Origin of the sequence: uncultured Tenacibaculum sp., assembly GCF_947499065.1 — a bacterium.
Lineage (GTDB): Bacteria > Bacteroidota > Bacteroidia > Flavobacteriales > Flavobacteriaceae > Polaribacter.
Window position 1 is genome coordinate 115,343 of record NZ_CANMMT010000006.1, and the last position, 57,671, is coordinate 173,013.

General features: G+C 30.3%; 58 protein-coding genes and 2 tRNA genes (2 of these 60 running past the window's edge). 37 read left to right on the forward strand and 23 right to left on the reverse strand.

Annotated elements, in window-relative coordinates; all coding sequences use genetic code 11:
- The 6 genes from Q0958_RS13115 to Q0958_RS13140 form a co-directional block, all read left to right on the forward strand.
- A protein-coding gene (locus Q0958_RS13115) for an ATP-binding cassette domain-containing protein (protein WP_299123798.1) crosses the window boundary here: on the forward strand, positions 1-331 show its 3' portion. It extends 434 nt beyond the left edge of the window; only the last 331 of its 765 coding nucleotides appear in the window; its start codon lies beyond the left edge, outside the window; the stop codon is at positions 329-331.
- A gap of 125 nt (positions 332-456) precedes the next feature.
- Positions 457-529 (forward strand) — tRNA-Lys (locus Q0958_RS13120).
- Positions 530-574: 45 nt separating this feature from the next.
- A tRNA-Tyr gene (locus Q0958_RS13125) sits at positions 575-657 on the forward strand.
- 110 nt (positions 658-767) lie between these two features.
- Positions 768-3,167: a TonB-dependent receptor gene (locus tag Q0958_RS13130; RefSeq protein WP_299123800.1), complete on the forward strand. Its 2,400-nt coding sequence runs from the start codon at positions 768-770 to the stop codon at positions 3,165-3,167.
- Between the two features lie 62 nt (positions 3,168-3,229).
- Positions 3,230-4,342 (forward strand): C1 family peptidase, encoded by a 1,113-nt coding sequence (locus tag Q0958_RS13135; RefSeq protein WP_299123802.1) that lies wholly within the window; start codon positions 3,230-3,232, stop codon positions 4,340-4,342.
- 118 nt (positions 4,343-4,460) lie between these two features.
- On the forward strand, positions 4,461-5,912 hold the full coding sequence (locus Q0958_RS13140) for a DUF389 domain-containing protein (RefSeq protein ID WP_299123804.1): 1,452 nt from the start codon (positions 4,461-4,463) through the stop codon (positions 5,910-5,912).
- Between the two features lie 56 nt (positions 5,913-5,968).
- Here the strand turns inward: Q0958_RS13140 and Q0958_RS13145 are convergent, their stop codons facing one another.
- The 4 genes from Q0958_RS13145 to Q0958_RS13160 form a co-directional block, all read right to left on the reverse strand.
- A complete protein-coding gene (locus tag Q0958_RS13145; RefSeq protein WP_299123806.1) occupies positions 5,969-6,421 on the reverse strand; it encodes a sensor of ECF-type sigma factor in 453 nt (150 codons plus the stop codon).
- Position 6,422: 1 nt separating this feature from the next.
- Positions 6,423-6,968, reverse strand: a complete 546-nt coding sequence (locus Q0958_RS13150; RefSeq protein ID WP_299123808.1) for a hypothetical protein — start codon at positions 6,966-6,968, stop codon at positions 6,423-6,425.
- Between the two features lie 33 nt (positions 6,969-7,001).
- Positions 7,002-7,547, reverse strand: coding sequence for an RNA polymerase sigma factor (locus Q0958_RS13155; RefSeq protein ID WP_272150308.1), 546 nt, complete (start codon positions 7,545-7,547; stop codon positions 7,002-7,004).
- A 66-nt stretch (positions 7,548-7,613) separates the two neighbouring features.
- Positions 7,614-9,056, reverse strand: a complete 1,443-nt coding sequence (locus Q0958_RS13160; RefSeq protein WP_272150309.1) for a TonB-dependent receptor — start codon at positions 9,054-9,056, stop codon at positions 7,614-7,616.
- An 81-nt stretch (positions 9,057-9,137) separates the two neighbouring features.
- Between Q0958_RS13160 and Q0958_RS13165 the strand changes: the two genes are divergently transcribed.
- Positions 9,138-9,917: an MBL fold metallo-hydrolase gene (locus Q0958_RS13165; RefSeq protein ID WP_299123812.1), complete on the forward strand. Its 780-nt coding sequence runs from the start codon at positions 9,138-9,140 to the stop codon at positions 9,915-9,917.
- A gap of 98 nt (positions 9,918-10,015) precedes the next feature.
- On the forward strand, positions 10,016-10,774 hold the full coding sequence (gene yaaA, locus Q0958_RS13170; RefSeq protein WP_150900679.1) for a peroxide stress protein YaaA: 759 nt from the start codon (positions 10,016-10,018) through the stop codon (positions 10,772-10,774).
- 3 nt (positions 10,775-10,777) lie between these two features.
- Here the strand turns inward: yaaA and Q0958_RS13175 are convergent, their stop codons facing one another.
- The 3 genes from Q0958_RS13175 to gcvP form a co-directional block, all read right to left on the reverse strand.
- On the reverse strand, positions 10,778-11,164 hold the full coding sequence (locus Q0958_RS13175; RefSeq protein ID WP_299123814.1) for a YchJ family metal-binding protein: 387 nt from the start codon (positions 11,162-11,164) through the stop codon (positions 10,778-10,780).
- A gap of 5 nt (positions 11,165-11,169) precedes the next feature.
- Positions 11,170-11,529, reverse strand: coding sequence for a hypothetical protein (locus Q0958_RS13180; protein ID WP_299123817.1), 360 nt, complete (start codon positions 11,527-11,529; stop codon positions 11,170-11,172).
- A 90-nt stretch (positions 11,530-11,619) separates the two neighbouring features.
- The gene (gene gcvP / locus Q0958_RS13185; RefSeq protein ID WP_299123819.1) at positions 11,620-14,475 is read right to left on the reverse strand and encodes an aminomethyl-transferring glycine dehydrogenase; all 2,856 of its coding nucleotides are present in this window, start codon (positions 14,473-14,475) and stop codon (positions 11,620-11,622) included.
- Between the two features lie 130 nt (positions 14,476-14,605).
- Here gcvP and Q0958_RS13190 point away from each other — a divergent pair, with 130 nt between their 5' ends.
- Together Q0958_RS13190 and serA are read left to right on the forward strand one after the other, a co-directional pair.
- On the forward strand, positions 14,606-15,418 hold the full coding sequence (locus Q0958_RS13190) for a hypothetical protein (RefSeq protein ID WP_299123821.1): 813 nt from the start codon (positions 14,606-14,608) through the stop codon (positions 15,416-15,418).
- Positions 15,419-15,570: 152 nt separating this feature from the next.
- A complete protein-coding gene (serA, locus tag Q0958_RS13195) occupies positions 15,571-17,463 on the forward strand; it encodes a phosphoglycerate dehydrogenase (protein WP_299123823.1) in 1,893 nt (630 codons plus the stop codon).
- A gap of 53 nt (positions 17,464-17,516) precedes the next feature.
- Here the strand turns inward: serA and Q0958_RS13200 are convergent, their stop codons facing one another.
- Positions 17,517-18,290, reverse strand: a complete 774-nt coding sequence (locus Q0958_RS13200; RefSeq protein WP_299123825.1) for an IclR family transcriptional regulator — start codon at positions 18,288-18,290, stop codon at positions 17,517-17,519.
- A 150-nt stretch (positions 18,291-18,440) separates the two neighbouring features.
- Between Q0958_RS13200 and kynU the strand changes: the two genes are divergently transcribed.
- The 14 genes from kynU to Q0958_RS13270 are packed head-to-tail and all read left to right on the forward strand — an operon-like array spanning position 18,441 to position 29,024.
- Positions 18,441-19,700: a kynureninase gene (kynU, locus tag Q0958_RS13205; protein ID WP_299123827.1), complete on the forward strand. Its 1,260-nt coding sequence runs from the start codon at positions 18,441-18,443 to the stop codon at positions 19,698-19,700.
- Positions 19,697-20,131 carry an SRPBCC domain-containing protein gene (locus tag Q0958_RS13210; RefSeq protein WP_299123829.1) on the forward strand — a complete coding sequence of 145 codons (435 nt, stop codon included), beginning with the start codon at positions 19,697-19,699 and terminating at the stop codon, positions 20,129-20,131. Before kynU ends, Q0958_RS13210 begins: the two co-directional genes overlap by 4 nt.
- Before the next feature lie 9 nt (positions 20,132-20,140).
- The gene (locus Q0958_RS13215) at positions 20,141-21,553 is read left to right on the forward strand and encodes an NAD(P)/FAD-dependent oxidoreductase (RefSeq protein ID WP_299123831.1); all 1,413 of its coding nucleotides are present in this window, start codon (positions 20,141-20,143) and stop codon (positions 21,551-21,553) included.
- Positions 21,554-21,560: 7 nt separating this feature from the next.
- Entirely contained in the window at positions 21,561-21,803 is a 243-nt protein-coding gene (locus Q0958_RS13220; protein ID WP_272150320.1) for a hypothetical protein, read from the forward strand.
- 3 nt (positions 21,804-21,806) lie between these two features.
- Positions 21,807-22,328, forward strand: coding sequence for a DUF1697 domain-containing protein (locus Q0958_RS13225; protein WP_299123833.1), 522 nt, complete (start codon positions 21,807-21,809; stop codon positions 22,326-22,328).
- A gap of 5 nt (positions 22,329-22,333) precedes the next feature.
- A complete protein-coding gene (locus Q0958_RS13230) occupies positions 22,334-22,744 on the forward strand; it encodes a RidA family protein (RefSeq protein WP_150900691.1) in 411 nt (136 codons plus the stop codon).
- Between the two features lie 11 nt (positions 22,745-22,755).
- Positions 22,756-23,445: a phytanoyl-CoA dioxygenase family protein gene (locus Q0958_RS13235; protein WP_299123837.1), complete on the forward strand. Its 690-nt coding sequence runs from the start codon at positions 22,756-22,758 to the stop codon at positions 23,443-23,445.
- 1 nt (position 23,446) lies between these two features.
- Positions 23,447-24,892: an aldehyde dehydrogenase gene (locus Q0958_RS13240; RefSeq protein WP_299123839.1), complete on the forward strand. Its 1,446-nt coding sequence runs from the start codon at positions 23,447-23,449 to the stop codon at positions 24,890-24,892.
- Positions 24,885-25,103, forward strand: a complete 219-nt coding sequence (locus Q0958_RS13245; protein ID WP_150900694.1) for a DUF6500 family protein — start codon at positions 24,885-24,887, stop codon at positions 25,101-25,103. The genes Q0958_RS13240 and Q0958_RS13245 overlap by 8 nt, the downstream gene beginning before the upstream one ends.
- Positions 25,104-25,105: 2 nt before the next feature.
- Positions 25,106-25,882 (forward strand): SDR family oxidoreductase, encoded by a 777-nt coding sequence (locus Q0958_RS13250; RefSeq protein ID WP_150900695.1) that lies wholly within the window; start codon positions 25,106-25,108, stop codon positions 25,880-25,882.
- A gap of 13 nt (positions 25,883-25,895) precedes the next feature.
- On the forward strand, positions 25,896-26,426 hold the full coding sequence (locus Q0958_RS13255) for a 3-hydroxyanthranilate 3,4-dioxygenase (protein ID WP_150900696.1): 531 nt from the start codon (positions 25,896-25,898) through the stop codon (positions 26,424-26,426).
- Positions 26,427-26,467: 41 nt separating this feature from the next.
- A complete protein-coding gene (locus tag Q0958_RS13260) occupies positions 26,468-26,833 on the forward strand; it encodes a PaaI family thioesterase (protein ID WP_299123843.1) in 366 nt (121 codons plus the stop codon).
- Position 26,834: 1 nt separating this feature from the next.
- Positions 26,835-27,917: an amidohydrolase family protein gene (locus Q0958_RS13265; RefSeq protein ID WP_299123845.1), complete on the forward strand. Its 1,083-nt coding sequence runs from the start codon at positions 26,835-26,837 to the stop codon at positions 27,915-27,917.
- Complete coding sequence (locus tag Q0958_RS13270) at positions 27,918-29,024, forward strand: hypothetical protein (protein ID WP_299123847.1); 1,107 nt, start codon at positions 27,918-27,920, stop codon at positions 29,022-29,024.
- Here the strand turns inward: Q0958_RS13270 and Q0958_RS13275 are convergent.
- Genes Q0958_RS13275 through Q0958_RS13290 form a run of 4 tightly spaced genes read right to left on the reverse strand, consistent with a single transcriptional unit; the run spans position 29,019 to position 34,125 of the window.
- Positions 29,019-30,422: a TolC family protein gene (locus tag Q0958_RS13275; protein WP_299123849.1), complete on the reverse strand. Its 1,404-nt coding sequence runs from the start codon at positions 30,420-30,422 to the stop codon at positions 29,019-29,021. The genes Q0958_RS13270 and Q0958_RS13275 overlap by 6 nt on opposite strands.
- The gene (locus Q0958_RS13280; protein WP_299123851.1) at positions 30,422-31,780 is read right to left on the reverse strand and encodes a biotin/lipoyl-binding protein; all 1,359 of its coding nucleotides are present in this window, start codon (positions 31,778-31,780) and stop codon (positions 30,422-30,424) included. Before Q0958_RS13280 ends, Q0958_RS13275 begins: the two co-directional genes overlap by 1 nt.
- A gap of 13 nt (positions 31,781-31,793) precedes the next feature.
- A complete protein-coding gene (locus tag Q0958_RS13285; RefSeq protein ID WP_299123853.1) occupies positions 31,794-33,455 on the reverse strand; it encodes an ATP-binding cassette domain-containing protein in 1,662 nt (553 codons plus the stop codon).
- The gene (locus Q0958_RS13290) at positions 33,445-34,125 is read right to left on the reverse strand and encodes a TetR/AcrR family transcriptional regulator (RefSeq protein WP_150900703.1); all 681 of its coding nucleotides are present in this window, start codon (positions 34,123-34,125) and stop codon (positions 33,445-33,447) included. The genes Q0958_RS13285 and Q0958_RS13290 overlap by 11 nt, the downstream gene beginning before the upstream one ends.
- A gap of 188 nt (positions 34,126-34,313) precedes the next feature.
- On the opposite strand from Q0958_RS13290, the gene Q0958_RS13295 reads away from it, so the two are divergent.
- A complete protein-coding gene (locus Q0958_RS13295) occupies positions 34,314-35,861 on the forward strand; it encodes a peptide MFS transporter (protein WP_299123856.1) in 1,548 nt (515 codons plus the stop codon).
- A 67-nt stretch (positions 35,862-35,928) separates the two neighbouring features.
- Here Q0958_RS13295 and Q0958_RS13300 read toward each other — a convergent pair whose 3' ends face one another.
- Genes Q0958_RS13300 through rsfS form a run of 6 tightly spaced genes read right to left on the reverse strand, consistent with a single transcriptional unit; the run spans position 35,929 to position 40,585 of the window.
- A complete protein-coding gene (locus Q0958_RS13300) occupies positions 35,929-36,558 on the reverse strand; it encodes a YceI family protein (RefSeq protein ID WP_299123858.1) in 630 nt (209 codons plus the stop codon).
- Positions 36,559-36,567: 9 nt separating this feature from the next.
- Positions 36,568-36,825, reverse strand: coding sequence for an acyl-CoA-binding protein (locus Q0958_RS13305; protein ID WP_299123860.1), 258 nt, complete (start codon positions 36,823-36,825; stop codon positions 36,568-36,570).
- A 21-nt stretch (positions 36,826-36,846) separates the two neighbouring features.
- Positions 36,847-37,641: a phosphatidate cytidylyltransferase gene (locus Q0958_RS13310; RefSeq protein ID WP_299123862.1), complete on the reverse strand. Its 795-nt coding sequence runs from the start codon at positions 37,639-37,641 to the stop codon at positions 36,847-36,849.
- A 9-nt stretch (positions 37,642-37,650) separates the two neighbouring features.
- The gene (locus Q0958_RS13315) at positions 37,651-38,241 is read right to left on the reverse strand and encodes a hypothetical protein (RefSeq protein WP_272150334.1); all 591 of its coding nucleotides are present in this window, start codon (positions 38,239-38,241) and stop codon (positions 37,651-37,653) included.
- A 12-nt stretch (positions 38,242-38,253) separates the two neighbouring features.
- Positions 38,254-40,188 (reverse strand): ATP-dependent zinc metalloprotease FtsH, encoded by a 1,935-nt coding sequence (ftsH, locus tag Q0958_RS13320; RefSeq protein WP_299123866.1) that lies wholly within the window; start codon positions 40,186-40,188, stop codon positions 38,254-38,256.
- Positions 40,189-40,216: 28 nt separating this feature from the next.
- On the reverse strand, positions 40,217-40,585 hold the full coding sequence (rsfS, locus tag Q0958_RS13325; RefSeq protein ID WP_150900710.1) for a ribosome silencing factor: 369 nt from the start codon (positions 40,583-40,585) through the stop codon (positions 40,217-40,219).
- An 86-nt stretch (positions 40,586-40,671) separates the two neighbouring features.
- On the opposite strand from rsfS, the gene Q0958_RS13330 reads away from it, so the two are divergent.
- Positions 40,672-41,403 carry a biotin--[acetyl-CoA-carboxylase] ligase gene (locus Q0958_RS13330; protein ID WP_299123869.1) on the forward strand — a complete coding sequence of 244 codons (732 nt, stop codon included), beginning with the start codon at positions 40,672-40,674 and terminating at the stop codon, positions 41,401-41,403.
- A 1-nt stretch (position 41,404) separates the two neighbouring features.
- Here Q0958_RS13330 and Q0958_RS13335 read toward each other — a convergent pair whose 3' ends face one another.
- Both Q0958_RS13335 and pyrE read right to left on the reverse strand, forming a co-directional pair.
- Positions 41,405-41,794: an SRPBCC family protein gene (locus Q0958_RS13335; protein WP_299123871.1), complete on the reverse strand. Its 390-nt coding sequence runs from the start codon at positions 41,792-41,794 to the stop codon at positions 41,405-41,407.
- 12 nt (positions 41,795-41,806) lie between these two features.
- Positions 41,807-42,454, reverse strand: coding sequence for an orotate phosphoribosyltransferase (gene pyrE, locus Q0958_RS13340; protein ID WP_299123873.1), 648 nt, complete (start codon positions 42,452-42,454; stop codon positions 41,807-41,809).
- Between the two features lie 7 nt (positions 42,455-42,461).
- Between pyrE and Q0958_RS13345 the strand changes: the two genes are divergently transcribed.
- The 11 genes from Q0958_RS13345 to Q0958_RS13395 all read left to right on the forward strand — a co-directional run bounded on the left by Q0958_RS13345 (position 42,462) and on the right by Q0958_RS13395 (position 55,720).
- The gene (locus tag Q0958_RS13345; protein ID WP_299123875.1) at positions 42,462-43,067 is read left to right on the forward strand and encodes an NUDIX domain-containing protein; all 606 of its coding nucleotides are present in this window, start codon (positions 42,462-42,464) and stop codon (positions 43,065-43,067) included.
- A gap of 134 nt (positions 43,068-43,201) precedes the next feature.
- Positions 43,202-45,103, forward strand: coding sequence for a molecular chaperone DnaK (gene dnaK / locus Q0958_RS13350; protein ID WP_299123877.1), 1,902 nt, complete (start codon positions 43,202-43,204; stop codon positions 45,101-45,103).
- A 261-nt stretch (positions 45,104-45,364) separates the two neighbouring features.
- A complete protein-coding gene (locus Q0958_RS13355) occupies positions 45,365-48,274 on the forward strand; it encodes a sensor histidine kinase (protein ID WP_299123879.1) in 2,910 nt (969 codons plus the stop codon).
- A gap of 102 nt (positions 48,275-48,376) precedes the next feature.
- Positions 48,377-49,612, forward strand: coding sequence for a histidine kinase (locus Q0958_RS13360; protein WP_299123880.1), 1,236 nt, complete (start codon positions 48,377-48,379; stop codon positions 49,610-49,612).
- Between the two features lies 1 nt (position 49,613).
- Complete coding sequence (locus tag Q0958_RS13365; RefSeq protein ID WP_299123882.1) at positions 49,614-50,348, forward strand: LytTR family DNA-binding domain-containing protein; 735 nt, start codon at positions 49,614-49,616, stop codon at positions 50,346-50,348.
- 172 nt (positions 50,349-50,520) lie between these two features.
- The gene (locus Q0958_RS13370) at positions 50,521-50,742 is read left to right on the forward strand and encodes a T9SS type A sorting domain-containing protein (RefSeq protein ID WP_299123884.1); all 222 of its coding nucleotides are present in this window, start codon (positions 50,521-50,523) and stop codon (positions 50,740-50,742) included.
- Positions 50,743-50,968: 226 nt separating this feature from the next.
- Positions 50,969-52,321, forward strand: coding sequence for a hypothetical protein (locus tag Q0958_RS13375; RefSeq protein ID WP_299123886.1), 1,353 nt, complete (start codon positions 50,969-50,971; stop codon positions 52,319-52,321).
- A gap of 22 nt (positions 52,322-52,343) precedes the next feature.
- Entirely contained in the window at positions 52,344-53,561 is a 1,218-nt protein-coding gene (locus Q0958_RS13380) for a hypothetical protein (protein WP_299123887.1), read from the forward strand.
- Between the two features lie 71 nt (positions 53,562-53,632).
- Positions 53,633-54,172, forward strand: coding sequence for a hypothetical protein (locus Q0958_RS13385; RefSeq protein WP_299123889.1), 540 nt, complete (start codon positions 53,633-53,635; stop codon positions 54,170-54,172).
- 74 nt (positions 54,173-54,246) lie between these two features.
- Entirely contained in the window at positions 54,247-55,230 is a 984-nt protein-coding gene (locus tag Q0958_RS13390) for a hypothetical protein (protein ID WP_299123891.1), read from the forward strand.
- 64 nt (positions 55,231-55,294) lie between these two features.
- Positions 55,295-55,720: a secondary thiamine-phosphate synthase enzyme YjbQ gene (locus tag Q0958_RS13395; protein ID WP_299123893.1), complete on the forward strand. Its 426-nt coding sequence runs from the start codon at positions 55,295-55,297 to the stop codon at positions 55,718-55,720.
- Here Q0958_RS13395 and Q0958_RS13400 read toward each other — a convergent pair.
- The 3 genes in view from Q0958_RS13400 to Q0958_RS13410 are tightly spaced (at most 15 nt apart) and all read right to left on the reverse strand, a layout consistent with a single transcriptional unit that may run on beyond the window.
- Positions 55,698-56,657: a peptidase gene (locus Q0958_RS13400; protein ID WP_299123895.1), complete on the reverse strand. Its 960-nt coding sequence runs from the start codon at positions 56,655-56,657 to the stop codon at positions 55,698-55,700. The two genes, Q0958_RS13395 and Q0958_RS13400, sit on opposite strands and share 23 nt — an antisense overlap.
- 4 nt (positions 56,658-56,661) lie before the next feature.
- Complete coding sequence (locus Q0958_RS13405; protein ID WP_299123897.1) at positions 56,662-57,171, reverse strand: endonuclease V; 510 nt, start codon at positions 57,169-57,171, stop codon at positions 56,662-56,664.
- Positions 57,172-57,186: 15 nt separating this feature from the next.
- A protein-coding gene (locus tag Q0958_RS13410; RefSeq protein WP_299123899.1) for a hypothetical protein crosses the window boundary here: on the reverse strand, positions 57,187-57,671 show its 3' portion. The gene runs 595 nt beyond the window's last position; the window shows 485 of its 1,080 coding nt (coding positions 596-1,080); the start codon falls outside the window, past its right edge; the stop codon is at positions 57,187-57,189.

A 57,671-nucleotide genomic window follows, 5' to 3' on the forward strand; every position in this document is an offset into this window, starting at 1 on the left:
TGTAGCAATAGCGAGAGCAATTGTAATGAATCCAAGATACCTGTTTTGTGATGAACCTAATTCAGGGTTAGATCCACAAACATCAATTGTTATTGATAATTTAATTCAAGAAATTACTGATGAGTATAAAATAACAACTGTTATTAATACCCACGACATGAATTCCGTTATGGAAATAGGAGATAAGATAGTATTTCTTAAAAATGGAGTGAAAGCATGGGAAGGTTCGCACAAAGAAATCTTTAAAACAGACAATGAAGCGATTGTTGATTTTGTGTATTCATCTAATTTATTTAAAAAAGTTAGAAAAGCATATTTAAATGATGTTTAGGTAACTTTCTGTGTATTAAGAGATAAAAAAATAAGTACAATTTTTTTAAAAATAAAGTCAAAAAAAAGTTTGTAGAATTAAAAATACCTTCTATATTTGCACCCGCTAACGCGAAAAAAAACAATGACCGGGTAGCTCAGTTGGTAGAGCATCTCCCTTTTAAGGAGAGGGTCCTGGGTTCGAGCCCCAGCCCGGTCACAAGTTTTTTAGAGTTTATCAGATTAGATAAATTTGAAAAGCTCTGGGGAGATTCCAGAGCGGCCAAATGGGACGGACTGTAACTCCGTTGTCTTACGACTTCGCAGGTTCGAATCCTGCTCTCCCCACAAGCCTCAGTTTTTACTGAGGTTTTTTTGTGTTCTAAAATGATTTGTTTAACTTTTTTGATTATTTGTTAAACAAATTGTATTTTAGCATAGCTTTAAATTTCTGATATATGAAACGTATACTTGTATTGTGGTTGATATTTCAAACATTTTTAACCGTAGGTCAAAATCTAGGAGAAATTTCAGGGAGAATAATTGATTCTAAAACAAGAGAAACAATTCCTTATGTAAATGTATTGGTTTATGGTACTTCAGTAGGTGCTGTTTCTGATGATGAAGGTAATTTTAGGATAACTAACGTTCCTTTAGGTTACAACAAGCTACAAGTTTCATTTGTAGGTTACCAATCGTTAATTACAGATGAATATTTAGTTACTAAAGACAATTCTCCTTACATAACAGTAGTGCTGAAAGAAAATTCAACAACATTAAAAGAAGTTGAGGTTAAGGCAAACTTATTTAAAAAATCAATAGAGAGTCCTCTATCATTACAAACATTAGGTGTTGCAGAAATAGAGAAAAACCCAGGGGGAAATAGAGATGTTTTAAAAGTAATTCAATCTTTTCCTGGAGTGGCTTCAAATCCAGGATTTAGAAACGATATCATTATTAGAGGAGGAGCAACATCAGAAAATAAATTTTATTTAGATGGGATTGAAGTACCGGTAATAAATCACTTTCAAACACAAGGAGCTACAGGAGGACCTGTTGGGGTAATGAATGCAGATTTAATTAGAAAAGTAGATTTTTATTCTAGTGCTTTTCCTGCAAATAGAGGTAGTACATTGAGTTCGGTTATAGAATTTACTCAGAAAGTTGGAAATAAAAAATCGCTGAATACAAGAGCTACTTTAGGAACTTCAGATGCAGGAATTACATTAGACGGTCCTATTGGTGATAAAACCACTTTTATGTTATCTGTGCGTCAATCGTATCTTCAGTTTTTATTCAAACTGATAAAACTACCTTTTTTACCAACGTATAATGATTTTCAATTAAATGTAAAATCTGAATTAACTAAAAATAGCGAGTTGTCAATTATAGCATTAGGTGCTATAGATGATTTTGAGTTAAATGAAACGGTAAACGATGGAGAAACAGATGAAGAAACTATAAAACGAAATAAAGTAATATTAAATACAGTGCCAGTAAATAGTCAATGGAATTATACTGTTGGAGCTAGTTATAAATATTTTGCTGAAGAAGCTACACATTTAGTGGTTTTAAGTAGAAATGAACTTAAAAATAAGGCTGTAAAGTATTTTATGAATGAAGAGATAGCTCCAAATTTATTATTGAATTATAGCTCAAAAGAAACAGAAACAAAGTTTAGATATGAGTTGAATTTAGATGCTAAAAACAATTATAAAATAAACATAGGTTCAAATTTTGAAACAGCGACATATTTAAACAACACTTATAGGAAAGTAGCAAATAGTCAAGGAGTTTTTGAAGATGTTTTTAATTCAGAAATAGATTTTATTAAATATGGTGTTTTCGGTCAGATTTCAAAGGAATATTTAGATAATAAATTAGGAATATCTTTTGGTTTTAGATTGGATGGTGTGGATTATAATAGTGAAATGAGAAATGTATTTAACCAGTTTTCACCTAGACTTTCTTTGAATTATTTGTTAACAGATAAATGGTCAGTAAATGGATCTATTGGACGATATTATCAATTGCCATCTTATACTGTTTTGGGGTTTAAGAATAATGCAGGTGAGTTTGTAAATAAAAAAGGATTAAAATATATACAATCAAATCATTTAGTAGCAGGTTTATCGTATAAACCAAATACAAGTTCTAAAGTTACTTTTGAAGCGTTTCATAAGTCTTATGATAATTATCCATTTTCGGTAAGGAATCAAATAAGTTTAGCAAATTTAGGAGATGATTTTGGTATTGTAGGGAATGAAGAAGTAGTCTCTAATTCGCAAGGAAGGTCTTATGGTTTTGAGTTTTTAGCTCAAAAAAAATCGTATGATGGTTTATATGGAATTGCATCTTATACATTTGTAAGAAGTGAATTTAAAAATGCGTTAGGACAATACATACCGTCTACTTGGGATAATAGACATCTAATAACTATTACAGCGGGAAAAAAACTGAAGAAAAACTGGGAGATTGGTACTAAGTTTAGATTGGTAGGAGGAAAGCCTTTTACTCCTTATAATTTAAATGCATCGTCGTTAATATCAAATTATGATGTTAGAAATGGAGGTGTTTTAGATTATACTAAATTAAATGAAGAACGTTTGGATACTTACACACAATTAGATTTTAGAGTAGATAAGACGTGGTATTTAAAAAGGGCAGCTATAAATTTATATTTAGATATACAGAATGTTTATGCTAGTAGCTCTAAGCAACGTCCTTTTTTATTGCCAACAGAAGATCAAAATGGAAGGGTTACAGATCCTAATGATAGTTCAAGGTATCTTTTAGAAGAAGTAGAGAGTACTACTGGTAGAGCTTTGCCAAGAATTGGAGTTATTGTAGATTTTTAAGAGTGTGAAATTTTTAATGATAGTTAAAAAATGTAAATTGCTCAGAAATTAAAAATAACCTCATGAAAAAAATCTTAGTAGCTGGAGCTTTTGCAGTTCTTAGTATTGGTTCAATTAAAGCACAGAAATATCAATTTAAAGAAATAAAAGATATAGAGAATACTCAAGTAAAGAGTCAAGGTAGAACCGGTACTTGTTGGAGTTTTTCTACAACTTCTTTTTTAGAATCAGAAATTATACGTTTAACAGGTAAGGATATTGATTTATCAGAAATGTATACAGTGCGTAATACGTATTCAGATAAGGCAAATAATTATTTATATCGTCAAGGAAAGGCACAATTTAGTGAGGGAGGTTTAGGGCATGATGTTATCAATTCAGTAGCAAAGTACGGATTGGTGCCAGAAACTGTTTTTACAGGGTTAGAAATAGGGCAAGACAGGCATAATCATGCAGAACTAGTAGCGGTTTTAAAAGCAATGTTAGATGCTTATATTAAAAACCCTGCAAGAGAGTTAAGTCCAAGATGGCGTAAAGCTACAGAGGGAGTTTTAGATGTGTATTTAGGAGAGAATAAAAAAGAGTTTACTTTTGAGGGAAAAACATATACACCAAAAAGTTTTGCAGAGTATGTGAAAATAGATCCATCAAACTATGTGACCTTAACATCTTTTGAACATGCAAAGAAGTATGACAAATTTGTATTGAATATTCCAGATAATTTCTCAAACGGAATGTTTTATAATGTGTCTTTAGATGAATTGGTAAAAGTTACTGAAGATGCTGTGGAAAAAGGATATACTATTGAATTAGATTGTGATGTCTCTGAAAAAACATTTTCATCAAAAAATGGAGTAGCAATTATACCGGAAAGCAGTGCTGATGCAAAGAAAGGATTGACAGAAATTGTAAAAGAAAAGAAAATAACTCCAAGTTTACGTCAGGCTGAATTTGAAAACTTTAATACAACTGATGATCATTTAATGCACATTGTTGGTTTAGTTAAAGATCAAAAAGGAAATAAGTATTTTAAAGTAAAAAACTCTTGGGGAACTAATCAAGGAAATAACGGATATGTTTACATGTCAATTCCTTATTTTAAATTAAAAACAATATCAGTTTTATTACATAAAGATGGAATTTCAAAAGATTTAAAAAATAAATTGAAAATCTAAAAAAGAGATATAAACTTTTAGTAAAAATAAAACCTCGAGCAATTAGCTTCGAGGTTTTGTTTTTATTGAGTAATGCGGGAATTTTGTATCTTCCCCGAGTTAACAAAAATCAATTTATATGGAAGAAAAGAAGAAGCAGGATGAAAATGTGGAGCAATCGAAGCAGGCTGTTGAAAAGAATGCGAAAGGCTTGTGGGAAAACTCAATAATATTTTTAAAAGAATTACTAGATTTTCGTCATGATACTGATCAAGAAGCTACAATAGAAGCTATAAAAAGTGATATTCCTTTAAAAGGAGCAACTGCATGGATTTTAATTTGCTCAATATTTATAGCTTCGATAGGTTTAAATGCAAATTCAACAGCAGTAGTTATTGGAGCCATGTTAATATCTCCTCTAATGGGACCAATTTTAGGTGTAGGGATGTCTATTGCTATAAATGATATTGATACACTTAAGAAATCGTTAATCAATTTAGCAACAATGATTGTGTTAAGTTTGTTAACGGCTTTCTTATTCTTCGCTATTTTTCCTTTAAAAGAAGAAACTTCTGAGCTTTTAGGAAGGGTAAAACCAGATATACGAGATGTATTGATAGCCTTTTTTGGAGGGTTGGCTTTAATAATAGCACGTACTAAAAAAGGAACTATTGCATCGGTAATATTTGGAGTAGCAATTGCTACAGCTTTAATGCCACCTTTATGTACTGCAGGTTATGGGTTAGCTATAGGTAATTACGATTACTTTTTAGGAGCAATGTATTTGTTTACAATCAATACTATTTTTATTGCTTTGGCAACCTTTGTAGTATTGAAATTGTTACGTTTTACAATGATCCGTTATGTGAATTCTGTAGAAAGAAAAAGAATTGCACGTTTAGCTTCATTTGTTGCAGTGTTAGTAATGGTACCAGCAGTTTTTACATTTATCAATGTGTATAATGAAAGTATTATAAATGCAAATTATAAGAAGTTTTTAAAAGAAGAAATTGATTCTAATAAAGATTTATGGTTACAACGTGAGAAGTTGGATAGAGGAGAGAAAAAGATTAGTTTATTTTTCAATGGAGATGTTAACGATGCGACTAAAACATTTTTAAGAAATGAATTGAAATCATACCCAAGAATTGATACTTATGAATTACTTATTAATGAAAATAAAGCGCGTAGTGTAGATAGGGTAGTAGATGCATATGATAGAGCTATTGTTGAATTGGATCAAAAGGATAATGTAATAAAAGGATTGCACAAGGAAATAGAGGAGCTAAAATCAACTATTACTGGATTAAATCAACGAATAGAAAAAGATGCTTTAAATAGAGATAAGAACTCTGTGCCGTTTAGTACAATAGCTAAAGATGCTAAGATTAGGTATAATGATATTAAGGGTATCAGTTTTGCGAAAATATTAAGTTCTAAAGATTTTATTAAAATAGATACTATTCCAGAGTTGTCAATTACTTGGGATAAAAAAATAAAAGATTCGGTTGTTAATGCAAAAGAAAAAGAATTGAGAGCATGGCTTCAAAAAGAACTTAAATTAGATACGTTAATAATTAAGAAAAAATAATTTGATTTGTATTTATTTAGTTAATAAAAAAAACCGAGCATTATTGCTCGGTTTTTTTATTTTCTCCCCCTTTTTCTTTTATACTTTTTGAATAGGCTACGATGAAAGTCGTGTTCTGCCATTTCTAAAGCTAAAATCTTTTTATAAGGAAGTATTTTTGAAATCTTATTATGAAACTTAGCTTTGATTTCATAACGTTGTCTATTAATCGTTCTAATGTTTTTTAGAATTTCTTTAGATTCTTTCTCAGAAAGATTTTCAATACCACCATTTTCTTTGATTCTTTTCCTAATGCTTACTCTTTCTTCACGATGAAGATCTATCATGTTCTTGTCATATTTATTATAAATAGGCCAAAATTTTTCTGCTTCACTAGCTGTTAAATCTAGTTTTTTAGTAAGAAAAGAAACTTTGTAAAGTCTAATTTTTTCATTGCTTTTTTTAAACTGAGCGTTTGCTGTTGTAGCAAAGAAGCTCAAAGCTATAAGTGTTAATATTAATTTTCTCATATTATTCTAATTCGTTTAAGTAGGTCGAACTGTCTATACCGTTCAAATATTCTTCTAAATTATCATCGCTAATGTCATTAAAAGTGTCACTTTCTAAATCAGTAGTGTTTAACGCTAAAGCTAATTCGTCATCATTAGTATCACCATATCCATTTTCGTACCAAGCTGATAAATCAGCATCAGAAATGTCATCTATCGTATATATTACACCTTTTCCATTAGTGCTAAAGTAATTTAAACCTATGAATAGTAATACGGAAGCAGCTGCTGCAATAGGGACTAATTGTAATACTCTTTTACGTAAAGAAATAACTTTTGTTTCCTTAGGTTCTAGACTGTCAATTTTAGCAAATATATCGTCTTCAATTTTATCAAAATAATTGTTTGGAACTTCAAAGCTATTCTTTTTTGAGAAGCTTTCTGTCTTTATTGAATTCAATACATCTTCTTCTATACCATCAAAATAATTTTTAGGTGTAGAAAAACCAGTTTGCTTACCAACTTTTTGGTTTATAAAATCTATTTTATTTTTTATCTCTTTATCCATCTCACTTCTAAGACCTTATTTTTTGTAAAAGGTTTAATTGTAGTTTTTTATAAACTGTTCTATTTTTTTTACAGCAATATGGTATGATGCTTTTAGAGCACCTACTGATGTTTCTAAAACTTCAGAAATTTGATCGTATTTCATTTCATCAAAATACTTCATGTTAAAAACAAGTTGTTGTTTTTGAGGAAGTGTAGCAATGGCTTTCTGAAGAATTAATTGAATTTCATCTCCAGAAAACCAATTGTCACTGTCTAGATTAGAAACTAACTGATGCTGATAATCTGTGATGTCTATATTTCTTTCCTTGGCTTTTTTATTAATAAAAGTAATAGCTTCATTGGTCGCTATTCTATACATCCAAGAATATAGTTTACTGTTTCCTTTAAAATTATTAATGCTTTTAAAAATTTTAATGAAAGTATTCTGTAAAACATCATCTGCATCATCATGACTAATTACAATTTTTCTTATATGCCAATACAATCGCTCTTTATATTGCGATATCAAATGTTTAAAAGCTACTTCTCTTGTTTTTTGATCTTGTAGCTGCTCTATAAGTGTAATTTCGTCAGTCAACTAAATTTATGTTTAGCTGTTAGACTTTAAAGATAATAAAAGGTTTAAAAAGAATCTATAATTTTTTTATTTACGCTTCCTTGAACAACCAAATAAACGTTTTTCTTTAATAGTTTCTGAAACTCCTTCAGGAAGCATTTCTTCCCATCCTTCTTCATCATCCTTAATCATTTGTAATACTTTTCTAGAGAAAATATGTAAAATTTCAGGATTAAAATCTTGAATGTCTTTTAGTTTACCGTTGTTTTTAAAGAACTTATATAATTCTTTCATTCTAGGGTGAACTTTAAGATTGTCACTAGTAATATATTCACCAGTTTCTTCATCTTTATAAGGGTACATATATACCTTTAAGTCACGATAGAATAGTTTACCAAAAGCTTCTAAAATACCACCACTTAAATCACGATAGTATTTCTCATCAAAAATTTGAATAAGGTTGTAAACCCCCATGGCTAATCCCATTCTTTCTTTAGTAAACTCACTAAAGTATTCTACCAGTTTAAAGTATTCTTGGTAGTTGGTAATCATTACATTCTGACCTAAAGCACAAAGTAATTCAGCTCTATCTAAGAAATCACGTTCATTAATTTCTCCCTCAGCACGAAGGTTACTTAATGTTATTTCAAAAATTATTTGTGTTTTCTCAGGGTTTACTTTTTTCTCAGCTAAGAATAATTGTTTAGATCTTTCGAACATATCCATGTTTACTTTAGTAACAGGACGGTAGCTACCACGTAAAGCTAAAATATTCTTTTTATAAAGTACTTGAGCAGGTAGTAAGTTATTTCCGTCAGGACCAAACATTACTGCGTTGGTCATTCCGTTTTTAACCAATTGTAAACTCATTAAACGGTTATCTACATACATAAAACGAGGTCCAGAGAAATTAATCATATCAATTTCTAAACGGTCGCTATCTATGTTGTCATAAAAAGATTTTAATAAATCTTTTGGATTATCATTTAAGTAATAGGCACCATAAACTAAGTTTACACCTAAAACACCTAAAGTTTCTTGTTGCTGTCTGGCGTCAGTTTCTTTAAAACGAAGGTGTAAAATAATTTCGTTATAATCTTCTAATGGGTCTAATTGAAAACGAATACCTACCCAACCATGACCTTTAAACTTTTTAGTAAAGTTTATAGTTGCTACGGTATTAGCATAACTAAAAAATAATTTATCTGGATGCTTTTGACGATCAAGACGATCTTCTATCAAATCCATTTCATGCTTTAACATTTTCTTTAATCGAGGCTCAGTTACATATCTGTTGTCTTCCTCAATACCATAAATAGCATCTGAAAAATCCTTATCATAAGCACTCATTGCTTTTGCAATAGTACCTGAAGCACCACCGGCTCTAAAAAAATTACGAACAGTTTCTTGACCCGCTCCAATCTCAGCAAATGTTCCATAAATATGAGCATTTAGATTGATTTTTAAAGCTTTAGTTCTAGTAGTTGGGACTGTACTTATCTTCTGATCTCCTTTTAGCGTAATTGCCATTCTTTTATTTTTAGTTACGTAAAACAAATGTACAGAAAATCGGAATTATCAGACAATATTTGTCGTATTTTTGTGATAATAATGGAGAAAAAAAAGCAATTAAAAGTAACTTTTTTAGGTACAGGAACTTCAACTGGAGTTCCTATGCTTACAAGTAAGCACCCGGTAGCTTTATCAAAAGACCCTAGAGACAGGCGTTTAAGGTCTTCGGTGCTAATTTCATGGGATGATAATGTTAATTATGTAATTGATTGTGGACCTGACTTCCGTCAACAGATGATGAGGGAAGAAGTTATGTCTATTAATGGGATTTTATTTACCCATGAACATGCAGATCATATTGCTGGTTTAGATGAAATCAGACCCTATTGTTTTCAAATGGGAGAGGTTCCTTTGTATGCTTCAAAAAGAGTATTCAATGTGTTAAGGAAGAGGTACGATTATATTTTCGCTACAGAAAACCGTTATCCAAGTGCACCAAAAGTGTCAACTACTACAATTTCCCATCATGAAAGTTTCTTTTTAGAAGGGGTAAAAGTTACTCCTATTGAAGTAATGCATGGTCGCTTACCAATTTTAGGATATCGATTTAATAATATTGCTTATGTAACCGATATTAAAACAATTTCTGAGGAAGAGAAAGAAAAATTAAAAGATTTAGATGTTTTAATTGTTACGGGGTTAAGAAGAGAATTGCATGCAACTCATTTTAATTTAGAAGAAGCTCTTAATTTTATAGAGGAAGTGAAACCTAAAAAAACATATTTAACACATATTAGTGAATTATTAGGTTTGCATGCCGAAGTAGAAAAAGAATTGCCCGATAATGTGTTTTTATCTTATGATGGACTTGTTATTTAATAAGTATCATCTTTTTCAATAGTATTATTAATATAAATTAGTGAAAGTAATTGAGGTTTATAAAATTGCTTTTTATTTTTACAAAAACATTCTGTTACATGAAAATTATTATATCTCCAGCTAAGTCGTTAGATTTTGAAAATAAAGCTAACACTACTTTATATACTGAACCAAGGTTTTTAGAGCAATCAGCAAAATTAAACAAGAAGCTAAAAACATTATCAAGAAAGAAATTATCTGAATTGATGAAAATTTCCGATGATTTGGCTAGTTTAAATTATGATAGGAATCAAGAGTGGTTACCACCATTTACTATAGATAACGCTAAACAGGCTGTGTACGCTTTTACAGGTGAAGTTTTTAGAGGGATAGATGTTAATTCTTTATCAGAAGACAAGGTGCCTAGCTTACAAGAAAAGTTAAGAATATTGTCAGGACTTTATGGTTTATTAAAGCCATTAGATTTAATTCAACCTTATCGCTTAGAGATGGGAACAAAATTAAAGGTAGGAAGAGCTGATAACTTATATAAGTTTTGGGGAGATACATTAGCAAATTCTTTAAATGAAGAATTAGAAGAAGGCGAGTTGTTGATTAATTTAGCAAGTTCAGAGTATTTTAAAGCTTTACCAAAGAAAACATTAAAAGTACCGATGATTACTCCAGTTTTTAAAGATTTTAAAAACGGGCAGTATAAGACAATTATGACATTTGCTAAAAAAGCCAGAGGTTTAATGGTGCGTTATATTATTGAAAATGATATAAAGAATTTGGAAGAACTTAAAGGCTTTAATGTAGAGGGATATGGTTTTTCAGAAGAAATGTCAACTGAAACTGAATTAGTTTTTACAAGATAACAACTAATTAGCATCAAAATATACCCAATGGTTATTTTCTTTGTAGAATTTAGAGTTTTCATGGATAAATTCTAAATTTCCATTTTCAATAAAAAAAGCTTTAAATTCTACAGTACCATTGGAGTCAGATGGTTTTCCTTCAGTGCTTGTTAAAACATCTAATTTTACCCAAGTAACTGATTTAGTCCATGCTAAAATTTCTTTTTTCTCACGTTTAGATGGTCGTTTTTTACTATGATGACTTTTCTGTAAATAATCAATATTGGCTAATGCGAAAGCGCTATATCTCGAACGCATTAATTCTTCTGCAGTGTTGGCCATATGAATATCTTTGTGTATTCTTCCACAACATAATTTATACTCAATATTAGGATTACAAGGACATTTCATACTTTTTAATTTACAGGTTCATTAGAGTTTTTTATTCTAAAACAACGTTCTTCTCCTAAATAGAGAGGGTTTCCATGTTTTTCAGACCAAAAGCCATCCAATATATCTTTAGAAAGACATTTATATACAACAACACCTTTGTATTTGTTTTTATCAAAACCTAGATAATTAAAATTAATAACTAAAATGTTGTCTTTAAAAAAGCCAGTTCCGTGTTGTTCTTGGTTTTTATTGATAATCCATTTAGCTACAATTCTTTTATTAATATCCAATGTCAAAGAAAGAATTCCTTTATATGTATTGGCTTCAAAATCTTGGTTGTTTCCAATAATGTTATAATCTCCAATTAAATCTTCAATAGTCATTTGGTGTGAATATGGAGCAAAAATACTTATAGTATAAGGATAAAAAAAACCTCGACATAATCGAGGTCTTTTTTTAATATAAATATGTTTTTAAGCTTCCGCTTCCATATAATCTTCAATAGGATTACAAGAACAAATTAAATTTCTATCTCCAAAAGCATCATCAACACGACGAACTGAAGGCCAGAATTTATTGTCAGCAATATAATCTAATGGGAATGCTGCTTGCTTACGAGAATATGGTAAATCCCATTCATCGGCAGTTAGCATTTCCTGGGTATGTGGAGCGTTTTTCAAAATGTTGTTATTATCATCTTTTGTAGCTTCACTTATTTCTTTACGAATAGCAATTAAAGCATCGCAAAAACGATCTAACTCAGTAACACTTTCACTTTCTGTAGGCTCAACCATAATAGTTCCAGCAACAGGGAAAGACACAGTAGGAGCATGGAAACCATAGTCCATTAAACGCTTAGCGATGTCTACAACTTCTATTCCATTTTGTTTAAACTCACGACAGTCTAAAATCATTTCGTGAGCAGCACGATTTAATTCACCAGTATATAAAGTACTAAAGTGACCGCTTAAACGCTCTTTCATGTAGTTAGCGTTTAAAATAGCATTTTTAGTAGAGTTAGTTAAGCCATCAGCACCTAGCATTGTAATGTATCCATAAGAAATTAAACAAGCTAAGGCAGATCCCCAAGGAGCAGCTGATATAGCTGTAATAGGGTTTTCTCCTCCTGTTGAAATAACTGGGTTTGTAGGTAAAAATGGAACTAATTGAGGAGCTACACAGATTGGCCCAACACCAGGTCCACCACCACCATGAGGAATAGCGAAAGTTTTATGTAAGTTTAAGTGACAAACATCAGCTCCAATAGTAGCAGGATTAGTTAATCCAACTTGAGCATTCATATTGGCACCGTCCATATAAACTTGTCCACCGTTGTCATGAATAATTTGAGTAATTTCTTTAATGGCTTTTTCATAAACTCCATGAGTAGATGGGTAAGTAACCATTAAAGCAGCAAGATTATCTTTGTGTTTTTCAGCTTTAGCACGTAAGTCTTCTACATCAATATTACCTCTTTCATCAGTTTTGGTAACAACCACTTTCATACCAGCCATAACAGCAGATGCAGGGTTGGTTCCGTGTGCAGAAGCAGGAATTAAACAGATATTTCTGTTAGTATCTCCATTAGCTTCATGATATGCACGAATAACCATTAATCCAGCAAATTCACCTTGAGCTCCAGAATTTGGTTGTAATGAAGTGCCTGCAAAACCAGTAATTACATTTAATTGGTTTTCTAAGTTAGTTAAAACTTCTTGATATCCCTGAGCCTGTTCTACAGGTACAAAAGGGTGAATATTACCCCATTGTGGATTACTCAAAGGTAGCATTTCAGAAGCTGCATTTAACTTCATGGTACAAGAACCTAAAGAAATCATTGAATGATTTAAAGCTAAATCTTTACGTTCTAATTTTTTAATATAACGCATCATTTCAGTTTCTGATTGATACGTGTTGAATATTTCGTTGTCTAAGAAAGAAGTACTTCTTTGAACGTTTTCAGGAATAACATCTAATGAAGTGAATTCTGAAATGGTGATATCCTGAACATTGAAAGCTTGTTCGAAGCAATCAATAATAGCATTAATTTCTTTTAAGCTAACAGTTTCGTTTACAGAAATAGAAACGTGGTTGTTATCTACATAGTTAAAGTTAATAGCATTCTTTTCAGCAACAGAACGTAATTTTTCAGCTTCTACTTCAACTAAAATTGTGTCGAAATATGAAGTGTTTTTTTGTTTGAAACCTAAACGTTCTAAAGCAGATGCTAATGTATTAGTTGCTGAATGAACTTTATCGGCAATAAATTGTAAACCATCTTTACCATGATAAACAGCATACATACCTGCCATAACAGCTAATAAAACCTGTGCGGTACAAATGTTAGATGTTGCTTTTTCACGTTTAATATGTTGCTCACGAGTTTGTAAAGCCATACGTAAAGCACGTCCACCGTTAACATCTTTGGTAACACCAATTATACGTCCAGGGATACTTCTTTTATAAGCTTCTTTAGTTGCAAAATAACCAGCGTGAGGACCTCCATAACCTAATGGAATACCAAAACGTTGTGTTGTTCCTACCACTACATCTGCACCAAACTCAGCTGGAGCTTTTAATTTTACTAAAGATAAAATATCAGCAGCTACTGCTACTTTTATGTTTTTGTCGTTACAGTTAGCAACAAAAGATGTATAGTCGTAAACTTGTCCATGTTTTCCAGGGTATTGAACTATAGCACCGAAGAATTCTTCTGAAAAATCAAACTCTTCATGGTTTCCAATTACAAGTTCAATTCCAATTGGGATGGCACGTGTTTGTAATACAGATAATGTTTGCGGTAAAATTTCTTTTGAAATAAAGAACTTATTAACCCCAGCTTTTTTCTGAGCACGTTCACGAACATCAAATAATAAAGCCATGGCTTCAGCAGCAGCAGTTCCTTCGTCTAATAAAGAAGCATTTGCTAACTCCATACCTGTTAAATCACAAACCATAGTTTGGTAATTTAATAAAGCTTCTAAACGTCCTTGAGCAATCTCAGCTTGATAAGGAGTATAGGCAGTATACCAACCTGGGTTTTCTAAAATGTTTCTTTGAATAACACTAGGAACAATAGCTTCATGATATCCTAAACCAATATAACTTTTAAACACTTTATTTTTAGCGCCTAATTCATTAATGTGATTTAAATATTCATATTCACTCATTGCAGGTGCTAAATCCAATTCGTTTTTTAAACGAATATCGTCAGGAATAGTTTCATAAATTAATTGATCTAAACTCTCTACACCAATAGATGAAAGCATTTGTTTATGGTCTTTTTTACGAGGACCAATATGTCTTAATTGAAATGAATTCGTGTTCATTTGTGTTGTTGTTTTTTAAGTGGCTCAAAAATAGTGAAATTGTACGATTACTGGATGTATATTTTATGTTAAAAACGATATTTTATTAACCAAATGTTAAGGGTGTAAACATAAAAGTTATTTTTGTGTAATGAAGCTTTTAAAAATTATATTAGATTTCTATATAAACTCTAGTATTCATGTGGCATTAGCAGTATTTACTTTTGTTAGAATTACCCAATTGTATTTTAATTCATCATACAATGAATCACTAGATTATTTTATCTTTTATGGAACAATTACGGGGTATAATTTTGTGAAATATGCAGGAGTAGCAAAATTACATCATAGAAGTTTAACAACTCATTTAAAGATTATTCAAATTTTTTCATTGATTTGCTTCTTATTGTTATGCTATTATACCTGGCAACTTTCAATAAAAACATTGTTGTTAATTATGCCTTTTGGCTTTTTAACTTTGTTATATGCAGTTCCTTTTCTAAGTGGTTTTCAAAAGAATTTAAGGAGTATAGGGTATTTAAAAATTGTAATTGTTGCTTTAGTATGGATGGGAACAACAGTTATTCTTCCTATTTATGATGCTGATTTAGGGGTTTCGTATAATGTTGTTTTGATTTCTGTACAGCGTTTTTTATTGGTAGTGACTTTGATATTGCCTTTTGATATAAGAGATGTAAAATATGATGCCATTTCATTACAAACTATTCCTAAAAAGATAGGGGTTCAAAATACAAAGAAGTTGGGTTATGTATTGTTAACCATTTGCTTAGTGCTAGAGTTTTTTATAAGTTCTAGTATTGAATTTAGGATTTCGTTTTTGGTAATTTATTCACTTTTATTGATTTTATTGTTTAAATCTTCGGAAAATCAATCGAAGTATTACAGTTCTTTTATTGTGGAAGCTATTCCGATTTTTTGGTTTCTTTTTCTTTCTGTTTTTTAGTTTTTTTAAGAATAAACTTCATTTCTAAAAGGAATAATAGGTGAATATGAAAATGTTATCATTTTGTGATACTTTTTTTGCCTATCATTTGTACTTTAGTGGAGTCAAAAACATACAACACAACAACAAAAAAAAGAGTAAAAATTTGTAACATGAACTTAGTAAAACGAAATTTCGTTTTCGATTTCGATAGCACTCTAACAAGAGTAGAAGCATTAGATGTTTTAGCAGAAATCACTTTGGTAGGAAATCCAAAGAAGGAAGAAATTATTCAGGAGATTACAGAAATAACCAATCAAGGAATTGATGGAGAAATTTCATTTCCTCAATCTTTAGAAAAACGTATTCAGTTATTGAATGCTAAAAAATCTGATTTATCCTTATTAATAGGCGAATTAAAAAAGCATGTTTCCTCATCTATTGAAAGAAATAAAGAGTTTTTCGAGAGCTTTTCTGATGATATTTATGTAATATCTGCTGGATTTAAGGAGTTTATAGATCCAATAGTTGCAGAGTATAATATTCCATCAGAGAGGGTCTTTGCAAATACCTTTCAGTTTGATGAAAATGAGAACATTATAGGTTTTGATAAGGAAAATTCTTTATCAAAGCATAATGGGAAAATAGAATGTCTTCAAAAATTGAACTTAGATGGAGAAGTTCAAATGATTGGAGATGGTTATAGTGATGCAGTAACAAAAGAAGCAGGGGTTGCAGACAAGTTTTTTGCTTATACAGAAAATGTGTTAAGAGATAAAACAGTTGCCAATGCTGACCATGTTACGCCAAATTTAGATGAATTTTTATACGTAAACAAGTTGCCTAGAAATATATCATATCCAAAGAATAGAATAAAGATTTTATTGTTAGAAAATGTGCATCCAGATGCTTTTGCTAAGTTATCGAGTGATGGGTTTACAGTTGAAACAGTGTCAAGAAGTTTGTCGGAAGATGAATTGATTGAAAAGTTACAGGATGTCCATGTCTTAGGAATCCGTTCAAAAACACAAGTAACAAAACGTGTAATTGAAGCTGCTGAAAAATTAATGGTTGTTTCTGCATTTTGTATTGGGACTAAGCAGATAGATTTAGAAGCGTGTAAGGAAAATGGTATTGTAGTTTTTAATGCACCCTATAGTAATACACGTTCAGTAGTTGAGTTGGCTATTGGAGAAATTATTATGCTAATGCGTAGTGTGTTTAAACGAAGTACAGAATTACATAATGGGCAATGGAATAAAACAGCGCAAGGTTCAAGAGAGGTGCGTGGTAAAAAACTAGGGATTGTTGGTTATGGAAACATAGGGAAGCAATTATCAGTTTTAGCAGAGGCTTTGGGTATGGATGTGTACTATTATGATGTTGAAGATAAATTAGCCTTAGGAAATGCAACAAGAATAAATAGTTTAAAAGAATTGTTGAGTATTTCTGATGTAGTTACCTTACATATAGATGATAATGCAGCAAATAAAAACTTTATAGGTGAAGAAGAGATTAGCTATATGAAAGATGGAGCGCATTTAGTAAATCTTTCAAGAGGTTTTGTGGTAGATATAGAAGCGTTAGTAAAAGCATTGAAGTCAGGTAAATTGGCAGGAGCAGCGGTTGATGTATATCCGGAAGAACCAAGAAAAAACGGTGATTTTTATACTCAATTAAAAGGATTAGATAATGTGATTTTAACACCACATGTTGGAGGGAGTACTGAAGAGGCTCAAAAAGATATTGCTGATTTTGTTCCTGGTAAAATAATGGCTTATATCAATTCGGGAAATACAGTAGATGCTGTTAATTTTCCTAATATAAGGTTGCCTCGTCAAACAAATGCACATCGTTTTTTGCATATTCATAAAAATGTGCCAGGAGTGATGGCGAAAATAAACAAAGTGTTGGCAAAATATGAGTTAAATATTACAGGTCAGTATTTATCTACAGATTCTAAAGTAGGGTATGTAATTACTGATGTTGATAAAGAATACAATGAAGAAGTAATTGAAAAACTTCGTAAAGTAGAAGGGACTCTTAGGTTTAGAGTACTTTATTAAAACGGATATAATTTTAAAGAAAGCGCCTTGTAATATTTACAAGGCGTTTTTTTTTATAATGAATCAAAATCTTGTAAAGAATTTTCGATAATAGAAGCCCCTTTTTGTAATATAGCAATATAGTTTTGGACGTTTTCGATTCTAAATCGACTAGAGGGACCTGAAGCACTAAGGCTAGCAATAATATTTCCTTTTTTGTTAAAAATAGGAATAGCTATACAAATAAGTCCTAGTTCAAATTCTTCTAAATCTAATGCGTATTTTTGATTTTGTACCGTTTGTAAACAGTTTTTTAATTCAGTTTTTTTGGTAATTGTATTTTGAGTAAAAGAATTTAAAGTGTTGCTTTTGAAATAATCATCTTGCTTTTCTGAAGAAGAAAAAGCTAGTAGTAATTTACCAGAAGCAGTGGCATGAATAGGTTGATAAGATCCAATAGAAGTACTAATTTTTAAACCCTGCAAACTATCGGCTTTATTAATATAAAAAACTTGGTGGTCTTTTAGTGTGCCTAATAAAACTGTTTCTTGAATTTCTAAGGCAACATTTTTAATAGGTTGATTAGTAATAGTAATTAAAGATTGATACAAGGAAACACGATTACCAAGTTCAAAAAGTTTACTTCCTAAACGATATTTTTCATTTTCATTTTGATGTATAACATTTAATGAAACTAATGTGCTTAAGAGTCTGTGTACTGTACTCTTGTTATAACCTGTTTTGTAGGCTAGTTCTCGAACACCCCATTCTTTTTTATCATTTGTAAAAGCATCTAAAAGAATAAAAGCTTTAATAATAGATTGGTTTAAGTTCTTGTTATCCATCATGTTTTAAAAAATCATTTTTGCTAATGTAAGAAAAAAGTGTAAATTTATAAAACGCCGTTTCAAATAATGAAACACTTTAGTTTTTCAATTTGCTTGTAAATGAATTATCTTTAGTGTTTCTAAGAAAAGGTTTTTTGAAAAAAAAGAAACATGTATAAAGCAACACTTGATTACGCGCAAGAGCAGGATAAAAAAGATAAATTAGCTTATTTAAGAGAGCAATTTCATATACCAAAAGATAAAGATGGAAACGACTGGTTATATTTTACGGGAAATTCTTTAGGGTTACAACCAAAGTCAACTCAAAAGTATATTCAACAAGAATTAGATGATTGGGCAAAATATGGGGTGGAAGGACATTTTGAAGCAAAAAATCCATGGTTACCATATCATGAGTTTTTAACAGATAGTATGTCTAAAATTGTAGGAGCTAAGCCGTTGGAAGTTGTGGTGATGAATACGTTAACTACAAACCTTCACTTGCTAATGGTTTCTTTTTATCAACCAACAAAAAAGAAATATAAGATAGTAATAGAAAGTGATGCATTTCCATCTGACAGGTATGCAGTTCAATCGCAATTGAAGTTTCATGGGGTTGATGTAGAAGATGGTTTAATTGAATGGAAGCCAAGAGAAGGAGAAGAGTTGTTAAGGATTGAAGACCTAGAACAGATTGTTTCTGAGCAAGGAGATGAAATAGCATTATTGTTAATAGGTGGAGTAAATTACTATACAGGACAATATTTAGATTTAAAACGTATAGCAGAAATAGGTCATGCTAAAAACTGTTTTGTAGGAATAGATTTAGCACATGGTGCAGGAAATATTTCACCAGAATTACACAATTCGGGAGTAGATTTTGCAGCTTGGTGTACTTATAAATATTTAAATTCTGGTCCAGGAAGTTTAGCGGGGTTATTTGTGCATGAAAAGCATGCAAAAAATAAAGAGTTGCCTCGTTTTGCAGGTTGGTGGAATCATAATAAAGAAACGCGATTCAATATGCGTCAACCATTTGATGTAATGGACGGAGCAGAAGGGTGGCAATTATCAAATCCACCAATATTATCTATGGCAGCAATTAGAGCATCTTTAGATATGTTTAACGATGTTGGAATGGAAGCTTTACGTGAAAAGTCGGAAAGGCTGACAGGATATTTTGAGTTCTTGATTAATCAAATAGATACAGATAGAATTAAGGTTATTACCCCATCAAATCCAAAAGAAAGAGGATGTCAGTTGTCAATACAGGTACAAAATGCTGATAAAAGTTTACATAAAAAGTTAACAGAGAATAATATAATTACAGATTGGAGAGAGCCAGATGTTATACGATGTGCACCAGTACCAATGTATAATAGTTTTGAAGATGTATTTAAAATGGTAGAAATCTTAAAAAGTTTATTATGAGTTTAGAAGTTCATGTAAAAGATGTTGTAAGAAGAAATGTAGAAGAGGTTTTTAAGGCTATAGTTGATAAAGAAAAGATTTCAAAATATTTTGTTTCCGAAGCAAGTGCGAACTTAGTTCAAGGAACTGAAGTGAAATGGGAGTGGAAAGATTTTGGAGCAGAATGTATGGTAAGTGTATTATCCGTAACAGAAAATAAAGAAATTGTTTTTAGTTGGGCTGGTAATCAAATTGTAACTGAGGTAGAAATGAAATTTACCAGTAATGATGATGATGCTACAGAAGTTAATATAACTGAAAAAAGTTATGAGAATACTCTAGAAGGAATAAAGAAAACAATGCAACAAACACAAGGTTGGACAGATTTTTTATGTTCACTAAAAGCATATTTGTATACAGGTATCAATCTGAGAAACGGAAAAATGAATTAATTCAGTTTTATGAATAAAAAAGATAATATAGTAGTAATAGGAGCTGGTTTATGTGGTTCGTTATTGGCCTTGCGTTTGGCGCAAAGAGGATATAAAGTAGCAATGTATGAGAGTCGACCAGATTTACGTACAACAGATATATCAGCAGGACGTTCGATTAATTTGGCATTGTCAGATAGAGGTTTTAAAGCTTTGCGTTTAGCAGGAGTAGAAGAAAAAGCAAGAGAGATTTGTATTCCAATGTATGGACGTTTAATACACGATATAGAAGGGAATACATTTGCTTCAAATTATTCTGGTAGAAACGGTGAATATATCAATTCAATTTCTAGAGGAGATTTAAATGGAATTCTATTAACAGAAGCAGAAAATCATGAAAATGTAACGATACATTTTAATAAAAAATGCACTTCAGTAGATATAGAAAATACAATAGTTCATTTTAAAGATTACGAAACCAAAGAAGAGTTTTCAGTAAATGCAGACGTTGTTTTTGGAACAGACGGTGCTGGTTCTATACTGCGAAAAAGCTATTATTTAGAAAGAAAGTTTTTGTTTAGTTATTCGCAAAACTATTTAACACATGGATATAAGGAGCTAGAGATTCCGGCAGATGCTTTAGGGAAACATCAAATAAGTAAAGATCATTTACATATTTGGCCTAGAGGGAAGTATATGTTAATAGCATTGCCAAACTTAGATGGGAGTTTTACAGTAACCTTGTTTTTAAGTTATGACGAAGGAGAATATAATTTTAATAACTTAACAACAGAAGAAAAAATTACAGAGTTTTTTGAAAAAGAGTTTCCAGATGCATTAAAGCTGATACCAAGCATAAAAGATGAGTTTTTTAACAATCCTACAGGAGCGCTAGGAACAGTTAAGTGTTCACCGTGGTCTTATAAGGGTAATACCTTACTTATGGGAGATGCAGCTCATGCAATAGTACCTTTTTATGGACAAGGAATGAATGCTTCTTTCGAGGATGTAACAGTTTTTGATGAAATATTAGATAGATGCGATGGTAGTTGGGAAGAGGTATTTAAGAAATATCAAAAGCAAAGAAAGGAAGATACTGATGCAATTGCAGATTTAGCAATAGATAATTATTATGAAATGCGAGATCATGTAGCAAATCCATTGTTTAAACAAAAACGAAAAATAGAAATGGATTTGGAAAGTAATTTTCCTACAGAGTATTTCTCAAAATATTCAATGGTCACTTTTAATGATGAAATTTCATATTCAAAAGCAATGAAAAAAGGAAGAGCTCAGGATAAAGCTCTATTGAATCTTATTGCAGATAATGAAGTAACTACTTCTTTAGATATGACAAAAGAAGAGTTGGCTGTAGTATTAAAAAAGGTACAGGAAGAAACAAACGAAATTCTAGAAGAAGATAAAGTAGCAGGGTTAAAATAATTGTATCATGGAAAATAAAACAATAGAAGAACTTAATAAAAGAATAAAGTTACTAAAGGTGGTAGCTAAAGCTATGACCGTAGCATTAATACTGTTATTAGCTGTTACTATATATGGTTTGTTAACAAAAGAAAATAAAACAGTTTTTATTACTTTATTGCCAATAGTGTTTGGGTTAAGCACAATTCTCCTTTTACAATATTCAAGCGTAAAAAAGATAAAAGAAGAGATAAAACAAAGAGAAAAGTAGAAGATGGTATACATTGTTTTATTACGTGGAATAAATGTCTCGGGAAAAAATAAAATTCCAATGGCAGAATTACGAGAATTGTTAAACAGCCTCGATTTTAAAAATGTTCAAACCTACATTCAAAGTGGTAATATTATTTTAGAGTCAGAAGAAACAAAAGAAACTATTAGCAAGAAGATTAAACAAGGTATACATCAAAAGTACGAGTATGATGTTCCAGTAATAGTTAGAACCGTAAGCGAATGGGAAAAAGCAATTAAAGCATATCCTTTTTCTATAGAGAATGAAAAAATAGTGGCTTTTTCATTTTTAAATACAATGTCTAGCCAAACAGAAATTGAAGTTAAAGGAATAAAAGAAGATCAATATAAAATAGATAAAGATGTAGTTTATCTGCATTGCCCATCAGGTTTTGGGAAAACAAAACTGACTAATAATATTCTTGAGAAGAAGTTAGATGTAATAGCCACAACAAGAAATTATAAAACAACAATAAAGTTGCTCGAAATGGCAACAAAAGAATAAAGGAAATGGATAGTAAAGTAATCAAAGGGAAAGCAATACCAAGAGGAAAATTTCCACATGTAAAACAAGTAGGAGATTTTATATATGTATCAGGTACAAGTTCAAGAAGACCAGACAACTCTTTTGAAGGAGTAGAGGTAGATGAGTTTGGGACTACAAATTTAGATATAAGAAAACAAACAAGAGCTGTTATAGAAAATATAAGAGATATTTTACAGGAAGTAGGAGCTGATTTATCTGATATTGTAGATGTAACTTCATTTCTGGTAAATATGAATGATTTTGGAGGTTATAATGAAGTATATGCAGAGTATTTTGATTATAACGGACCAACTAGAACAACAGTTGCAGTGCATCAATTGCCACATCCACATTTGTTGATAGAAATTAAAGTGGTGGCTTATAAAAAACAATAAATCTTTTGGAGATGTTCATTCAAAATAAAGAAGAGTTAGCCTATAAAGGATATTCAATTACTAAACAAATCTTTAGTAAAAAGGAATTATTAGCTTTAATTAGTTTGATTGAAGAATCAGAAAAGAGTTATGCAATTAGACAGCTGATTAACAAAGTACCTAAAGTGCAAGAGTTAGTTTTTAAAAATGAAAAATTTAAAAACTTATATAAATCAATTTGTGGTGAAGATTACTTTTTGTCGAAAGCAATATTTTTTAATAAACCTGCAAAGTCAAATTGGTTTGTAAGTCATCATCAGGATTTGAGTATAAGTGTTGAAAACAAAGTTGAAACAGAAAAATATTCAAATTGGACAAATAAGAATGGGCAACTAGGAGTGATTCCACCAAAAGAAATTTTAGAAAATACGGTTACATTTAGAATACATTTGGATGACACTAATGAAACTAATGGAGCATTAAGAGTGATAGCTAAATCTCATAAAAAAGGAATTATTAGAGTAGATGAAAAGTTTGATAAAAATGCTTTAGGGGAAGAGAAAGTATGTCGGGTAATTGAAGGAGGAGTTATGCTAATGAAGCCTTTATTATTACATGCGTCTTCAAAATCAACATCTTTAAAGGATAGAAGAGTTATTCATTTAGAATTTTGTAATCAAGAAATTCCAATGGGATGGCTTGAAAAAAAGAATGTTAGTTAAAATGCAAAACATTAAAAATTATATAAACGGAGAATTTCAGTCGCCAATTAATGGAGGATATATAGATAATTATAATCCGTCAATTGGAGAGGTTTATGGGCAGATACCAAATTCAACAAAAGAAGATGTAGAATTAGCTTATAAATCAGCAGAATCTGCTTTTAAAGAATGGTCAAACACTACTTTAGAAGAAAGAAGCAGTATTTTGTCTAGAATAGCCCAGTTAATTCAAGAAAAATTACCTGAATTAGCTAAGGCAGAAGCAAAAGATAATGGAAAACCTTTAAGTTTAGCAACAGCGATAGATATACCAAGAGCTTCATCTAATTTTCAGTTTTTTGCCAATGCAATAACTCAATTTTCTTCTGAAGCACATGAAAGTGTTGGGTTAGGGGCAATGAACTTTACATTGCGTCAACCAATAGGAGTAGTTGGTTGTATATCGCCGTGGAATTTACCGTTATATTTATTTACTTGGAAAATAGCTCCAGCTATTGCAGCAGGAAACTGTGTAGTAGCCAAACCAAGTGAAGTAACTCCAATGACTGCTTATTTGTTAGGAGAAATATGTATCGAAGCAGGTTTGCCAAAAGGAGTATTAAACATAGTACATGGATTAGGTGGAACAACTGGTCAAGCAATTGTAGAGCATCCAAATATTAAAGCCATATCATTTACAGGAGGAACAGCCACAGGAGCACATATAGCTCGAGTAGCAGCTCCAATGTTTAAAAAGCTTTCATTAGAGCTAGGAGGAAAGAACCCTAATATCATATTTGCAGATTGTGATTATGATAAAATGTTAGCAACTACAGTACGTTCATCATTTGCGAATCAAGGGCAAATTTGTTTATGCGGAAGTAGAATTCTTGTAGAAGAAAATATCTACGAACAGTTTAAAAAAGATTTTGTTCAGAAAGTAGCTGAGTTAAAAGTTGGAAATCCATTTGATGAGGATACTAATGTAGGGGCCTTAGTGTCAAAACAGCATTTAGAGAAAGTGAAATCCTATATAGAAATAGCGGAAGAAGAAGGTGGAAAAATACTTTTTGGAGGAGAAACAGTTACAGTTGAAGGAAGTGAGAAAGGATATTATCTACAGCCAACAATTATAGAAGTTCAAAGTAATGATTGTAAACTCAATCAAGAAGAAATTTTTGGACCTGTTGTAACAATAATGTCTTTTAAAACAGAGGAAGAAGCACTTTCGCTAGCCAATGATGTAAAATACGGATTATCATCAACTTTATGGACTAATAACTTAAATAGAACCATGCAGTTTAGTAAGCAATTACATGCAGGTATTGTTTGGGTGAATACATGGTTGTTACGAGATTTAAGAACACCGTTTGGAGGGCAAAAAGATAGTGGAGTTGGAAGAGAAGGAGGATTCGAAGCTTTACGATTCTTTACCGAGCCTAAAAATGTTTGTATTAAATATGAATAAAGAAATAAGGCAAAAAATTGTAAGAATTTGCGATGAAAAGATAGCTAAGAAAGGAGAGAATGTTGGAGTGTCTTTTTATGCATTTTTCAAAAATAAAAATGACAATCCAGAATTGTTAATGGAAGTAGCAACCTGGTGGATACAAAAACATAGGTTAGATCACTTTGAAAAAGCGATTAAAATAAAAACAATGATTTGTAATAACGATTAGAAATGAATTTAAATATAGATAATAAAAACGCATTAGTTTGCGGTAGTACTCAAGGGATAGGAAAAGCATCGGCAATACAGTTGGCAGAAGAAGGAGTAAATGTAACGTTAATAGCTCGTAATGAAGAAAAGTTAAAAGCAGTATTGGCAGAATTACCAAATAAAAACCAGAATCATAATTATATCGTAGCGGATTTTTCTAATCCATTAGAGCTAAAAGAAAAAATTGAAGCTTCTGATTTAAATTTTCATATTCTAGTAAATAATACAGGAGGACCAGCAGGAGGGCCAGTATTTAATGCACAATTAGACGAATTTGAAAGAGCGTTTACGCAGCATTTAAAATGTAATCATGTATTGGTTCAAGCTTTAGTGCCGTTTATGAAAGAAGCAGAATATGGTAGAATTATTAATGTGATATCAACTTCTGTGAAACAACCGTTAGATGGATTAGGAGTTTCGAATACAATCCGAGGAGCTGTAGCAAATTGGTCAAAAACGTTAGCAAATGAGTTAGGGCAGTTTAATATTACAGTAAACAATGTTTTACCAGGTGCTACAGGTACAGAGCGTTTAAATGAGATAATTAATAACAAGGCTAAAAAGACAGGTAAATCTGTTGAAGAAGTTGCTGAAACAATGAAAAATGCATCGCCAGCAAAACGTTTTGCAAAACCAGAAGAAATTGCAAATGCAGTGGTTTTCTTAGCAAGTGAGCGAGCTAGTTTTATTAACGGGATTAATGTCCCTGTAGATGGAGGAAGAACAAAATCATTATAAAATCTAAATAGTCATGAGTAAGTTAGTACAACCTTTGAATTTTAAAAAGTGGATAGATGAGCATCGTCATTTGTTAAAGCCACCAGTGGGGAATAAACAAGTATGGAAAGATGGTGAATATATTGTAATGGTAGTAGGAGGTCCTAACAACCGTAAAGATTATCACTATAATGAAACACCAGAGTTTTTCTATCAAGTAGAAGGGGATATGGTATTGAAAATTATTGATGATAAAGGTGAAATGGTTGATGTAGAAATTAATGAAGGAGATATTTATTTATTACCAGGAAAAGTACCACACTCTCCACAAAGAAAAGAAAACACAGTAGGTTTGGTAATAGAGTATCCTAGAGCTGAAGGAATGATGGATGCTTTAGAATGGTACTGTGAAAATTGTGGGTCGCAATTATATAGAGAAGAATTTGCTTTAGATAATATTGAAACAGATATGCCTATAATTTTTGATAAATATTATTCAGATAAAGAAAAATGTACTTGTTCTAATTGTGGAACAGTAATGGAAGCTCCAAACAAAGTAAAATAATGATTGAGGCTGCAAAAGAGAGTTTTTTAAAACAAGGTTTTATGAAAACCTTAGGAGCGGAAATTATTCATATTGAAAAAGGACTGCTCAAAATCCGATGTAAAAAGCATGAAGGCTTAACACAACAACATGGATTTTTTCATGCTGGAGTATTAACAAGTATAATGGATGTAGCTTGTGGGTATGCAGCCTTAACAACTATGCAAGAAGGTTCAGATGTTTTATCAGTAGAGTTTAAAACTAATTTACTGCGCCCAGCAAAATCCGATGTTATCATTGCTACAGGACGTGTAGTGAAAAGCGGAAGAACCTTAGTGTTTTGCGAAGCAAAAGTTACTGATGAAAAAGAAGAAATACTATACACAACAATGCAAGGAACAATGATTTCCTTAAAACCAACCAACTAAAATGAAACGTAAATTAAGAATAAACGGACATTCACATTTGTTACCTTATCCGGAAGAGATTCCACAGTTTATGAAAGACAAAGGGATTTTTTGGGTAGACAAGGACAAAAAATATATGCTTCAAAAAAACTGGAAACGACCAGTTACTGACTCTTCATTTTTCTTGGAAGAAAAGTTGGCTTGGATGGAGCACTTTAAAATAGATCATGCAGTAGTTTTGAATTTATCTCAGCTATATGGAAATGGTTTGCGTTTAGAGGAAATGAAACAAGCCTTACGTTTTCAGAATGATTTCAATGCGCGAGTACAACACGATCATCCAAATAAATTTACTTGTGGATTTGTGGTACACCCAGGTTTTGTTAGAGGAGCTTTATGGGAAATAGAACGTTGTGTTGAGGTTTTGGGTATGAGATTGTTGTGTTTACCAACACATTATATGGATACTATAGGTACATGGCGTTGTATTTTTGATGAAGAAAACGAACCTATTTTTGAATTAGCTAATAAGTATAATTTAGCTATTGAAATTCATCCATATGATGGAGAAAAATTTATTAAACTAGAAAATACTTCTTGGCGTTTTCATTTAATTTGGATGTTAGCACAATGTGCAGATGCTTATCATTTCTTAACGCTTAATGGATATTATGAAAAATATCCTAATATGCGTATATGTTTTGCTCATGGAGGACAATTAGCGCAAATGAATATAGGTCGTCGTATCCAAGGTTTTGATGGGCGTTCAGATTTGTTCGAGGGTAAACAACACCCAAGAAAAGCAGTAGGGCATAAGAATATCTTTTTTGATACTTTAGTACACGATACAGGTTCTTTAGAGTTATTAATAAAAAATCAAGGGTCGAAGCAAGTATTAATAGGGTTAGATGACCCTTATCCATTAGGAGAAATGGAAAGTGATAAACAATCGTCATATCCAGGAAAAATATTAGATTTAGCCATCGATAGAAGTATTATTAGCGAAGAAGAGAAAGATGAGATATGGGAGGATAATGTACTTCAGTGGTTGTATGGAGATGATGAAAAAGCAAAACAAAATTTAATCAATAAAATTATTCAATAAATGAATCAAGTAACACAGTTTCATAACCTATCACATATTTGTATATCGTTCATTGGAGCTGTGTTACTATTAGCAATTTATTATAATATTAGAAAACGATTTAGAGTAGTTTTAGAAGAAGGGAATTCTATAAAAAGGGTTGACAGAGGTTTGCTTTATTTTAGTTTTGGAATGTTAGTTTGGGTGGTTTCAGGTACTTGGGCTTTTGTTGCAAATTACTTTTTATTTGAAACCACAACAAAGTATCAGATAGGGGTCAATATTTTGTCTACAATAAATAACTTGTTTTGGTTGTTGGCTTTGTATTATGTATATGATGCGCCAAAGTTTATTTATAGAAATGAAAAGAATGTAAAGATTATTGCTGTAATAATTTTGGCAGTTGCGAGTATAACTTTGTTATTGTCATCTATAGTAGGAAATGAAGTGTTTTATGGAATAAAACTAGCTTCAGTACCAGATGTCCTACTTACTACCTTTTTATGTTTTTTAATGGGGGTTTCTTTTTATAGAACTTTTATGCATCGCGATTTAAAACTAGTAGCTTTTATTTCTATTATAGCAATAACATTGTTGTTTGTTTCGCAATTATCGGATGTATTTGTGAATTTGGATGATGATTTTATTAATCAATTAATACGAATCATTGCTAAAACATCTTTGGTTTCAGTTTTTTTAGTTTTAGGAACAAGTTGGGTAATACAGTTGGCTAGTATGCCTAAGCCTAATGAAATGAAAATTAGTTTTCTTGATTGGTCGTTAGTGCAGTTAAGTATTCCATCAAAAGGAATTATTAATGAAAAAATTGATTTTGGTTCAAAAACAACTCAGTATAAAAACCTTATGAACTTTGCTTATAAGAGAAAGTATTTAGAGCCAGAAAAGCAATCTATAGTAGTAAATTCAGGAGGAGAAATTAAAAGTCAAACATATTTAACACGAATAATAGATAATATTAATGCGATACTTTCTTTAGAGGAGGAAAATAAGTTAGAGCGCAAAGATTTAATTACTTTTATTGGAGAAAGTAAATATCGTTTGCGCATATTACCTGAATATATATTATTTGATAAAGCTCTTTTAAAAGAATTTGAAAGAGAATTATAACGTGTTTAATTTTCCAAGTAGTTTGAAAAATTTACTTTGTGTTTTAGCAAATTTATAATTGTTTTCAATTGCCTTTAATTGAGTTTCAATTAGTTTTACTTCTCTATAATTAATTAAAAAAACAGAACTTTCTCCTAGGGTAAATTTTCTTTCTTCACTTTTTACAATAGTATTGTAATCGTTTACAAGATTTTTTAGAATATTATTTTGAGTTTCTAAAGAGGCTATTTCTTGTTCGGTAGCCTTAATTTTGTTAAGTAAGCTTGTTTTTGTTGAAGCAATTTCAAAGTCTATGTCTTGCAATTTTATTTTGGCTAACTTTAAATCACCTCTAGATTTTCTTAAAAATAAAGGGATGCTTACTTGAAGTGATTTTTTATAGTTGGCAACTTTAAAAGAATCGAAATTATTAATATCTGAACTTAAAAGGTTGTACTGGAAATCTACTTTAGGTAACAAGTTGTTGATTTTTAGGTTTTTGTTAATTTGTAGGTTTCTCCTCTTTAACTCTAATAATTTTAATTTAGGATGTCCATCGATACTAGTTGAGGTATTGATGATAGAATTGTTTAAAAGAATTTCAATTTTTGAAAAAGTATCAGGTGTAGGAGTTATATTTTCTCTTAATACCATAGGAGTGTTGTCTCCAATCCATAAATAGTTAGATAACTCTAAAGTAGATTTAACATATTTAATTCTGGCTTTTTCTAAATCTAGTTTTCTGCTGTCAAAATTTATTCGAGCCTCTAAAGTGTCAATGGCAGGTTTGTCTCCAGCTTTGTAACTTTTTATAACATTATCTAATCTAAATTTAGCATTGTTTTTATAGTTTTTAAAAACATCAAAACTTTGATAGTGTTTAGCCCAATTTAAATAAGCACTAATAGAGTTGAAAAGAATATCGTTTACAACAAGTTGTTGTTCTAGTTTTCCTTGTTTTACGTATAGTTTAGCCTGTTTTAAAGCAGCCATTCTTTTATTTATAAAAAGATTTTTAGCAAGAGAAACAGAAATACCTACGTTATATAACCCATCTTCAGGAACATTTAGCTCTGGATTTAAATATTGACCTGAGTTGTTTTCATAACTACCTTTTAGTTCAATTCCATACCAAGTAGGAATTTTAAAAACTGAGTTTAATTTCTCAAAATATTCGGTGTTTTTAAATTCTTTTTTTTCGAAATCTACTTCAATTTTAGGATCAAAAGCTCCTCTTGCTTTTAGTAATTTAGCTTCATTTGTGCTTGTAATTAAATTTGCTTGCTTAATTACAGGGTGAAACTTCTTTACATATCCTAAATATTCTTCTAAGCTTAATTGATTTAAACTAGTATTGTTTTGAGAATACGTGCAAAAACTTATAAATAAAAATATAAAAAGTAAACTCTTAAACTTCATTATTTCTTCTTCTTGTCTTTTTGATTATTATCTTTTTTTGGTTGATAGAAGTTTGGAGGGAAACTGTTTATTTGTCTCCATAATTCAAACCAAATAGGTACATTTTCTAGTAATGCAATGGTTTTAGCTCCAGAACCTACTCTAATAGCTTTTGGCCATGGTTGAGAATCATTGTTAGGAACAATTAACACGCGGTATTTACCATTATCGCTAATAAAATTTTCTATTGCGATTACTTTAGCACTATAGGTACCATAAGATGCGTTAGGCCATCCACTAAAAACAATAGCAGGCCATCCATCGAATTGTACACGTACTTCTTCGTTAATATGAATAAGAGGTAAATCTATTGGTTCTATGAACATTTCTACTGCTAAATCGTAATTTGCAGGCATTATTTTAACTAAAGCTTCGCCTTCTTTAAAAGTCTCACCAATACCAGATTTTATAGCTTTATTAATGTACCCATCTTGAGGTGCAGTAACATATAATAGAGAATTTCTTTTGCTATAATTAGATAAGCTGGTTTCTAATTTAGATACTTGAACTTCTGCATCTAAAGCATTTGATTCAGCTGTGTATAAATTACTTTCAGCCTTTGAAATTTTATCAGTATAAGATGCTTGAATACTATTTATTGCAATTTGTGCATTTAATACGTTGTTTTTAGAATTAAGTAGCTTATTTTCTTGAGAAACCAATTTAGCTGATTGTTCTTGAAGCTTTGCTCTTTTTTCTTCTACATCCTTTACAGCTTTTAAACCCTCTTTTTCAAGCATGACTGTTCTGTCAAATTGAGTTTTTGCAATTTGTAGTTTTATTTTTACAGCTTTTAAATCTATGCTGTCAGTTTTAACTTTTAAATGAGATTGCTCTAGTTTATTTTTAGCTTGCTGTAGTTTTAAAACACGCTCGCTTTTTAAGGCGCTAATTTGTGTTTTTAAAGCATTTACTTTATTGTTATATGCTTTTACAGAAAGACTTTTAGAATTTAATTGTTGCCCAGTTCTTTCGGTTAGTTTGCTGTCAAAATAATCGCTTTTTATTTCAGAGATTCTTAAAATTGTATCACCTTTTTTTACAAAAGTACCTTCTTGAACAAACCATTGCTCAATTCGCCCAGGAATTTGAGATTGTAAAGTTTGTGGACGTTGATTAGGTTTCAAAGTAGTTACTCTACCAGTACTAGAAACATTTTGTGTCCATGGTAAAAACAGTATAATTGCTAGAGCAAATAAAAATCCTAGTAAAAACTTTCTAAAAAGTCTATGGTGTACTTTAGTAAAGATAACTTTACCAGATTTCAATTTGGTTACATCAATATGGTTTGAGATACTATTCGTAGATATGTTTAACATATGTATGTTCTTTTTAATTTACAATAACTCCTTTTACAAGGGTTATTTGTTTGTTGCATTTCTTTTTCCAAGCATCGTTACTGCTTACTATAATTAACCCCCAAGGTTTTGATTTGTCTGTGATGTAATCAATTATTTTTTGAGCTTCCTCTTTTTCTAATTGATCAAGAGGGTCTTCTAGTATTAGCAGTTTTGGTTTACTGATTATAGCTCTTGCTAAAATTAATTTTTTAGCTACTGTGTAACCAATTAACTTACCTTCTGGTTGAATAAAAGTATCTAAGCCGTTAGGTTGATGTTTTAGAAAATAAGACAAGCCAATGGCATCAAATAATTCATAAATTTCTTTATCGGTAATTTTTTCATCACCAAAAGTTATGTTTTCACGAATTGTACCTTCAAACGGAGTTTCTTCTGAAAGTGATAATCCTAAATTTGATCTATAACTATTTAATAAAAGGCTTTTTATCGATAAATTATTGATAAAGATATTTCCAGAAGTTGGTTCAATAACTCCAGCAATCATTTGCAATAAGCTAGATTTTCCTGAGCTACTTTTTCCTTGAACTAAAACTCTATCTTTTGGATTAATTGTAAAAGAGATATCATTAAGTATAGGTGTTTCCTTTGCTGAAGTTACATAGCTTGCATTTTGAATCTCTATTTTAAATTCGTCAAAATTCTCAACATTTGTTCCTTTTTGAGATTCAATTGGTTTATCTACTACTTGACCTAGTTTTTCAATTGAAGTTAATACATCGTAAAAAGATTCAAGTCCAACAATAAGTTTTTCAACAGAGTTAATAACCAATAAAATGATGATTTCTGCTGCAACGAATTGACCAATATTCATTTGCTGGTTCAATACAAGAAATCCACCAATTAATAATAGTCCAGCTGTTACTATAACTTTAAAGCTAATCATTTGAATATACTGAGTAACTAATACTCTAAAGTGACTTTCTCTTGACTGTAAGTATTCACTTACTAAATCATCACTTTTTTGTAATGCCAAAGTTGTTTTACCTGATAACTTAAAGCTAATAATAGTACGAGCAATTTCTTGTAGCCAGTGTGCAACTTTATATTTGTTTTTAGATTCTTTTAAACTAGTTTCTAATCCTTTTTCTGCAGTGAATTTAAATACAATATAAATTAATAACAGTAAAAGAATACCAAATACAATAAAAAATGGATGATAAAAAGAAAGTAATATTAAGGCAAAAATAATTTGTAAAAATGCCGAAGGCACATCAATAAGAACTTTAGAAAGTCCTTTTTGAATAGTTAGTGTATCAAAAAATCTATTAGCCAATTCAGGAGGGTAATAGTTTTCTAATTCTTTCATTTTTATTTTAGGAAATCGATAACTTAACTCAATAGAAGCTCTAGTAAATATTCGTTGTTGAATAGTTTCTATGATTCTAATTTGCATCAATTTCAAAACTCCACTAAACGCTACACCACAGGTAACTAATATTACCAAAACAATCCAAGAAGCTGATACTTGAGCAGCTTGAAGTAAATTAATAATAGCTTGTATTCCTAAAGGAAGAGATAGGGCAACAATTCCTTCAAATATGGCGTAGTATCCAATTTGGAATGTATCTTTTTTTTCAAGGTTTAATAAGCCAACAAAACGTTTCCAAGGGGTTAGTGTTTTATTATCGTTCATTAGCAAGAGTGTTAAGAGTTAAGTCAATAAAAAATGATGTTGGTGTTATTTGGTCATCACAATTCGTTAATGTTTTAAAATGTTGTCTAATGAATTGTTGATGTAAAGCTCCTTCAATAATAGTACTAGCTAATGTTAAAGGATGTTTGTATGAAGGTGTATATTGGCTAATAATGCTAGCTAACCGTCTAACTACTTCTTTGTATAATCTAAAAAAGCCTTCTTTGTTTTCTGAATCTACTTTTTTTGTAGAATAAGATTTAGAATTTTCATCTATTACAATTCGGTTTAATAAAATCTCATTAATGTGAGAGAAATTACTATCCTGTTTAGTAGTTTTAGTAACTACTTCAATGGCTTTACTTAGCTTATCTTTTGAATCTTGAATACTATAAGTTTCAATAACTAATTGATATTGTATCCATCCCCAGTACCAGGAAGTTAGGTAGATTAATAGCTTGTGCTTACTTTCAAAATATCTATAAATAGAACTTTCGTTTGAACCTATTTTTTGACCTAGTTTTTTAAAGTTAAATTTTTCAAAACCAATTTCTTCAATAAGTACAATACTATGTTCAATAATTCTTTTTCCTAAGTCGGATGTCTCAGGGTCTTTAATATAAATTCCACAAGGAATTTCAATTTTAAGATTTGAAAGTAGATTTTTCATAAATAATTATTATATCTGCAAATTTAATAGTATTACTATTAGTTTAGTGAGTTAAAATGTTAAACCTTTATTAATGCTGGGTTTTTTAAGGGTTACAAAAACTCACAAAACTTATTTTTTATAACAATTTACTACAGTGTTTTAAAAAGTTTTAGTCAAAAAATAGTTTAGCTAAAACTTTTATTTATATGAAAACTTATACGTCAACAACAGATGTTTTTGGTCATCCAAGAGGACTACTGTATTTATTTTTTGCAGAATTATGGGAGCGTTTTTCCTTTTATGGTATGAGAGCCTTGTTGGTGCTTTACATGACAAAACATTTACTTTTTTCAGATGAAATGTCTTTCGGGATTTATGCAGCTTATATGTCTTTAGTGTATGTAACTCCAATGATTGGAGGTGTACTTGCTGATAAAATTTTAGGGTTTAGAAAGGCTATTATATTAGGAGGTGTTTTAATGGCTTTAGGTCACTTTTTTTTAACTTTTGAACATCCAGTGTTTTTCTATAGTTCATTGTCGCTAATAATAGTAGGAAATGGTTTTTTTAAACCGAATATATCTTCTTTTGTAGGTAAGCTATATAAGAAAGAAGATACCAGACGAGATGCAGGGTTTACAATATTTTATATGGGGGTTAATATAGGTGGAGCAGTAGCTCCATTATTATGCGCATGGTTAGCAGAATCATATGGCTGGCATTATGGATTTGTTTTAGCTGGTATTGGGATGTTAATAGGTTTGTTCGTTTTTAACAATGGGCTTAAAAGAGAAGTTTTTGAAGATCACGGTTTAATTCCTAATGAAGCATTGTATAATAGAAAAAGTTTAGGGCTAAAGTCGGGAAATTTAGTAACAATTGGAGCTTTTTTGTCAGTACCTATTTTTGCATTAATTGTACGTTTTCATCAATTTGAGCATTATTTGGTTTGGGTAGTTTCGCTTTTTTTAATTGTATACTTAAGCTATATTCTAAAACAGGTTACTTTGTCAGAGCGTAAACAGTTATTAGTGGCAGTCTATTTTACAGTTTTGTATACATTATTTTCGGCTATTTTTGAACAAGCAGGGAGTTCGTTAACATTATTTGCTGATAGAAATGTTAATTTAGTTTTAATGAATGCAGCTCAAACGAACAGTATAAATTCAGGCTTTATAATACTACTGGCAATACCATTTTCAATGCTTTGGATTTTTTTAAACAAGATAAAAAGAAACCCTAATTCGGTAGTTAAATTTGGTTTAGGATTGTTTTTTTTAGGTTTAGGATTTGTTGTATTTGGTTTATCGGCTCAACAGGTTGATGAGTTTGCTAAAACGCCAATGTTTTATTTGGTATTAGGAACTTTTGTATATACAGTGGGGGAGTTGTTTTTGTCACCAATAGGTTTATCAAAAATGACAGAATTATCACCGTTAAAATATGTAGCTTTTATAATGGGAGTTTGGTTCTCTGCTAATTTTTACGGACATTTTTTTGCTGGAAAAATAGCTAAACTAACAGCTGTTTCTAATGGTGAAATAGGGGTGTTTTCAAAAGGTGTCTTTGGAGAAGTTACAGAGTTTGTAACTGGTTTGTCGAGTGAGGTTATAATGCAAAAAACAGAGGTGTTTAAACAGTTGTATACTTATGTGTCAGTGTATGCAAATTTTGGAATTATAGCTTCGTTAATAGGAGTATTGGTTATAATATTTTCTTTGCCTATAAAACGAATGATGAAAGGTATTCATTAAATAAAATATTAATCAAAAAAAAGCCTAAGATTTGTTCTTAGGCTTTTATATATATGTGTAATAAGTTTTATTTAAAAGTAGAAGTGATATTGATGGCAACTTCGTCCCAAGTTTTTGAAACACCATCTTCACCTTTATGTAAATCTTTACAAGCTTCGTTTAAAGAAGCTAAAGCTTTTTCAGCCTTCCAATCGGTAATCTTCATTACTCCATTTAGACTAAAGCTTTTTCCGTTAATAGAATACTTAAAAGGAAGCTTTTTAGTTACTCCATTCATAGTTAAATCAGAATACCCAATAGAATCGTTTTCTAAAACTAATTTTCCAGAAAGTAATTCAGTTTTATCCATTACAGCAAAAAAGAATTTTTTGATTTTAAAATCTCTACTAGAATCTTTAGTGAAAATACTGCTAACTGGAATAGAAAATTCAGCATTGTTAATAGCTTCTTTTGCGGTGTTTCCTTCTCCGTTTGAAGTAATAGTTACTTTTTTAAACTGACCGTTAACAGGAGTTTTACCAGTGGTTTTGTAAGCTGTCCAGTTGATAAGATTATCTGCATCTTGTAAAACAAAATCTGCCTTTTTTTCTACTTTAACCTCTGGTTTAGCAGGAGTTTCTTTTTTTGCTTCCGATTTACATGATACTAAACTACCTATAGTAGCACATATTAATAATGAAGAAATAATTTTTTTCATAAGGATTGTTTATTTTATAATTGAGTTGACTAAGTTGATATATTCTCTTTTTGCATCATCTTCATTCATTCCTTTTAATTGCATCCAAGCATTAAATTTAAAAGCATTTCTCAAGTTATCATCTGTATTAAAAGAAAATTGGTCTCCTTTAACAGCTTGTTTGTAATATGCATACAATTTAAGCATTATATCAGGAGGGAGTTTTTCTTGAATACGTGAAGCTTTTTCGTAAGCTTTATTAAACTCTATATCTAGATCGTTAATCATGAAGAATAATAAGGTGTATAATTACATTATGTAATGTACATACAAATATACGAAGGGAGCAAGAAAAAACAAGCTATCGAGCCTATCTAATAGTCCACCATGTCCTGGCATAATTGTACCACTGTCTTTTACTTTTGCTTGTCTTTTAAATTTCGATTCAACTAAATCGCCCAAAGAACCTAAAATAGAAACTATAATTGCGATAACAATCCAATTTATAGTTGAGAAAACATTGGAGAATTTTGCAATTAAAATACCAACAAGAATAGAAAAAGCTAAACCTCCAATAAAACCTTCAATTGTTTTTTTAGGAGAAACAGATTCAAATAATTTATGTTTCCCAAAATTTTTACCAACTAAATAGGCGAAACTATCGTTAGTCCATATAATTATAATGATGTAAATAATCATGTTAGGAACATAGTTGTTATCTATAAAAGGTAGTTTTATTAAAAAGTAAAAAGGAAGTATTAGGTATATAATATGTAGTCCTAACTTCTGAATAAAACTGTTGTATTTAATAGGTTTTGTGCTAATAAGTAAATAAAGTAATCCTATTAGTCCAACTAAAGAGACTGCAATTAATGGTTCTGTAAATGTAAAAGCTGATTGCTTTATTGATAAGAATATAATTGCAATTAAAAATACATAAGGGATAATATTTTTGAAATTTATGATTTTTGAAAATTCATAAATACAAATGGTAGCAAAAATTGCAAGTAATCCTATATATGTTTCTGCTGAAAATAGAATAGCAGAAATAAAAATTATAGCATAAACAAGTGCAGAAATACTTCTTGTTATAAGATTGGACATATTTATATCTTAAAGGTCTTCAAAGAGCAGCAAATATAAGTTTTTTGAGTTACTATTTCCATAACTTAAAAAACTATCATCTTCAATATCTATTTTGTAATTTGTAGTTGAGCTAATATTTGTAGGAATATTGCCGCTAAAATGGGTTTTAATTCCAGTTAAGCCTTCTCCCATATTTTTAACGAGTTGACTTGTAGTAGCATAAACAATAAAATGCTTTGAGTGAGATGATAATTTGTTGCTTCCTAGTTGGTTAGAGGAGAATAAGATATCTCCCTTGTTGGCTATTAAATGTTCACAAGAAGTGAAGAAAGGAATAGATTCAGAAGAATGCTTTTGAGTACTAACATCTACATTTTCAACAATTTTTAATAGATCAAAATCACTACAAGTAACTTTTTTCCAGTTGTTTTCTTGTAGAATATGTTTTAAGTTATTGGTAACTTCTTTAATAGATGTACAGTATAAAAATTTCCCTCCTTTATTGATAAAGTTGTGTACGAAAGAATCATCTAGAGAAAGATTAACCTCTTGTTCGTTAATCTTTTTTTCTCTAGATGATTCTGTATATGATTTAAATAATTTTTTAAAAAAACTCATTAAATAATAAAACTATTCTTCAGTTAATGTGTTTGTTTTCTCGTTATCTTCTTTTTTTTCAAATGGTCTTTCACCAAATACTTTTACTAAATCAGCTTTAAAGATAACTTCTTTTTCAAGTAATAATTCAGCAAGTAAAGTAAGTTTATCTTTATGTTCTTCTAAAATATCAATAGCTCTTTGATATTGCCCTTCAATTATTTTTGAAATTTCTTCATCAATTGTTTTAGCAGTATCGTCACTATATGGTTTTACAAAAGAATCGTTTCCTGATGAATCGTAATAAGTGATGTTTCCTACTTTTTCATTTAAACCATAAACGGTAACCATGGCGCGAGCTTGTTTTGTAACTTTTTCTAAGTCACTTAAAGCCCCAGTAGATATTTTATCAAATATTAATTTTTCTGCGGCTCTACCTCCCATAGTAGCACACATTTCATCTAACATTTGTTCTGTTTGAACAATTTTTCTTTCTTCTGGTAAATACCAAGCAGCACCTAATGATTGTCCTCTAGGTACAATAGTTACTTTTACTAATGGAGCTGCATGTTCAAGCATCCAGCTAACTGTAGCATGACCAGCTTCATGAAAAGCAATAACTTCTTTCTCTTTAGGAGTAATTACTTTGTTTTTCTTTTCTAAACCACCAACAATTCTATCAACAGCATCTAAGAAATCTTGATGTTCAATAGCAGGTTTGTTGTTTCTAGCAGCAATTAAGGCAGCTTCGTTACATAAGTTTGCTATATCCGCACCAGAGAAACCTGGAGTTTGTTGTGCTAAGAATTCTAAATTAGCATTGTCAGCTAATCTTAATGGTTTAATATGTACTTCAAAAATTTCTCTTCGTTCGTGTAAATCTGGTAAGTCTACGTATATCTGACGGTCAAAACGACCAGCACGCATTAAGGCTTTATCTAAAACATCTGCACGGTTAGTAGCTGCCAATACAATAACATTTGTGTCAGTGCCAAAACCATCCATTTCAGTTAGTAACTGGTTTAATGTGTTTTCACGCTCATCATTACCACCTGTCATACTATTTTTACCTCTAGCTCTACCAATAGCATCAATCTCATCAATAAATATGATTGAAGGTGATTTTTGTTGTGCTTGTTTAAATAAATCTCTTACACGAGAAGCACCAACACCAACAAACATTTCAACAAAATCAGAACCAGATAAAGAGAAGAAAGGAACTCCAGCTTCTCCAGCTACTGCTTTAGCTAATAATGTTTTTCCTGTACCAGGAGGTCCTACAAGTAAAGCTCCTTTAGGAATTTTACCTCCTAATTTTGTGTATTTTTCAGGGGTTTTTAAAAAGTCAACAATTTCTTGAACCTCTTCTTTAGCTCCTTCTAAACCAGCAACATTTTTAAAAGTTGTTTTTACTTTTGTGTCTTGATCAAAAAGTTTTGCTTTAGATTTTCCAATATTGAAAATTTGTCCACCACCAGCACCACCGCTAGCTCCTCCAGACATTCTTCGCATAAAGAATAACCAGATAGCTATTAATAGAATAAAAGGTAAGAAGCTAATAATAGTATCAAACATGCTTGTTCTTTCTATGTTAGCTTTATCGAAATCAAGATTGTTTTCTTTTTTAGCTTTGTCAATTTCGTTTTCAAAATTCTGTAAATCACCAAAATTGTAACTATATAAAGGTGCTCCTTTTCTGTAAAAAGGAGAATCAGTTAATTTTTTGTGATCCTCTTTTTTCTCAGCTTCAGGTTTTAAGAATATTTGAGCTACGTTATTATTCTCAACAACAATCTTTTCAATATCGTTTGCTTTCAATATTTTTGTGAACTCATTTTTAGAAATATTCCTAGAACCTAAATCTCCAGAATTAAAATAGCTTATTCCTAAAAGAATAACTAAGATTGGTATGTACAGCCAAAACGAATTAAAAGTAAATTTTGGCGTATTTTTTTTCTTTTCACTCATAAAATAAGGTGTCTAAATTTGTTAGCAATTAAGCTGGGTTAATTTCAGTGATTTTTGCATCTCCCCAAAGACTTTCAATATCATAGTATTCACGTACTTGCTTTTGAAATATATGTACAACAACATTTACGTAATCCATAAGAACCCATTCAGCATTTCCTTGCCCTTCAACATGCCAAGGTTTATCTTTAAGTTCTTTACTTACTAATTTTTGTATAGAGCCAGAAATGGCATTAATTTGTGTGTTAGAATTACCAGAACATACTATAAAATAATCGCAAACAGTATTCTCTATTTCTCTTAAATCTAGTAGTTGGATGTCTTCACCTTTTACTTCATCAATCCCCTTTATAATCACAGCTATTAAATCGTCCGCGCTTGCTTGTTCTTTTGTCATCAAAAAAATTTAAGTTTTAGCAAAGTTATTATTTTTTTGCGAGTAATTTATGTAATATTGATACTTGTTTTACTTGCAAAACTTATATGAAAATAATCAAACTTGATGCCATCGATTCTACCAATTCTTTTTTGAAGGAAATGGCAGAAAATTCTACTGTTGAAGATTTTACTGTTGTAGTAGCTAAAAACCAAACTTCAGGGCGTGGTCAGATGAATGCTAAATGGGAAGTTGAGTCTGGTAAAAGCTTGACTTTTAGTGTTTTTTGTAGGTTTGAGGACTTGTTGATTATCAATCAAAAAAGTTTAAGTTATAGTGTTGCATTGAGTGTTTTTGAAGTGTTAAATCGTTTAAAATTAGCAAAGTTATCTGTAAAATGGCCTAACGACATAATGTCAGGAAATAAAAAAGTATCAGGTATTTTAATTGAAAATTTTTTAAAAGGAACTAGGATTAACTCATCTATTATTGGAATTGGAATTAATGTAAATCAAGATGCTTTTTCTATTGATTTACCCAATGCTTCATCCTTAAAAATAATTTTAAATAAAGAGTTTAATTTAGACTTATTATTAAATGAAGTGATTTTAAGTCTTCAACAAAAAATAGAGATTCTAAAGAGAAAAGAATATTCATTTTTAGAAAAAGAATATTTAAAAGTTTTGTACAAAAAAAATGTTCCGTCTATGTTTAGAAATAAGCAGAACATTTTGTTTATGGGTAAAATAATTGGAGTTTCAAGTGTAGGGAAACTCCAAATAGAATTAGAAAATGAAACTGTTAAGGAATTTGACCTTAAGGAAGTTTCATTTGCTTAATTTATATTTTTGAAATATTATCGGTTAACGTTTCAATAAATTTAGTTAATGGTTTTTTTACCATCATTGCCATCATAGGATTAAAATCTCCATTGAACTTTAATGTAACTTCAGATTCACTTTCTGAAATTTCACTAATATCAGAAGATAAAGTAAAAGGTAATTTACTACTAGCAGCTCCTAAGGTAATGTTTGAGTACTCAGTTTTTTCTTTCATTACTAATCTTATTTCTGGCATTCCTTTTAAACCAAAAATAAAACTTTCACCATCAACTTCAAATTTTTGAGTGTTTTCTGGCATTAATTGTTCAAAGTTTTCAAGTTTAGAAAAAAAATCAAAAATATCTTTTGCAGATTTTTTTACTGTTACTTTATTTCCTTCAATATTCATGTGTTTATTTTTTTATGATTCTTGTTTCCATTCACTAGGACCAACTCTCCAGTCTTCTAAAAGTCTTAATTCTTCACTGGTAATATATTTACTATCTAATGCTTGTTCTAATAAATATTCATAATTACTTAATGTTGTAAGTTCAACATTTGCAGCTTCGAAATTTTCAGTAGCAATAGCAAAACCGTAAGAAAAGATAGCAATCATTCCTTTAACGTTTGCATGCGCTTCTTTTAAAGCTTTAACAGCATTTAAACTACTTTTACCAGTACTAATTAAATCTTCAATTACAACAACATTTTGACCACTTTCCAAATGTCCTTCAATTTGATTTTTTCTACCGTGTTTTTTTGGTTCAGGGCGAACATAAATAAAAGGAACACCTAATTCTTGAGCTACTAATATACCAATAGCAATTGCTCCAGTAGCTACTCCTGCAATTACATCAGGTTTACCATGTTTTTCCTCAACTAGTTTTGCTATTTTTTCTTTTAAAAAATTTCTAACTGGTGGGTAAGATAAAGTAACTCTGTTGTCACAGTAAATTGGTGATTTCCAGCCTGAAGCCCAGGTGAAAGGCTCGTTAGGGCTTAATTTTATTGCTTTTATCTGCAAAAGAAGTTCAGCTGTTTTTTTTGCCGTATCTTTGTTAAAATCCATAACGCAAATGTATAAAGTTTTTGTTAATGATAAGCCAATAATTTTTACAACTTCAATAAAAAATGAAGAAAATTATCCTGCTTTTATATACAAAAACATAACTTTAGATGAAGTTATTTATAAGTTGAAGTTGGGTAAATTACAAGGTGTTTATTTATATTCAACCAACTTGCCTAAAGATTGGGAAGACTTTAGAATGAAGTTTAAAGTAATGATTGCTGCTGGGGGATTGGTTTTAAATGATAATGAAGATGTCTTATTTATCTATAGAGGTAATAAATGGGATTTACCTAAAGGTCGTATTGAGAAAGGAGAGGGGATAGAAGAAACTGCAGTTAGAGAAGTTGAAGAAGAATGCGGAGTTTCAAACTTAGAAATTATAAAGAAGTTAACAAATACCTATCATTTATTCCTTCAAAAAGGAGAGCATCGATTAAAAGAAACGCATTGGTACTTGATGCATTCTACTCACCAAGGAGAATTGACTCCTCAAATAGAAGAAGGAATAACCAAAGTTGTTTTTAAAAATGTAGAAGAAACAACTGTAGCACTACAAAATACTTATTGTAATATTAAATTAGTATACAATCACTACATAAAAATGACCGATTAGTGACACTATGTCATTTGTTGTTTACGTTTTTTAAACTTTTTCTGCCAAAACAAAAGTAAAAAGTTATTGGCATACACTTTGACTATAACTACTCGTAAAATTGAATTAAAATTTAAAAAAGATAAATAACAATTATGAGTAAAATTATAGGTATAGATTTAGGTACTACCAACTCATGTGTTTCTGTAATGGAAGGAAATGAGCCAGTAGTAATTCCTAACGCTGAAGGAAGAAGAACTACGCCATCTATTGTGGCTTTTGTAGAAGGAGGAGAAAGAAAAGTAGGAGATCCAGCAAAGAGACAAGCTGTTACAAATCCAACAAAAACTGTTTATTCTATCAAGCGTTTTATGGGGAATAAATTTTCTGAATCTGAAAAAGAGGCAGGAAGAGTTCCTTACAAAGTTGTAAAAGGAGATAACGATACACCTCGTGTAGATATTGATGGTCGTTTATATACACCACAAGAAATTTCTGCAATGGTATTACAGAAAATGAAAAAAACTGCTGAAGACTACTTAGGTCAGGATGTAGCAGAAGCTGTAATTACTGTTCCGGCATATTTTAATGATGCACAAAGACAAGCTACTAAAGAAGCTGGTGAGATTGCAGGATTAAAAGTTCGTCGTATTATAAACGAGCCAACTGCAGCAGCTTTAGCTTATGGATTAGATAAAGCAAATGACGATAAGAAAATTGTAGTATTTGATTTTGGTGGAGGTACACATGATGTTTCTATCTTAGAATTAGGAGACGGAGTATTTGAAGTATTAGCTACTGATGGAGATACACACTTAGGAGGAGATGATGTTGATGAGAAAATAATCAACTGGTTGGCTGATGAGTTTATGGCAGAAGAAAATATGGACTTACGTAAAGACCCAATGGCTTTACAACGTTTAAAAGAAGCTGCTGAAAAAGCTAAAATTGAATTATCTAGTACAACTTCTACTGAGATAAACTTACCATATATTACTGCTACTGCTTCTGGACCAAAGCACTTAGTTAGAACAATGACTAGAGCTAAGTTTGAAGCTTTAATAGATGATTTAGTAAAGAGAACTATTGAACCATGTCAAACGGCGTTAAGAAATGCTGATTTAAGTACTTCTGATATTGATGAAGTAATTTTAGTAGGAGGTTCAACTCGTATTCCAGCAATTCAAGAAGCAGTTGAGAAGTTCTTCGGAAAAGCACCAAGTAAAGGAGTTAATCCAGACGAGGTTGTTTCTTTAGGAGCAGCAATTCAAGGTGGAGTTTTAACAGGTGATGTAAAAGATGTATTATTATTAGACGTTACGCCTTTATCATTAGGAATTGAAACAATGGGGAACGTATTTACTAAATTAATCGAAGCAAATACTACGATTCCAACTAAGAAATCTCAAGTATTCTCTACAGCAGTAGATAATCAACCATCGGTAGATATTCACGTATTACAAGGTGAAAGAGCGATGGCAGCAGATAACAAAACAATTGGTCGTTTCCAATTAACAGATATTCCACCAGCTCAAAGAGGAGTTCCTCAAATTGAAGTAACTTTCGATATTGATGCAAACGGAATTATTAATGTATCTGCAGCAGATAAAGCAACAGGAAAGTCTCAAGATATTCGTATTGAAGCTTCTTCTGGATTATCTGATGAAGAAATCGAAAAAATGAAAGCAGAAGCTGAAGCAAATGCAGATGCAGATGCTAAAGCTAAAGAAACAGCAGAGAAAATTAATGGAGCAGATTCTATGATTTTCCAAACTGAAAAGCAATTAAAAGAATTTGGAGATAAATTATCAGATGATAAGAAAGGTCCAATTGAAGCTGCTTTGACAGAGTTAAAAGCTGCTCACGAATCTAAAGACCTTGCACAAATTGATGCTGCAATGGAAAAGATTAATGAAGCTTGGAAAGTTGCTTCTGAAGAAATGTATGCTGCACAGCAACAAGCTGGAGGAAATGCAGGAGCTCAACAAGGTCAGCCTGAAGGAAACAATGCTCAGGGAGATAATGTTGAAGATGTAGATTTCGAAGAAGTGAAGTAAGATTTAACTTACATATATATTATTTAAAAGAGATTGTTCTATTTAGAACAGTCTCTTTTTGTTTTTATGGAAGTTTAAAATTTCCATTCGGAAACAATATGTAATCATTCGGAAAGAATATCGTTTATTCTGTAGAAAAAAATATTGATTAGCAGTTTGTTTAAATAAAATTGTAATCCCTTTAAAACAATAATGTTAATTAGAAATTAAAATATTTTATTTTTAAGTTTATACTATTACTTAAAAATGTAGCTTTGAATTATGATAAATAAAATTACGCTATTCCTCTACTTTATCTTGTTGTTTTCTAGTGCGATATCGTTCTCTCAGCACCCCGTTTTTGAACATTTAACAGAAAAAGACGGATTGCCTGATATTGAGTTTTATGATGTGTTAGAAGATGGAAAAGGTTATATCTGGTTGGCTGCTGATAAAGGACTTTTTAGGTATGATGGAAAGGAGTTTAAAAACTATTCGCATCCTAAAAAAAGGGCATTGTCTGTTTTTGGTTTAAGATTAGATAGTCAAGGAAGGGTTTGGTGTAACAATATTACTGGTCAATTTTTTTATGTAGAAAATGATGAGCTAAAGCTTTTTATTGATATAGAAGAGCAGGCTAATGGCCAATTAGCAGAGTTCCAATTTTTTAAAGAGTATTTAATTATCTCTAATTTTTGGTATATTTTAAATGTAAACTTAAAAACTAAAGAAACTGCATTAATAAATAATAACAATTCTATAGCCTCTGTTTTTAAGAAAAGAGATACTTTGTTTTACTTGAGTGAGACTAAAATGAACTACTCAACAGATGGAAAAACATTTAAAAGAATTCAAAGTTTAAAAAATACAGTTAAATATTCTGGTGTAAACTGGAGGAGCTTTAAATTTCAAAATAAACAGTTTCATTATAGCTATGATTTTAATGGTGATGTATTTAAAAACCATAAAGGAATGTTGGTTGTAGAGGAAAATAATGAATTGATTAAAGTAAAACTGCCAGAAGATTTAAAAAAACATTTTACAATTAGGATTTTTATTAGAAATGATGAGTTGTGGTTTTGTACGGAAATAGGAGTTTATGTGTGTAAATATGAAAATAAAGAGATAAAACATGTAAAAAGTTATTTTAAGGATAAACAAATAACTCAGGTTGTTAAAGATTCTAATAATAACTATTGGTGCTCTACTTTGAGAGATGGAATATATATAATACCTAATATTTATTTAAAAAAATATAAAAGTAAGGATGTTACTCAGAACATAAGCGCGATGAGTAAGATTGGGGAAAATAAAGTATTGTTTGGGTCAACTAATGGGTATCTAACGCTTTTAAATGTGGTAACTGGTGAGAAAAAAGATATTGATGTTGGGTCTAAAGAGAAAGTGTTTTCAATTATTGGATTAGATAAAGAACAGGCTTTAATAAGTTTTGCATCAAATTCAGTAATATTAAATGTGAATACATTAAAATATCGGAAGCTCAAATCATATGGGAACGCAAAAGATTTTTCATTGTATAAAGATGGGAAAATAATATTTGCCGCATTTGCATATGCTTCTATTAATCATGTAAAGGATAATGAAGAACGAGTTAGGATAGGAGGGAAAAGATCTTATTCGGCTCATTACAGTAAACTAAGCAAAAAAATATATGTAGGATATGTTAATGGTGTAAAGGTATATGATGAAGAATTAAATCCCACTCCAGTTTTATATAAAAATAAACCAATTTTTGCACTTGATATAGAAGAAACGGCCGATGGAACCATATGGATGTCTACTTTTAAAGATGGATTGATAGGAGTAAAAAATGGAAAAGCCTATGTAAATTATACAAAAGAAAACGGATTGATATCTAATTTGACAAGTGTAATTAAAGCAAGTGAAAATTCACTCTGGATTTCCACTAATAGAGGAATTCAGGTATTGGATGTGAAGAATGGAACGTTTAAAAATTTAACAAAGAGAGACGGAGTTAACTCTTATAATATATCAGATATAGTTGTGTTTGATAAATCTGTATTTTTTAGTTCAAATAAAGGGGTTTTTGAAGTAGATAAAGACAAGGTTTTTAAAGAGATGGATGTGCAAGATTTTTATTTTTCAGATGTTTTGGTAAATGATGAACACCTTGAAATAAAAGATATCTATAGTCTAAAGCATAATGAAAATAAAATACAGTTTAAATTTCATGCTAATGGTTTTTTGACAGAGGAAAGTTTACAGTATAAATATCGCTTAATAAAAGATAAGAAGAATGATAAATGGGATGTTTTGTATAAAGGTGTGGATCAGATTACGTTTAATGATTTGTCGGCAGGAAAATATAGGTTTGAATTAAAAACGGTTGATTTTAATGGTGATAAAGAAAGTAATATAAAAAAGATTGATATTGAGATTCAATTACCATTTTACAAAGAATGGTGGTTTATATTAAGTGGAATAACATCTTTGTTTTTAGTAGTCTGGTATAGATTTAATGCTCGATTAAAGATGTTAAAAAGAAAGCAAGAGGAGGTGCTTGAAAGGGAAAGAATGCAGAAACAATTAGTGTCGTCTAAATTAGAGAGTTTACAATCTCAAATGAATCCGCACTTTACATTTAATGCTTTAAATTCAATTCAAAACTTAGTTTTAAAGGGTGATAAATATAAAGCCTACGATTATTTAACGAAATTCTCTCTTTTAATTAGGGAAAACTTAAATATGAGCAAGAAAAGTTTTGTTCATTTTGATGAAGAATTACAATTATTAAAAAAATACTTAGAGTTAGAAAAATTACGTTTTAAAGAAGAGTTTTCTTATAAAATTATAGGGAATGAAAATGTAGGGGATATAAAAATACCAACTATGATTATTCAGCCTTATATAGAGAATGCATTAAAACATGGGCTTTTACATAAAGAGGGGAATGATAAAAAAATACTTATAGAATTTAAGCAAGAGGATGTTCTGATTTGTATAATAACAGATAATGGTATAGGAATAAAAGCAGCTAAAGAACTCAAAATTCAAAATAAAGTAACAAGAGAGTCTTTTTCAACAAAGGCCATAGATGACAAATTAACTTTTTTAAAAGAGTATTATAAAGTAGATATAGGAGTGTCTTTTGAGAATCTAGAACAGGGGACTAGAGTAGTGGTAAGACTTCCTTATACAATTGGATTATAAATTTATTAGGAAGTTAATTTTTGAGGTTAGGAAGAAGTTTTTATTAAAAACAAACTAAAAAAATAAATTTAACTCAGCCTTAAAAGGTGGGGGACAAATAAAATGAAATCTTTTATATATAAAATATTCGATATAGGTATATTACCATCTAATGACGCAAAAGAAAATAAAAAGATAAAGTTATTAAATATCTTTTGTTTTACATGGTCAATATTGATAGTGGTTATAACTATTTTCGATATTATTTTTGAAAGAGAATTGGAAGGGAGTTTGATAATGCATGGAATTTCTTATGTTCTCATATTTATTATTTTTCTTTTTCAGTATAAGCATTTTTATATACTGGCAAGAGTATTGTTTATATGTTCTATAATAGGAATCACTTTTGTTTTTGCAAATTATACCACGCCATTAAGTTTAATTGAAAACTTTTATTTTATATATCCATTAATTGGATTGATTTTGATTGAAAAAAAATGGATAAACATAAGTATTCTTGTGCTTTGTTTCATCTTATATTTTGTTCCAAATTTAATTTACAAGCATTATCCCGATAATACAATTTTACCAGTATTAGTATTTTCTGTATTTGTTGCAGCTTACGTGATTTTAAATTATTCAGATAATTTAAATAAAAAGCACGAAAAAGAATTATTGTTAAGTAAAGAGAAATTAGAGCAAGCTTATTTAGAGTTGGAAGAACGAAAGAGAAGTGAATTGGCAAGTCTTCAATTGAAAGCACTCAAGTCTCAAATGAATCCACATTTTTTATTCAATACTATCAATTCAATACAGAGCTTAATTTTAGCAGGAGATAAGGAGGAAGCATATAAGTATTTAACAAAATTCTCTTTGTTAATGAGAGAGAGTATAAAAACAAGTGAAAAGAGTTTTGTAGATTTTAGTGTCGAATTATCAATGCTAAAAAAGTATTTAGAGTTAGAGAAATTACGTTTTAAAAAAGATTTTGAATACGAAATAAGAGGAGAAAAAAATATAGAAGAAATAAAAATACCATCTGCAGTAATACAGCCATTTGTGGAAAATGCAATTCGTTATGGATTACTTCATAAGATTGAAGGAAAGAAGAAAATAGTAATAGAGTTTTATCAGGAAAATATATTTATATGTTCGGTAACTGATAATGGAATCGGAATAGAAGCTTCTAAGCAAATAAGTATATTAAATAGAAAATCAGAAACAGAAGATACTTCAATAAAAGCTATTGAAAACAGGTTAAAATTGCTCAAAGAGTTTTATAAAACAGATATAGGAGTTGTTTATGAAAAAGTAGAAAAAGGAACAAAAGTAGTTGTAAAAATACCTTATGTAAATTAAGATGACAAAGATACAAGCGGTAATAGTAGATGATGAATTAAATGCAAGAGAGAATTTAAAATATTTATTAAATGCTTTTTGCAAAGAGGTTGAAGTGGTTTCAGAAGCTTCTAATGTGGATGAGGCAGTTGAAGAAATAAAAACCAATAAACCACAACTGGTCTTTTTAGATATTGAAATGCCAAGAAAAAATGGATTTCAACTTTTAGAAGAGTTTGAAGAAATCAATTTTCAAATCGTTTTTATAACAGCTTATGATATGTATGCGATTAAAGCATTTGAAGTTGCAGCGATAGATTATTTGTTAAAGCCAATTGATATTGAAAGATTAAAAGAGGCTGTAAAAAAAGTAGTGAAAAATGTTGGGACCTCTAATGCTAATTTAGAAGTCTTAAAGAGCAATAAAAAAGAACTTCAAAGAATTGCGATTCCTTATAAAACAGATTACGCTATTGTAAGCTTAAGTGATATTTTATGTATAGAGGCAGATAGAATGTATTCTATAATTTATACTAATAATGATAAAAAGTATGTGGTGGCTAAAAAGCTAAGTTATTATCAAAAATTATTATGTACAGATAATGATTTTGCTCGAGTACATAGATCGTGGATTATTAATGTTAATCAAATAGAAATATACTCTAAAAAAGAGAAAGAAGTAAAATTGAAAACAGATTTTAAAATACCAATTAGTAAGAGTTATAAAGAGTATTTTGAAGAGCTTTTTTGTTCTTAGGAATTTAAATAAAAGTTAAATAAGAGAACCAACCATCTATAATTGTAATAGATGGTTTTTCTTTTTGGAAGTTAAAAGAAGTAATTAGGAAATGATACAATGGAAATAAGTTAAATATCACGTTAATTTATATGTGTATAAACCATGAATGTAAATAAATAAAATTGTTTTTATGTGGAGTAAAAAAGTTTTAAGAGTAACAGGAATTCCAAAAGGAGAAACCAAAGTGTTTGTTTTTGATTCTTTAGGAAAAGAGATTGTCAAAGCGAGAACTAAATTTAAAGGAAAAGGGTTTAATACGATTAAGTTACCAAATTTAGAAAGAGGAAAATATATAGTTCGATTGAAAACTGAGGAAGGAGCATTTATAAAGAGAAGTATAGTTTTAGAATAGAATAAAAAAAATAGAAAATTTAAGTTTGATAAAGCTTTTTGACTTAAGAGTGAAATAGTTTTTATGTTGTAAGGTCTTCACAATTAGTTATGTGGAGACCTTTTTTTGTTTGTAGATATTTCTTTTCGGAAAAGAAAATCACTCATTCGGAAGTAATTTATGACAAAATATTTAAAACTGAATTTTATTTGCCTCAAAATAATCTAAAGCAAAAACGGGGTTTAAAATGAGAAAAAGTATTTCAATAATATTCATGTTTTTGGCAGTCTTATGTCAGTCTCAAGAAAATCAAAATAAAATATTAGAAGCATTTCAATCGGGTAAGTATACTGTTTTTAAAGTTGAAAAAGTTTCGTATAAAAAATACAAAATGGTCAAAGTAAAAAAACAATGGCCAATAACGTTTACAAAAGATGGAAACAATGTTTCAAATGTTTTAGTAAAGAGGGCTGGAATTTTGGATGAGAATTTCAAACCAGATGTACCAGGGCACCCAGCGTATTTTAGTTTTTCTACCTACCGATTAACCTTTGTAAATGGAGTAGGGGTGTATTATAGTTGGAATGGGAAAGAAGAAGCAACTACAAAGTATGTGTTTACAAAAGGAGGTAGCCTTTCAAAAAAATATAATGAACTGAATAAACTAGTAGAAGAGTATTCGAAATCTGTATTTAAAAACCAAACTACAGCAAGAGCTGAAGTAAAAGAACAAAAAGCGGCATTAGTAGAAGTAGAAAGGAAGAAAAATTCTTTAGAAACTAAAGAAGTTAAGAGTATTGAAATTAAGTTGGTAAACACACCTAAAAAAGTAGCTCATTTTTCAGAAGCAATAAAGTATGGAGTAATTGCAACACTTAAAGATGGAAGTAAATTATCAACAAAAAATCTTGGAGGAAAAATTCCTTGGAGTGATTTCAAACTAAGCCATAAAGGGTGTAGTAACACTATAGATGAGGTAAGAGTAGATGAAGATGCAAAATCATTAACAAATGATAGAGTTACATTGGATATAACTTCTAAATATCATCCGCAGCTAAAAGCAAAAAAACATATAAATACAACTAACAATGTTTCTATTCAGGTTAATCAACAGGGATTTTGGGGGCACGAACGTCATAAATACGTAACTGTTTTTCAAGGTAAAGATGGACAGCATGCAGGAAGAGGTGATAATCTTACTATAAAAGTAAAAACAGTAAGTCACAAACAAACTGGGGTTAAACTGAATAAAATAGACATCTACAACACTACCAAAAATAAGCACGTAGCAAGATACAAGCTAACTACTGATACGAAGTTAATCATCAATAATCAAGGAGGAAGAGGAATGAATGGAGATGATGGTCGTAAAAGTTCACCAAACGGAGGAAATGGTGGTTATGGAGGAGCAGGAGGGAATATTTTACTAATAAAAGATCCATCTGTAACAAAGCTAAATATTGAGCTTAATAACAAAGGAGGAGATGGAGGAAATGGAGGAGCTCCTATGTATTCACATTCAAGTAGAGGGAGAAATGGTAAAAGAGGAGATAACGGAAGAGTAACAAAACAAGTAAAATCAATAAAACTAAATTTTTAACTAAACTAAAAATTAAATTAAAATGAGAAAACAAGTAATATTAACATGTGCATTGAGTGCAATGATGTTTCTAGGGGGTACAACAGAAACGAACGCACAATTTAAAAGTTTGATAAAAAAAGTAACTTCTAAAAAGAAATCAAAAAGAGGTTCAAAATCATCAGGGGCATCATCTGGAACATTTGGATATTTAAATAGTGTAAATGATGAACTTGGTATGAGTGGAGAGTACCATGGATTAAAAGATAAAAAAGCTTTCGGATTTAAATTTGTTAAAGAGGATGAAGGAAAGGTTGTAAATCAGTTACATTACTGGGAGAGAAAGCAAGAGAATCCACAATTAAAAATGAACTTTAAAGAAAGTTATTTTAGAAAAAAACAAGTGAAAATGTTTTTTGTATGGATGTCATCATCAGCAAAATCATATATAGAAGTTTTTGAAGTGGCTCCAGGGGTAATTGCACAAACTCAACAAACTGATAGAAGTATAAATAGTTACGATGAATCAGTACCATTAGATTCAAAAAGAACAGTAATTGAGGTAATGGCAAAGAATAAAGCCGATTTAGATACTTGGGATATTGAAACAGCGCAAGCAAAAGTGGATATGATTATAAGTGATTTAAATTCACTTAAAATGGCTAAGACGAAAAAGAAATTAATGCGTTTCGATTCGTATAAAAATTATCACGGGAAAGTTGCTTTTGCTAAAGGAACTAATTATTTAAGAAGTTCAAAATCAAATCAGCCAGTAGAAAAAGTAGCTAACTTTATTACTAAACAAGAGTTAGGTTCAACAGTAGCATTTAAACCTTATTTTGATCAGCCTTTATCGGTTTCTCATCCAGGTTCTTGGTTTAATATTACTTATGAAATGGCAGGGAAGAAAACAGGAAGAGAAGAATTAAGAAAAACTAGTACAAAGTTTGCTAAAAATATTCCGCAGTTAGATAAGTATAAAAACGACTTCTATTTCTTTTATCCAAAAGTAACAGTGAACCGTTCAAATAATATTGCTGATTATGCATTCTTAGAGTTGTTAAGACAAACTCAAGACGATTTAAAAGAAGGACAAACATATGATTTAAAAGTTACTGTTTGGGCATATAAAGATGGGCAAAATATAGATCCAGTAGCAACAGGAACTATTCAGTTAGAGTATACAGCAAATACAGAAAAACTATTATTGGATCCAGTTAAGGGGTGGATTACAGTTTTAGAGGATTATTTAGATGAATAAAATCCTATTTTTTGATTATTTTAAACCGAATTGTTTATTGCAATTCGGTTTTCTTAATTCTGAATTAACGAATGTATAAGAAAATAGTTGTAGCAGTATTCTTTTTAATGACTTTTAGTCTAACTGCGCAGAATAAAAAAACAGAACCAAATTATTCATTTATTAAGCTGGTAATTACAAATAGTTCCAATGAAGTATTGCTAGTGAAATGGAGGAATGATTGGGAGATACAAGGAAGAAAATTTGCTGGAGATTTTGCTATGAAAGAGTTTGTGAAAAGTATGGCAAAAAGTGTTGGGATAAAAGTGAAAGATATTAAATTAAGAGGTTTGTTTACTTTTCATTTTGAAGGATATCATAAACCAACATTGATGCACTATTACCAAGCAAGTTATGTTTCAGGAACCATAAAGCCTCCACCATCATGTAGTGATGTAGCTTGGGTGCCCATAGATCAATCTTTAGAAAAAATGGCCTATAAAGATATGAAGGCAATTATGAAAAGAATATTTAAAGATAAAAGTGTTTGGGGAGGAGCCCTAGTAATAAGGGAAAAAAGCAAGGATAATCCTAGAGATTTTAAATTAAGGACTAACTTTTATAAATTTTGATTAAGTTGTTTGTTTTAAAAGTCATTGATATTACATCAATGACTTTTTTTATTTTTGCAGAAAAAATAATTTATATGAAAAAAATAAGAGTTTTCTTACTAGCTCTTTTGTTAGTAAATTGTAGTGGTAATAATGAAGATTTGTCTCCATCAGGTATCGATAAATTATATGTTTTTCAAAAGAATACTGATGTAAAAACTCCTGAGAATTATACTAATTTGTATGAAGTTGATGTAAATACAGGAGAATTAGTTAGAAAGATTGGAGGTTATGAAAAACTACACGGGAGAATCTATTATGATTTATCGTATCTAAAAAATGAGCAAGAATTTTTAATCAGGCAAAGTGTATATCAAGGTACTAGAGGAGAAGAGTTGGTTAAAATGGGACAAAGCACTAAAAAAAGAACTACTATTAGTTTAAATAATAGTGTAGAGGATTTAACATCTTTAGATGATAGATTATTTGGGTTTATTTTAAACTCAGATTCTGCAGATTTAGTTGAAGTTGATATTAAAGGGAATGTGTTGTCTGTTATTAAACGTTTTAATGATTTGCCAAATGCTCCTAGTGGAAATAAGAAAGGGCTGGAAGGATTAACTTTTAGTCGAGATAAAAAACTTTTAATTGTGCATAAAAGAGAAACCTTTTATTTAGGAGATCCTAGTAAAATGTTTGTGTATAATATAGTAACAAAAGAGAAAAAAACGATTACGATAGGAGGTTATGATTCGGTCATATGTGGGAATAATGGAAGAATGTTTGGTTTAAAAACTATCTACGATACAATTAAAAAAATTTATTATAGTAAGCTAATAGAGTTTGACATTAATACAGGTAAGGAATTAAAAGATGTGTATACTTTTGATGTGAGTATAGGTAATTCTGATTCAAGAGAATTAATTTTTTTATTACAATCAAATCAAGTTGTTCTTAAGCGTTTTGGGTTAGGCTTCGGTATGATTAATGTTGATTCAGGAGAAATGAAATCGATGACAATTAACTATGATTATAGAGACATAACAGGTTTAAATGCTATGAGAATTATAAGTTTTTAAAACTATACTAAAAGTAATAATAAGGTCGTCTTAATTGTAAGACGGCTTTTTTTATTTTTACAAAATGAAGTTTTATCAAAAAGAAATCCAATTACAAGAATTTAGAAGAGGATATCATATTATTACTGATATTTTAGAAAGTGCTATTCCAGAAATACAAACTATTATGAAAGGGCAGTTTCAGGCTTTTATAAAGCATACTTCTGCTAGTTTGACAATTAACGAAAATGCAGATCCTACTGTTAGAGAAGATTTCGAGTCGCATATTAATACAATGATTCCGGAAAATATGCCTTATTATAAGCACGATTATGAGGGAGCTGATGATATGCCTGCGCATATTAAGAGTTCTATGTTAGGTTGTCAGGTACAAATACCAATAACCAACGGAAGGTTAAACTTAGGAACTTGGCAAGGAATCTATTTAGGAGAACATCGTAATTATGGAGGTAAGAGAAGAATTGTGATTACAGTTTTTGGGAATTCATAAATGACTCATAAAATTCTTGTTGTAATTCATTAATTTCTTCCGCACTGTATTTTCTCGAGAAATGAACAGGAATAGCTTCTTTTATTAAAGAAGTTCTCATGATTTGACCGGACATTTTAGCGTAGCTATGAAAATTTAGTTCTGCAAAATTCTGATCTTTATTTTTGTAATATGATTCTATAAAAACAGTATCACAATTAAGAAAATGAGTTGTGATTTTTTTATGGTTTATTTCCGAAGGAGCGTGATCCATTATAATTCCTAAGGTTTTACCTTTCTTTAATTCAAGAAGGTAAAAAAGATCTTTTGCTTCATATTGGATGTTTTCAATTTGAATAATTTGATTACTTAGGTTTTTATTAAAAGCTTCTTTTAATTCATTTACCCATTTTCCTCCTTTTAGATTGGATTTTGAAATGTTGAATTTTACGGTGTCATATTCTATAAATTTGTAAGCTAAAGAAGGAGTTTTGTGGTCGAGTAAAACTCCTTGAACTTCAAATTTTTTATCAGCAAAAAGAATGTTAGAATTTGTTTTAGAAACTTCTTTAATTTCCCAAAGGGGAGGAGATAATTCATAGGTTACAATTTTATTGTCACTAATCATTTCTTTTACTTCATATGAAAGTGCCTCTTTATCTATTAGATTCCAAGTATAAGCTTTTAATTTATGTTGAATTTGAGTAGCTATATATTGTGGGCCACAAATAGTAACTTTTCTCTCAATTCCTATTTGATGTCTTATAATGGTATCAAAATTGATAAAATGATCAATATGAGTATGACTTATAAAGATAGCATTACAATTTTGGATTTCTTTGATAGTTAATTTGCTAGCATCACCACATTCGCACAGGTAGTTCCAAGAATGATTTTCTGGTTTTACTAAAATAGAAATATCCTCGTCTAAAGTACTTTTTATTGTTGCTGTAAACATATAGTTAATTATTGTTTTCTCTTCCTATTGAATCAACTCTTTTTAATAGATATGGGATGCGATAATCACCATTCATTTGCATAATTTTTTGAGAGGCTTCATCTAAATTAATACCTTTAGCGGTAATGTAAAGAGGTTTTTTACTGTTTCCTCTATAAACAGCTCTCTTGTTAAGTGTAACCTGATTGAAGTTGTTTTTAGCTACTCCAATAATTGGAATACACTTATTTAATTCCTGGTAAAGGAAGCCTCCTAAACCATTTTTATCTTCATCGTTTAGTACTACAAAGCCATCAATAATAATGGCTTCGCAGTTTTCTAAGTTTATTTTTTTTAGAAGGCTAATGATACAGGGAAGTTCCCTTTTGTAGAATTCTCCTGAAACATATTCATTAATGTCTTCTAAAGTTTCTTCATATATGTTTGATTCTTTCTCGTCAGTCCATTGGTTAAATTCTAAACAAACAGTTTTTGCTTTATTTTCAAAGTAATATGTGTCAAATACTAAAATCATAATTTTGAGTTTTAATTAATCTCCTCCGCAAGAAGAGCAACTAGAGCAGCTTGAACATGAAGAACAACTAGAACATGAACTAGAATCAGTGTCAAACCAGCTAGAGTCGGAATCGCTTCCCCATGAGCTTGAATCAAACCAACTAGTAGATTCTGTAACCTCAGGTTCATTAATACTTAAAGGATCTTCATCAAAAGTGCTAGAGTTTACGATTTCGCTATTAGATTCGCTATCAAAAATATCATTTGAAGTTTCTACTTCTTTAGCGTATCCTAAATCTTCACCTTTGTCATTTTCATAATAAGAATTTTGGATAGTAATATTGTCATTATGATGCATAATGTCAGACCAAATTAAACTATAAAAAAGAAAGTCGTTAAATCCGTGATATCCGCCGTATATTCCTCCTCCTTGAGTATTAGGTTGAATATCTTTTTTATTATTTATTTTTTGTTTTGGTAAAATAAATTTGTTCTTAGTATAGGTCTGTATATCATCAG

Excerpts from the sequence above, each read along its gene's own strand:
- Q0958_RS13130 (WP_299123800.1), top strand. The coding sequence starts at position 768 with ATGAAACGTATACTTGTATTGTGGTTGATATTTCAAACATTTTTAACC.
- Q0958_RS13135 (WP_299123802.1), top strand. The coding sequence starts at position 3,230 with ATGAAAAAAATCTTAGTAGCTGGAGCTTTTGCAGTTCTTAGTATTGGT.
- Q0958_RS13140 (WP_299123804.1), top strand. The coding sequence starts at position 4,461 with ATGGAAGAAAAGAAGAAGCAGGATGAAAATGTGGAGCAATCGAAGCAG.
- Q0958_RS13145 (WP_299123806.1), bottom strand. The coding sequence starts at position 6,421 with ATGAGAAAATTAATATTAACACTTATAGCTTTGAGCTTCTTTGCTACA.
- Q0958_RS13150 (WP_299123808.1), bottom strand. The coding sequence starts at position 6,968 with ATGGATAAAGAGATAAAAAATAAAATAGATTTTATAAACCAAAAAGTT.
- Q0958_RS13160 (WP_272150309.1), bottom strand. The coding sequence starts at position 9,056 with ATGGCAATTACGCTAAAAGGAGATCAGAAGATAAGTACAGTCCCAACT.
- Q0958_RS13165 (WP_299123812.1), top strand. The coding sequence starts at position 9,138 with ATGGAGAAAAAAAAGCAATTAAAAGTAACTTTTTTAGGTACAGGAACT.
- yaaA (WP_150900679.1), top strand. The coding sequence starts at position 10,016 with ATGAAAATTATTATATCTCCAGCTAAGTCGTTAGATTTTGAAAATAAA.
- Q0958_RS13175 (WP_299123814.1), bottom strand. The coding sequence starts at position 11,164 with ATGAAATGTCCTTGTAATCCTAATATTGAGTATAAATTATGTTGTGGA.
- Q0958_RS13180 (WP_299123817.1), bottom strand. The coding sequence starts at position 11,529 with ATGACTATTGAAGATTTAATTGGAGATTATAACATTATTGGAAACAAC.
- gcvP (WP_299123819.1), bottom strand. The coding sequence starts at position 14,475 with ATGAACACGAATTCATTTCAATTAAGACATATTGGTCCTCGTAAAAAA.
- Q0958_RS13190 (WP_299123821.1), top strand. The coding sequence starts at position 14,606 with ATGAAGCTTTTAAAAATTATATTAGATTTCTATATAAACTCTAGTATT.
- serA (WP_299123823.1), top strand. The coding sequence starts at position 15,571 with ATGAACTTAGTAAAACGAAATTTCGTTTTCGATTTCGATAGCACTCTA.
- Q0958_RS13200 (WP_299123825.1), bottom strand. The coding sequence starts at position 18,290 with ATGATGGATAACAAGAACTTAAACCAATCTATTATTAAAGCTTTTATT.
- kynU (WP_299123827.1), top strand. The coding sequence starts at position 18,441 with ATGTATAAAGCAACACTTGATTACGCGCAAGAGCAGGATAAAAAAGAT.
- Q0958_RS13210 (WP_299123829.1), top strand. The coding sequence starts at position 19,697 with ATGAGTTTAGAAGTTCATGTAAAAGATGTTGTAAGAAGAAATGTAGAA.
- Q0958_RS13215 (WP_299123831.1), top strand. The coding sequence starts at position 20,141 with ATGAATAAAAAAGATAATATAGTAGTAATAGGAGCTGGTTTATGTGGT.
- Q0958_RS13220 (WP_272150320.1), top strand. The coding sequence starts at position 21,561 with ATGGAAAATAAAACAATAGAAGAACTTAATAAAAGAATAAAGTTACTA.
- Q0958_RS13225 (WP_299123833.1), top strand. The coding sequence starts at position 21,807 with ATGGTATACATTGTTTTATTACGTGGAATAAATGTCTCGGGAAAAAAT.
- Q0958_RS13230 (WP_150900691.1), top strand. The coding sequence starts at position 22,334 with ATGGATAGTAAAGTAATCAAAGGGAAAGCAATACCAAGAGGAAAATTT.
- Q0958_RS13235 (WP_299123837.1), top strand. The coding sequence starts at position 22,756 with ATGTTCATTCAAAATAAAGAAGAGTTAGCCTATAAAGGATATTCAATT.
- Q0958_RS13240 (WP_299123839.1), top strand. The coding sequence starts at position 23,447 with ATGCAAAACATTAAAAATTATATAAACGGAGAATTTCAGTCGCCAATT.
- Q0958_RS13245 (WP_150900694.1), top strand. The coding sequence starts at position 24,885 with ATGAATAAAGAAATAAGGCAAAAAATTGTAAGAATTTGCGATGAAAAG.
- Q0958_RS13250 (WP_150900695.1), top strand. The coding sequence starts at position 25,106 with ATGAATTTAAATATAGATAATAAAAACGCATTAGTTTGCGGTAGTACT.
- Q0958_RS13255 (WP_150900696.1), top strand. The coding sequence starts at position 25,896 with ATGAGTAAGTTAGTACAACCTTTGAATTTTAAAAAGTGGATAGATGAG.
- Q0958_RS13260 (WP_299123843.1), top strand. The coding sequence starts at position 26,468 with ATGAAAACCTTAGGAGCGGAAATTATTCATATTGAAAAAGGACTGCTC.
- Q0958_RS13265 (WP_299123845.1), top strand. The coding sequence starts at position 26,835 with ATGAAACGTAAATTAAGAATAAACGGACATTCACATTTGTTACCTTAT.
- Q0958_RS13270 (WP_299123847.1), top strand. The coding sequence starts at position 27,918 with ATGAATCAAGTAACACAGTTTCATAACCTATCACATATTTGTATATCG.
- Q0958_RS13275 (WP_299123849.1), bottom strand. The coding sequence starts at position 30,422 with ATGAAGTTTAAGAGTTTACTTTTTATATTTTTATTTATAAGTTTTTGC.
- Q0958_RS13280 (WP_299123851.1), bottom strand. The coding sequence starts at position 31,780 with ATGTTAAACATATCTACGAATAGTATCTCAAACCATATTGATGTAACC.
- Q0958_RS13285 (WP_299123853.1), bottom strand. The coding sequence starts at position 33,455 with ATGAACGATAATAAAACACTAACCCCTTGGAAACGTTTTGTTGGCTTA.
- Q0958_RS13290 (WP_150900703.1), bottom strand. The coding sequence starts at position 34,125 with ATGAAAAATCTACTTTCAAATCTTAAAATTGAAATTCCTTGTGGAATT.
- Q0958_RS13295 (WP_299123856.1), top strand. The coding sequence starts at position 34,314 with ATGAAAACTTATACGTCAACAACAGATGTTTTTGGTCATCCAAGAGGA.
- Q0958_RS13300 (WP_299123858.1), bottom strand. The coding sequence starts at position 36,558 with ATGAAAAAAATTATTTCTTCATTATTAATATGTGCTACTATAGGTAGT.
- Q0958_RS13305 (WP_299123860.1), bottom strand. The coding sequence starts at position 36,825 with ATGATTAACGATCTAGATATAGAGTTTAATAAAGCTTACGAAAAAGCT.
- Q0958_RS13310 (WP_299123862.1), bottom strand. The coding sequence starts at position 37,641 with ATGTCCAATCTTATAACAAGAAGTATTTCTGCACTTGTTTATGCTATA.
- Q0958_RS13315 (WP_272150334.1), bottom strand. The coding sequence starts at position 38,241 with ATGAGTTTTTTTAAAAAATTATTTAAATCATATACAGAATCATCTAGA.
- ftsH (WP_299123866.1), bottom strand. The coding sequence starts at position 40,188 with ATGAGTGAAAAGAAAAAAAATACGCCAAAATTTACTTTTAATTCGTTT.
- rsfS (WP_150900710.1), bottom strand. The coding sequence starts at position 40,585 with ATGACAAAAGAACAAGCAAGCGCGGACGATTTAATAGCTGTGATTATA.
- Q0958_RS13330 (WP_299123869.1), top strand. The coding sequence starts at position 40,672 with ATGAAAATAATCAAACTTGATGCCATCGATTCTACCAATTCTTTTTTG.
- Q0958_RS13335 (WP_299123871.1), bottom strand. The coding sequence starts at position 41,794 with ATGAATATTGAAGGAAATAAAGTAACAGTAAAAAAATCTGCAAAAGAT.
- pyrE (WP_299123873.1), bottom strand. The coding sequence starts at position 42,454 with ATGGATTTTAACAAAGATACGGCAAAAAAAACAGCTGAACTTCTTTTG.
- Q0958_RS13345 (WP_299123875.1), top strand. The coding sequence starts at position 42,462 with ATGTATAAAGTTTTTGTTAATGATAAGCCAATAATTTTTACAACTTCA.
- dnaK (WP_299123877.1), top strand. The coding sequence starts at position 43,202 with ATGAGTAAAATTATAGGTATAGATTTAGGTACTACCAACTCATGTGTT.
- Q0958_RS13355 (WP_299123879.1), top strand. The coding sequence starts at position 45,365 with ATGATAAATAAAATTACGCTATTCCTCTACTTTATCTTGTTGTTTTCT.
- Q0958_RS13360 (WP_299123880.1), top strand. The coding sequence starts at position 48,377 with ATGAAATCTTTTATATATAAAATATTCGATATAGGTATATTACCATCT.
- Q0958_RS13365 (WP_299123882.1), top strand. The coding sequence starts at position 49,614 with ATGACAAAGATACAAGCGGTAATAGTAGATGATGAATTAAATGCAAGA.
- Q0958_RS13370 (WP_299123884.1), top strand. The coding sequence starts at position 50,521 with ATGTGGAGTAAAAAAGTTTTAAGAGTAACAGGAATTCCAAAAGGAGAA.
- Q0958_RS13375 (WP_299123886.1), top strand. The coding sequence starts at position 50,969 with ATGAGAAAAAGTATTTCAATAATATTCATGTTTTTGGCAGTCTTATGT.
- Q0958_RS13380 (WP_299123887.1), top strand. The coding sequence starts at position 52,344 with ATGAGAAAACAAGTAATATTAACATGTGCATTGAGTGCAATGATGTTT.
- Q0958_RS13385 (WP_299123889.1), top strand. The coding sequence starts at position 53,633 with ATGTATAAGAAAATAGTTGTAGCAGTATTCTTTTTAATGACTTTTAGT.
- Q0958_RS13390 (WP_299123891.1), top strand. The coding sequence starts at position 54,247 with ATGAAAAAAATAAGAGTTTTCTTACTAGCTCTTTTGTTAGTAAATTGT.
- Q0958_RS13395 (WP_299123893.1), top strand. The coding sequence starts at position 55,295 with ATGAAGTTTTATCAAAAAGAAATCCAATTACAAGAATTTAGAAGAGGA.
- Q0958_RS13400 (WP_299123895.1), bottom strand. The coding sequence starts at position 56,657 with ATGTTTACAGCAACAATAAAAAGTACTTTAGACGAGGATATTTCTATT.
- Q0958_RS13405 (WP_299123897.1), bottom strand. The coding sequence starts at position 57,171 with ATGATTTTAGTATTTGACACATATTACTTTGAAAATAAAGCAAAAACT.